At 56.6% G+C, this 57,671-nt stretch carries 46 protein-coding genes, 1 tRNA gene and 3 pseudogenes (2 of these 50 cut by a window edge); 24 read left to right on the top strand and 26 right to left on the bottom strand.

The window, feature by feature from the left end; genetic code table 11:
- The 4 genes and pseudogenes from HA43_RS05250 to HA43_RS05235 form a co-directional block, all read right to left on the bottom strand.
- Positions 1-105, bottom strand: a pseudogene (locus HA43_RS05250) (PTS fructose transporter subunit EIIBC); its annotated part reaches 165 nt to the left of the window's first position; the annotation flags it as partial.
- A 19-nt stretch (positions 106-124) separates the two neighbouring features.
- Entirely contained in the window at positions 125-1,063 is a 939-nt protein-coding gene (gene fruK, locus HA43_RS05245; RefSeq protein WP_039385473.1) for a 1-phosphofructokinase, read from the bottom strand.
- Positions 1,060-2,190: a fused PTS fructose transporter subunit IIA/HPr protein gene (gene fruB / locus HA43_RS05240; RefSeq protein ID WP_094111138.1), complete on the bottom strand. Its 1,131-nt coding sequence runs from the start codon at positions 2,188-2,190 to the stop codon at positions 1,060-1,062. The genes fruK and fruB overlap by 4 nt, the downstream gene beginning before the upstream one ends.
- A 274-nt stretch (positions 2,191-2,464) precedes the next feature.
- A complete protein-coding gene (locus HA43_RS05235; protein WP_071668037.1) occupies positions 2,465-2,719 on the bottom strand; it encodes a YkgJ family cysteine cluster protein in 255 nt (84 codons plus the stop codon).
- A 150-nt stretch (positions 2,720-2,869) separates the two neighbouring features.
- On the opposite strand from HA43_RS05235, the gene yeiP reads away from it, so the two are divergent.
- The 9 genes from yeiP (at position 2,870) to yejF (ending at position 13,721) form a co-directional block, all read left to right on the top strand.
- Positions 2,870-3,442, top strand: a complete 573-nt coding sequence (gene yeiP / locus HA43_RS05230) for an elongation factor P-like protein YeiP (RefSeq protein ID WP_094111137.1) — start codon at positions 2,870-2,872, stop codon at positions 3,440-3,442.
- A 121-nt stretch (positions 3,443-3,563) separates the two neighbouring features.
- A complete protein-coding gene (locus tag HA43_RS05225) occupies positions 3,564-4,538 on the top strand; it encodes a CobW family GTP-binding protein (RefSeq protein WP_071668038.1) in 975 nt (324 codons plus the stop codon).
- 46 nt (positions 4,539-4,584) lie between these two features.
- Positions 4,585-5,292: a phosphatase PAP2 family protein gene (locus tag HA43_RS05220; RefSeq protein ID WP_071668039.1), complete on the top strand. Its 708-nt coding sequence runs from the start codon at positions 4,585-4,587 to the stop codon at positions 5,290-5,292.
- Between the two features lie 515 nt (positions 5,293-5,807).
- Entirely contained in the window at positions 5,808-6,383 is a 576-nt protein-coding gene (gene mepS, locus HA43_RS05215; protein ID WP_071668040.1) for a bifunctional murein DD-endopeptidase/murein LD-carboxypeptidase, read from the top strand.
- 208 nt (positions 6,384-6,591) lie between these two features.
- Positions 6,592-8,157, top strand: coding sequence for a cyclic di-GMP phosphodiesterase (locus HA43_RS05210; RefSeq protein ID WP_094111136.1), 1,566 nt, complete (start codon positions 6,592-6,594; stop codon positions 8,155-8,157).
- Positions 8,158-8,219: 62 nt separating this feature from the next.
- Entirely contained in the window at positions 8,220-10,022 is a 1,803-nt protein-coding gene (locus HA43_RS05205; RefSeq protein WP_071668042.1) for an extracellular solute-binding protein, read from the top strand.
- A gap of 10 nt (positions 10,023-10,032) precedes the next feature.
- Positions 10,033-11,118: a microcin C ABC transporter permease YejB gene (locus HA43_RS05200; protein WP_094111135.1), complete on the top strand. Its 1,086-nt coding sequence runs from the start codon at positions 10,033-10,035 to the stop codon at positions 11,116-11,118.
- Positions 11,118-12,140: an ABC transporter permease gene (locus tag HA43_RS05195; protein WP_094111134.1), complete on the top strand. Its 1,023-nt coding sequence runs from the start codon at positions 11,118-11,120 to the stop codon at positions 12,138-12,140. Before HA43_RS05200 ends, HA43_RS05195 begins: the two co-directional genes overlap by 1 nt.
- The gene (gene yejF / locus HA43_RS05190) at positions 12,141-13,721 is read left to right on the top strand and encodes a microcin C ABC transporter ATP-binding protein YejF (RefSeq protein WP_094111133.1); all 1,581 of its coding nucleotides are present in this window, start codon (positions 12,141-12,143) and stop codon (positions 13,719-13,721) included.
- A gap of 10 nt (positions 13,722-13,731) precedes the next feature.
- On the opposite strand, the gene HA43_RS05185 is transcribed toward yejF, so the two are convergent.
- The 3 genes from HA43_RS05185 to rsuA form a co-directional block, all read right to left on the bottom strand.
- Positions 13,732-14,058, bottom strand: coding sequence for a YejG family protein (locus tag HA43_RS05185; RefSeq protein WP_094111132.1), 327 nt, complete (start codon positions 14,056-14,058; stop codon positions 13,732-13,734).
- A gap of 402 nt (positions 14,059-14,460) precedes the next feature.
- The gene (locus HA43_RS05180; RefSeq protein ID WP_039385496.1) at positions 14,461-15,654 is read right to left on the bottom strand and encodes a Bcr/CflA family multidrug efflux MFS transporter; all 1,194 of its coding nucleotides are present in this window, start codon (positions 15,652-15,654) and stop codon (positions 14,461-14,463) included.
- 11 nt (positions 15,655-15,665) lie between these two features.
- Entirely contained in the window at positions 15,666-16,388 is a 723-nt protein-coding gene (gene rsuA, locus HA43_RS05175) for a 16S rRNA pseudouridine(516) synthase RsuA (protein ID WP_039385498.1), read from the bottom strand.
- A 192-nt stretch (positions 16,389-16,580) separates the two neighbouring features.
- On the opposite strand from rsuA, the gene radD reads away from it, so the two are divergent.
- A complete protein-coding gene (gene radD, locus HA43_RS05170) occupies positions 16,581-18,335 on the top strand; it encodes a DNA repair helicase RadD (protein WP_094111144.1) in 1,755 nt (584 codons plus the stop codon).
- A gap of 130 nt (positions 18,336-18,465) precedes the next feature.
- Positions 18,466-18,750, top strand: coding sequence for a 50S ribosomal protein L25 (gene rplY / locus HA43_RS05165; RefSeq protein WP_094111143.1), 285 nt, complete (start codon positions 18,466-18,468; stop codon positions 18,748-18,750).
- Between the two features lie 55 nt (positions 18,751-18,805).
- Here rplY and yejK read toward each other — a convergent pair whose 3' ends face one another.
- Complete coding sequence (gene yejK / locus HA43_RS05160) at positions 18,806-19,810, bottom strand: nucleoid-associated protein YejK (protein ID WP_094111131.1); 1,005 nt, start codon at positions 19,808-19,810, stop codon at positions 18,806-18,808.
- A gap of 158 nt (positions 19,811-19,968) precedes the next feature.
- Between yejK and HA43_RS05155 the strand changes: the two genes are divergently transcribed.
- The 4 genes from HA43_RS05155 (at position 19,969) to HA43_RS05140 (ending at position 22,512) form a co-directional block, all read left to right on the top strand.
- Positions 19,969-20,196: a YejL family protein gene (locus HA43_RS05155; RefSeq protein ID WP_039385503.1), complete on the top strand. Its 228-nt coding sequence runs from the start codon at positions 19,969-19,971 to the stop codon at positions 20,194-20,196.
- Positions 20,197-20,218: 22 nt separating this feature from the next.
- Positions 20,219-21,970, top strand: coding sequence for an LPS biosynthesis-modulating metalloenzyme YejM (yejM, locus tag HA43_RS05150; RefSeq protein ID WP_071668047.1), 1,752 nt, complete (start codon positions 20,219-20,221; stop codon positions 21,968-21,970).
- A gap of 72 nt (positions 21,971-22,042) precedes the next feature.
- A tRNA-Pro gene (locus HA43_RS05145) sits at positions 22,043-22,119 on the top strand.
- 189 nt (positions 22,120-22,308) lie between these two features.
- Positions 22,309-22,512, top strand: a complete 204-nt coding sequence (locus HA43_RS05140) for a hypothetical protein (RefSeq protein ID WP_039385513.1) — start codon at positions 22,309-22,311, stop codon at positions 22,510-22,512.
- Between the two features lie 70 nt (positions 22,513-22,582).
- Here the strand turns inward: HA43_RS05140 and HA43_RS05135 are convergent, their stop codons facing one another.
- From HA43_RS05135 to apbE, 3 genes are all read right to left on the bottom strand, one after another.
- On the bottom strand, positions 22,583-24,235 hold the full coding sequence (locus HA43_RS05135; RefSeq protein WP_094111130.1) for a multidrug ABC transporter permease/ATP-binding protein: 1,653 nt from the start codon (positions 24,233-24,235) through the stop codon (positions 22,583-22,585).
- 86 nt (positions 24,236-24,321) lie between these two features.
- Entirely contained in the window at positions 24,322-24,963 is a 642-nt protein-coding gene (gene alkB / locus HA43_RS05130; RefSeq protein WP_039385509.1) for a DNA oxidative demethylase AlkB, read from the bottom strand.
- 12 nt (positions 24,964-24,975) lie between these two features.
- Positions 24,976-26,007 carry an FAD:protein FMN transferase ApbE gene (gene apbE / locus HA43_RS05125; RefSeq protein ID WP_094111142.1) on the bottom strand — a complete coding sequence of 344 codons (1,032 nt, stop codon included), beginning with the start codon at positions 26,005-26,007 and terminating at the stop codon, positions 24,976-24,978.
- A gap of 399 nt (positions 26,008-26,406) precedes the next feature.
- On the opposite strand from apbE, the gene HA43_RS19000 reads away from it, so the two are divergent.
- Complete coding sequence (locus HA43_RS19000) at positions 26,407-26,568, top strand: hypothetical protein (RefSeq protein ID WP_166714014.1); 162 nt, start codon at positions 26,407-26,409, stop codon at positions 26,566-26,568.
- Between the two features lie 91 nt (positions 26,569-26,659).
- Here HA43_RS19000 and ompC read toward each other — a convergent pair.
- Together ompC and HA43_RS05115 are read right to left on the bottom strand one after the other, a co-directional pair.
- Positions 26,660-27,762, bottom strand: a pseudogene (gene ompC / locus HA43_RS05120) (porin OmpC).
- A 448-nt stretch (positions 27,763-28,210) separates the two neighbouring features.
- Positions 28,211-28,873 (bottom strand): annotated as a pseudogene (locus tag HA43_RS05115) (beta-barrel domain-containing protein); the annotation flags it as partial.
- Positions 28,874-29,557: 684 nt separating this feature from the next.
- Here HA43_RS05115 and HA43_RS05110 point away from each other — a divergent pair.
- Genes HA43_RS05110 through rcsB form a run of 3 tightly spaced genes read left to right on the top strand, consistent with a single transcriptional unit; the run spans position 29,558 to position 34,041 of the window.
- On the top strand, positions 29,558-30,712 hold the full coding sequence (locus tag HA43_RS05110) for an MFS transporter (RefSeq protein WP_039385523.1): 1,155 nt from the start codon (positions 29,558-29,560) through the stop codon (positions 30,710-30,712).
- A 22-nt stretch (positions 30,713-30,734) separates the two neighbouring features.
- Positions 30,735-33,389 carry a phosphotransferase RcsD gene (rcsD, locus tag HA43_RS05105; protein WP_094111128.1) on the top strand — a complete coding sequence of 885 codons (2,655 nt, stop codon included), beginning with the start codon at positions 30,735-30,737 and terminating at the stop codon, positions 33,387-33,389.
- A gap of 1 nt (position 33,390) precedes the next feature.
- Complete coding sequence (gene rcsB / locus HA43_RS05100) at positions 33,391-34,041, top strand: response regulator transcription factor RcsB (RefSeq protein WP_033750421.1); 651 nt, start codon at positions 33,391-33,393, stop codon at positions 34,039-34,041.
- 46 nt (positions 34,042-34,087) lie between these two features.
- On the opposite strand, the gene rcsC is transcribed toward rcsB, so the two are convergent.
- Positions 34,088-36,940, bottom strand: coding sequence for a two-component system sensor histidine kinase RcsC (gene rcsC / locus HA43_RS05095; RefSeq protein ID WP_094111127.1), 2,853 nt, complete (start codon positions 36,938-36,940; stop codon positions 34,088-34,090).
- 166 nt (positions 36,941-37,106) lie between these two features.
- Positions 37,107-39,746 (bottom strand): DNA topoisomerase (ATP-hydrolyzing) subunit A, encoded by a 2,640-nt coding sequence (gene gyrA, locus HA43_RS05090; RefSeq protein ID WP_039385529.1) that lies wholly within the window; start codon positions 39,744-39,746, stop codon positions 37,107-37,109.
- 176 nt (positions 39,747-39,922) lie between these two features.
- On the opposite strand from gyrA, the gene ubiG reads away from it, so the two are divergent.
- The 4 genes from ubiG to yfaE all read left to right on the top strand — a co-directional run bounded on the left by ubiG (position 39,923) and on the right by yfaE (position 44,817).
- Positions 39,923-40,669, top strand: a complete 747-nt coding sequence (ubiG, locus tag HA43_RS05085; protein ID WP_039385530.1) for a bifunctional 2-polyprenyl-6-hydroxyphenol methylase/3-demethylubiquinol 3-O-methyltransferase UbiG — start codon at positions 39,923-39,925, stop codon at positions 40,667-40,669.
- A 405-nt stretch (positions 40,670-41,074) separates the two neighbouring features.
- Positions 41,075-43,360 carry a class 1a ribonucleoside-diphosphate reductase subunit alpha gene (gene nrdA, locus HA43_RS05080; RefSeq protein ID WP_094111126.1) on the top strand — a complete coding sequence of 762 codons (2,286 nt, stop codon included), beginning with the start codon at positions 41,075-41,077 and terminating at the stop codon, positions 43,358-43,360.
- Positions 43,361-43,423: 63 nt separating this feature from the next.
- The gene (nrdB, locus tag HA43_RS05075; protein WP_039385534.1) at positions 43,424-44,554 is read left to right on the top strand and encodes a class Ia ribonucleoside-diphosphate reductase subunit beta; all 1,131 of its coding nucleotides are present in this window, start codon (positions 43,424-43,426) and stop codon (positions 44,552-44,554) included.
- A gap of 2 nt (positions 44,555-44,556) precedes the next feature.
- On the top strand, positions 44,557-44,817 hold the full coding sequence (gene yfaE / locus HA43_RS05070) for a class I ribonucleotide reductase maintenance protein YfaE (RefSeq protein WP_094111125.1): 261 nt from the start codon (positions 44,557-44,559) through the stop codon (positions 44,815-44,817).
- 367 nt (positions 44,818-45,184) lie between these two features.
- On the opposite strand, the gene HA43_RS05065 is transcribed toward yfaE, so the two are convergent.
- Together HA43_RS05065 and elaB are read right to left on the bottom strand one after the other, a co-directional pair.
- Entirely contained in the window at positions 45,185-46,381 is a 1,197-nt protein-coding gene (locus tag HA43_RS05065) for a nicotinamide mononucleotide deamidase-related protein YfaY (protein ID WP_094111124.1), read from the bottom strand.
- A gap of 153 nt (positions 46,382-46,534) precedes the next feature.
- A complete protein-coding gene (elaB, locus tag HA43_RS05060; protein ID WP_039385541.1) occupies positions 46,535-46,855 on the bottom strand; it encodes a stress response protein ElaB in 321 nt (106 codons plus the stop codon).
- A 288-nt stretch (positions 46,856-47,143) separates the two neighbouring features.
- Here elaB and HA43_RS05055 point away from each other — a divergent pair, with 288 nt between their 5' ends.
- Positions 47,144-48,802, top strand: coding sequence for a glucan biosynthesis protein D (locus HA43_RS05055; protein ID WP_039385544.1), 1,659 nt, complete (start codon positions 47,144-47,146; stop codon positions 48,800-48,802).
- 29 nt (positions 48,803-48,831) lie between these two features.
- On the opposite strand, the gene HA43_RS05050 is transcribed toward HA43_RS05055, so the two are convergent.
- The 9 genes from HA43_RS05050 to nuoG form a co-directional block, all read right to left on the bottom strand.
- Positions 48,832-49,284, bottom strand: coding sequence for a GNAT family N-acetyltransferase (locus HA43_RS05050; protein ID WP_039385547.1), 453 nt, complete (start codon positions 49,282-49,284; stop codon positions 48,832-48,834).
- A gap of 135 nt (positions 49,285-49,419) precedes the next feature.
- Entirely contained in the window at positions 49,420-50,877 is a 1,458-nt protein-coding gene (gene nuoN, locus HA43_RS05045) for an NADH-quinone oxidoreductase subunit NuoN (protein ID WP_039385550.1), read from the bottom strand.
- Positions 50,878-50,883: 6 nt separating this feature from the next.
- Positions 50,884-52,404 (bottom strand): NADH-quinone oxidoreductase subunit M, encoded by a 1,521-nt coding sequence (gene nuoM, locus HA43_RS05040; RefSeq protein WP_039385553.1) that lies wholly within the window; start codon positions 52,402-52,404, stop codon positions 50,884-50,886.
- A gap of 224 nt (positions 52,405-52,628) precedes the next feature.
- Positions 52,629-54,464 (bottom strand): NADH-quinone oxidoreductase subunit L, encoded by a 1,836-nt coding sequence (gene nuoL, locus HA43_RS05035; protein ID WP_094111123.1) that lies wholly within the window; start codon positions 54,462-54,464, stop codon positions 52,629-52,631.
- Positions 54,461-54,763 carry an NADH-quinone oxidoreductase subunit NuoK gene (nuoK, locus tag HA43_RS05030; RefSeq protein ID WP_013509877.1) on the bottom strand — a complete coding sequence of 101 codons (303 nt, stop codon included), beginning with the start codon at positions 54,761-54,763 and terminating at the stop codon, positions 54,461-54,463. The genes nuoL and nuoK overlap by 4 nt, the downstream gene beginning before the upstream one ends.
- On the bottom strand, positions 54,760-55,311 hold the full coding sequence (gene nuoJ, locus HA43_RS05025; protein WP_039385563.1) for an NADH-quinone oxidoreductase subunit J: 552 nt from the start codon (positions 55,309-55,311) through the stop codon (positions 54,760-54,762). Before nuoJ ends, nuoK begins: the two co-directional genes overlap by 4 nt.
- A gap of 10 nt (positions 55,312-55,321) precedes the next feature.
- On the bottom strand, positions 55,322-55,864 hold the full coding sequence (gene nuoI / locus HA43_RS05020; RefSeq protein WP_039385566.1) for an NADH-quinone oxidoreductase subunit NuoI: 543 nt from the start codon (positions 55,862-55,864) through the stop codon (positions 55,322-55,324).
- Positions 55,865-55,875: 11 nt separating this feature from the next.
- Positions 55,876-56,853, bottom strand: a complete 978-nt coding sequence (gene nuoH, locus HA43_RS05015; RefSeq protein ID WP_039385568.1) for an NADH-quinone oxidoreductase subunit NuoH — start codon at positions 56,851-56,853, stop codon at positions 55,876-55,878.
- On the bottom strand, positions 56,850-57,671 hold the 3' end of the coding sequence (gene nuoG / locus HA43_RS05010) for an NADH-quinone oxidoreductase subunit NuoG (RefSeq protein ID WP_094111122.1). It continues 1,902 nt past the right edge of the window; only the last 822 of its 2,724 coding nucleotides appear in the window; the start codon falls outside the window, past its right edge — the gene reads right to left on this strand; its stop codon occupies positions 56,850-56,852. The genes nuoH and nuoG overlap by 4 nt, the downstream gene beginning before the upstream one ends.

Here is a 57,671-nt window from a genome sequence, read left to right as displayed (position 1 = left end):
GACCAGCTCCAGTCCGGCCTGTGCTGCTGCAGCACGCAGACGTTCGATAGCCAGATGTGCGGAGGCCAGTCCCAGTGAAGAATCTTTTATCAGCAGCGTTTTCATTATCATCGCTCTCCTGCTGTTAGTTAACGGGTTGTAAGTCGACGCGCGCCATCATCGCGGCCAACCGGGTACGATCGGCTACGCCGACGTTGCTCTGGCTGACAGCCATTGCCGCCACGGCGGTAGCCAGTCGCAGCGTATGTTCGCTGGATTCACGCATCAGCAGGCCATAAATCAGGCCGCCGACCATGGAGTCACCGGCACCGACCGTGCTGACAACCTCACAGACCGGCGGTTTTGCCAGCCATTCGCCAGATGCGTTGACCCAGAGTGCACCTTCTGCGCCGAGCGAGATCACCACGTGAGCAATGCCCTGCTCGCGCAGTTCATGCGCCGCGTTAATCACATCCTGCAGTTCAGGCAGCTTGCGGTTAGCCCAGATCTCCAGCTCGCGCCGGTTTGGTTTAACCAGCCACGGGGCGGCTTTCAGACCCGCAACCAGCGCATCACGGCTACTGTCAAAAATGATGCACGGACAGAGCGTACGCAGATCGCTCATCCAGCGGGTAAACGCCTCTGGCGTCACGCCGCCCGGCAGGCTGCCGCTGACGCAGACCATATCGAACTGGCCGAGCCAGGTGAGTGAATCTGCGGTAAAGCGCTCCCAGTCCTGCGCGGTTACTTCAAAGCCGGAGAAGTTGAGGTCGGTTACCTCGCCATCTTTCTCTGTAAGCTTTACGTTGATGCGGGTACGCCCCTGCACGACCTGAAAGCGATTGGCTATTCCCAGCTCGCTGAACAGCTGCTGGAAGCCATCCTGATTTTCCCGGCCAAGAAAGCCGCCGACGGTGACGTCGATGCCGAGATCTTTGAGTACTTTGGCAACGTTGATCCCTTTGCCTGCCGCATGCAGGCCGGTGGTTTTGACCAGATTGACTTCACCGCGCTCTATCTCCGGCGTAAAGCCAACCAGGTCATACGCCGGGTTCAGCGTAATGGTGGCGACGCGACGGCTCATGCTGCCCCCTCGCCCAGACCGGAATTAATGGCCTCTTCGATAGCCTGCATCGCCTGCGGCGCATCATCACCGCTGGCGGTAAAGCGCAGGCGATGGCCTTTCTTCACGCCCAGCGCCACCACTTTCATCAGGCTGCGGCCGTTAGCGGGCTTACCGCTGCCGTCAAGGTTGGTAACCGTGACATCACTGTTAAACTGCTTGATAACGCTGACCAGCGCAGTGCCCGGACGCGCATGCAGGCCATGCTCATTGCGAATGGTAAATTCTGCGGTCAGCACTTCAGCGGCTTCATCCACTTCGCTGGTGAGCAGCGCCAGTACGCCGGCTGCATCCGCTTTCAGCAGACGTTCAGCTTTATTGTTCTGCAGCAGGTTACTCAGGTAGCCCAGCACCTCCAGCGGACGCTCATCCACTGCGGCAACCGTCAGCAGCAGCGCCACGCGCTCGCCCTGCCGGTCAAACGGCACCGCCGGGCGGCTTACCGCGACAGCGCTGCCCAGGTTACCCTGCGCGCTGTCGTTCAGCCAGATCCCCTGCCCCAGACTCAGCGGCGTGCGGGAGATAACGTCGGTGATAAATGCGGCGTCAACCGCGCCTGCCGCCTGCAGACGACCGGCATTCAGCGCCTGCAGCGTGATCAGATCGCTCGCCGCGACATCCACCGCAATCAGCGAGGTATCAAAGGTAAATTCAGCTCCCTGCTTCTCACCCATCAGCAGCGCACGCAGATCCTCAGCAGAGGCCGTTTTTAGCTGCTCTGCCACGCTGTCATCGCTTAACACATGCGTCAGCTGACGCAGCAGCGCCAGGTGCTCATCTGATTTAGCGGCGATGCCGATAGCCACATAGGCAATCTGCCCTTCGCCCCACTCTACGCCCTGGGGAAACTGAAAAACCTGTACGCCGGTTTTCAGCACCAGGTCACGGGTGTCGGTGGTGCCGTGTGGAATAGCGATGCCGTTGCCGAGAAAGGTGCTGGTCTGCTGTTCGCGAGCCAGCATGCCGCTGACATAGCCTTCAGCAACGTTGCCTGCTGCGGTCAGCGCGGCGGCAACCTGACGAATAGCGTCTTCTTTTGTCTGTGCCGTGGCGCCGGTATGGATGGCCTGAACTTCGAGCTGGAACATATCTCTCCTCGCTTGCTGAATTGAATCGTTTCAGCTTAATGGCGAAAAAACACGCTGCATCACAGCCACTTAGCCGCAACTACAACGCTGAAACGTTTCAGGGAATATGGTACAGGCGGCTCTTCGAGGCAAGAAAATGCGTAAACCAAAGAACAGATCTTTGACGCTACGCACACTTCATCGGGAAATTAAGATTTTTCGCACGCCTCAGCTGATGAGTTTGCTGAAAGTAAAGGCGGCGGGTCGGGCAGATTTTCAGCAGGCTTACAGCTTTTCAGGGTGCCGTCTCTGCCTCAAGCTGCAGCAGATAGATCATTGCGTCATCCCGGCTGCTGCCACACATTTCCGGTCCAGGCTGCAGGCCAGCACAGACGGCCGGACGCAGCGGCGAACCAAACAGCTGGCAGCGCTGCTGCGCATCCAGCTGAACGCAGGGCGTATTGGCGGGCTTGCCATGAGGCATACCCGGAATAGGCGAAGAAATTGAGGGCGCGGTGCAGCAGGCACCGCACTGGTCGCGGCATAACATGAAGCGCTCCGGCAGAGATTTCGCGGCGACAATAGCAGCCCCGCCTGCTGAAAGCTATGTGCAGATAACAATTTTACAGGGCCTTACTTGCCTGTTTCCGGTCGCGCGCGTAACGTGACGCGCACCTCTCTTTTCTGAGTAAATAACATCATGCCTAAGGCAAACGAAATCAAAAAAGGAATGGTCGTGACCTGGAACGGCAAGCTGTTGCTGGTGAAGGATATTGATGTGCAGAGTCCCAGCGCACGCGGGGCAGCCACGCTCTATAAAATGCGGTTTACCGATGTGCGTACCGGCCTCAAGGTCGAAGAGCGGTTTAAAGGCGACGATATTATCGATGCCATTCAGCTGAGCCGTCGCCCGGTGACCTTCTCTTATATCGACGGCGACGAATATGTCTTTATGGATGATGAAGATTACACGCCCTACAACTTTAAGCAGGAGCAGATTGCCGAAGAGCTGCTGTTTATCCCGGAGGGCGGTATTCCCGGTATGCAGGTGCTGACGATGGAGGGCCAGGTACTGGCGCTGGAGCTGCCGCAGACGGTGGATATGGTGATTGCTGATACCACGCCCGGCATCAAAGGCGCCTCTGCCAGCGCGCGCACCAAACCCGCGGTGATGAGTACCGGCCTCTCGGTGCAGGTGCCTGAATACCTCAGCAACGGCGACCGTATTCGCATTCACGTAGCTGAACGGCGCTATATGAGCCGCGCTGACTGATCGCTGCGTTGTCCGCGCCCGGCAGGTTGTTATACTATAACAACATCCGGCGCGGCCCGCGTTACCGGCCGCGCGCTCAGTTCACTGCCTGCCAGACAGCAGCAGGCCACAGGGAGAAACTATGACGCGCGTTAACCTCATTACCGGCTTTCTCGGCAGCGGTAAAACCACCACGCTGCTGCATCTGCTTGCGCATAAACCGGCCGATGAAAAATGGGCTATTCTGGTCAATGAGTTTGGCGAAGTCGGTATAGACGGCGCCCTGCTGGCCAACCGCGGCGCTGAACTAAAAGAGATCCCCGGCGGCTGCATGTGCTGCGTTAACGGTCTGCCGCTGCAGGTCGGGCTTAATATGCTGCTGAAACAGGCGAGACCCGATCGTCTGATTATCGAACCCACCGGCCTTGGCCATCCCAAACAGTTACTTAATATGCTGCGCGCCGCCGTCTATCAGCCGTGGATAACGGTGGATGCGACGCTGACGCTGCTCGATCCGCGTCAGCTTGCTGATGCGCGCGTGGCCGCAAACGAAAATTTTCGCGATCAGCTCACTGCCGCTGACATTATCGTCGCCAGTAAAAGCGATCGCTGGCAGCCGGAAGATCGCCAGCGTCTGGCGGACTGGCAGCGGGACAATCTGGGCGATCGCCTGCTGACAGAGACAGCCTGGGGGAAAATAGACCCGGCGCTGCTGACACACCCCGCACAACACGATCGCCCGGTTCCGGACGCACTCCACCACGCTCACAGCACCCGCCCACAGGGACTGGCGGCGCTGAAACTGGAGGGTCAGGCGCGCTGGCGGCGTGCGTTAAATGAAGGTCAGGGCTATGCTTCGTGTGGCTGGATTTTCGATGAAGAGACGCAGTTTGATACCATTCCACTGCTGGAATGGGCGCGACGTGCGCCGGTCGATCGGGTAAAAGGCGTGCTGCGTACGCCAGATGGCCTGGTGAACGTTAACCGACAGGGGGACGATCTGTTTATTGAAACCCGTCCGGTCGCGCCTCCCGACAGCCGTATTGAACTGATCCATCATCAGCCAGCCGACTGGAATGCTCTGCAGACCTCGCTGTTGAAGATTCGTTTAAATTAATTGCGATAGGTTTGCCCGTTATTTCACTTTTTGGGTGTTACTTTTTATGCGCGCAACACGTCTTGTCACCATCCTGCTGCTTAATGCGCTGGGTGTGATGCTATTTCTCTCGTGGTATCTGCCAGCCAATCACGGTTTCTGGTTCACTATCGATAAAGGGATCTTTTTCAGCTTCAACGATCTGATGGTCGATCACCACGCATTTGCCGTCCTGGTGGCGATTACCAACTATCGCGGTTTTGATGCGGTTTCACTGCTGGCGATGGGGCTGCTCTACCTCGCCTTCTGGCGACGCGAAACGCCTGAAGGCCGTCGTCGTATGCTGGCTATCGGGATAACTATGCTGCTGACGGCAGTTTTACTTAACCAGCTGGGACATCTGCTGCCGGTGAAACACGCCAGCCCGACGCTGTTTTTTGATAACGTCCATCGCGTCAGTGAACTCACCGGTATTCCGGCAAAGGATGCCTCGCGCGACAGTTTTCCTGGCGACCACGGCATGATGCTGATTATTTTTGCCTGCTTTATGTGGCGCTATTTCGGCTTCCGGGCATTTTTAACCGGCGTGCTGATTGTGGTGCTGTTTGCCCTGCCGCGCATAATGGCCGGCGCCCACTGGTTTACCGATATTGCCGTGGGTTCGCTGTCGGTAATATTAGTTGGACTGAGCTGGTGGTTATTAACGCCGGCCAGCGACAAACTGGTGGCGTGGCTATATCGCACGCTGCCTGGCAAATATAAGCCACGCGGGTAATTGTTTAGCGCAGGTAACCGGAGAGCAAAAAGTGACCCGCCTGCGCTTATTGAATGTTTAAAAAAACTATTAGCAACCTAACAGTTTGCCATCAAAAGAAAACATGATGGCAAACAAGCCTTAACCTTTTCTCTTGTTATCCCCTGTCCAGTCAGAACCCGCTGAAAATCAGCGCTAACGCCGGAATTACCTGCTTAAGCCGCCGCTTATTTGCGCATTAATTACGCCCGATTGGTGATAAAGCAGCCGTTCAGTGAATGTTTTAATTTACATCAAAAAAACCTATAGAAATTTATATAAAACCACTCGCCACGGGGTCTGTAATCAGTTAACCTCAAGCTCGATTACCCTGGTGCAGCATAAAATGTGGTGGCAAACTGAGCGAAAAATGTGTGCATTAACACATTTTAGTAATTAAGGATTTGTCTTAGACCGCTGTACTTATTAATCTCAACCCGTTTTGTCATCTGGCTGGCGACATTCTGTCGTAAGGACATCGAAGGAACACACGTATAATGGTCAAGTCTCAACCAATTCTGAGATACCTCAGGCGGATCATTCCCGCGGTAGCATTAGCAACACTTTTATCAGCATGTAGCAGCAGCCATAATGGCCAGAATGCGAAAAACGAGAATCATGAAGTTAACAACCACAATGGTTTTTTACTTCAGGCGTCTCAGGACGAATTTGAACAAATGGTGCAGAATGTGGACATCAAGTCCCGCATCATGGAACAGTACAGCGACTGGAAAGGTGTTCGCTATCGCTTAGGCGGTGACACCAAACGTGGCATCGACTGTTCTGCTTTTGTTCAGCGCACCTTTCGCGACCAGTTTGGTCTGGAACTGCCCCGCTCAACCTATGAGCAGCAGGATACGGGCAAAGGCATTTCACGCGGTAAACTGCGTCCGGGTGATTTAGTGCTGTTCCGCGCCGGCTCAACCGGGCGACACGTCGGCATTTATCTGGGCAATGATAACTTTGTCCACGCTTCTACCAGCAGCGGCGTCATGATTTCAAATCTCAATGACAGCTACTGGAAGACGCGCTACCGCGAAGCACGACGGGTTCTGGCTAAAAATCAAAGCTAACCCCTCTCTCCGATGATTCTCTCAGCCAGAGAAAACAGAAACGCTGCCCCGGCAGCGTTTTTTTATTGCGGATATCTACTCCGCTGAAATCCAGTTGGTAATCAGAAATATAACAAGACTTTCCTGGCATCCTCGTTATATTCTCACAGCCTCTCCGGTGCAGCCTCAGACGGTTTACTCACATGGCAATATCAGGAACATTGACACCATGCCACTGTCGCGGACGCTGAAACCGCACGCTACGCACATGCGCCGTCTGTTCCGGAAGAGTGCGCTGGCAGGCATGGTTTCGTTTACTCTTTTTATCACCATACTGCTTACGCTGACCTGGCATAAACGCCAGCAGCAGCATGAACTGCTGCTGCAGCACAGCGCGGACGACCTGCAGCAGATGCTCGCAACGCTGACCGACACGCTGCGTCCGCTGCAGCAGTATACGATGCTGGATTGCAACAGCGTCAGCCGTGAACTCACCTCGCGTGCCGCCTTTGCAGATAATATCCGCGCGATTCTGCTGGTGCGGGACGGCCTCGCCTGGTGCTCATCGGCCACCGGCGCCTTCAGGCTGCCTGTTAGTGAGATTTCACCCGCCACCGAGCTGGAGAGCGATCGCGATATACGGCTGCTGCCGGGCACCCCGCTGCTGCCGTCGCGTCCGGCGCTGGCGCTGTGGCTCAAGTATCCCGGCGGCGCAGAGAGCGGCATCCTGACAACGGTAAATCTCTCTCTTGCGCCCTACCAGTTGCTCGCCTCTTATCACCCTGAAATCACCGGCATGGCGCTGGTTATTGGCAACAATGCGCTGAAGAGCGACGTCAGCCACGCTATTCCGCGCCGCGACCTGCCAGCCGGACTGACCGCCCTTACGCTGCCGCAGAGTGATATCCGCTTTGTTCTCTATGGCAGCACGCTGACAACGCGCGACTATCAAATGACGCTGCTGACCGGCGTCCTGTTTGCGCTGATGATCGGCTGTCTGACCGGCGTGCTGCTTAACCGCCACCAGCGCCCGGCGCGCGAGATCATGCTGGCAATCCGGCGCGGGCAGTTCTACGTTGAATATCAGCCGTTAATCATGGCGCATAACGGTCAACCCTACGGCGTGGAAGCGCTGCTGCGCTGGGCGCATCCCATAGAGGGTACGATCCCGCCCGATGTGTTCATCAGCTATGTCGAAGCGCAGAACCTGATTATTCCGCTTACCCGGCATCTGTTTTGCCTGGTCGCGCGCGATGCGCATAGCCTGAGCCAGCAGCTGCCGCGCGGTACGCGTCTGAGCCTGAACCTCTCCCCGCTGCACCTTGCCGCCGACAGCTTTCGTCACGACGTTCAGACGTGGATTGCCGCAATGCCTGCTGACCACTTCAGCTATGTGTTTGAGATCACCGAGCGCACCATGGTGAAAGAAGCCAACGCCGGAGAGGTATTTGCCTGGCTGCGCGCTAACCAGTTCAGCATTGCCATCGATGATTTCGGCACCGGACACAGCGCTCTGATCTATCTGGAAAAGTATCCGTTTGATTATCTGAAGATAGATCGGGGATTTGTTCAGAGCATCGGCACCGAGACGCTCACCTCGCCGGTGCTGGACGCCGTGCTGCTGCTGGCTAAGAAGCTCAATCTCAAAACGGTGGCGGAGGGCGTGGAGACGCACGAACAGGCCAGCTGGCTGGTCAGCCGCGGCGTGACGCATTTGCAGGGCTACCTGTTCAGCCGGCCGCTGCGGCCGGAAAAGTTGATCAGCTACTATCAAAACTTTCCGCGTTTCGGGTAAGGTGGCTTAACACGCTTACCGGCCGATCTGAAGCACAGACTATTCGGGAGAGTATTTCACTTATGCTGCGTCTGATCACTCTGCTGCTCTGCTGCGTGCTGACGCCGCTGCGCGCTGAGCCGGTACGTGAAGGCTATGCGTTTGCAAAGCTGGGGGTGCCGCGCTACGCGGTCAACTTTACCCACTACGCTTATGCCGATCCCGCTGCCCCGAAAGGCGGCAGCATGACGCTGGCGGTGGTCGGTACGTTTGATAACTTCAACCGCTTTGCTTCACGCGGAAATCCGGCCGCCGGCACAGAGACACTCTACGATTCGCTGTTTACCACCTCAGATGATGAGCCCGCCAGCTACTATCCGCTGATTGCTGAAGTGGCACGCTATCCTCAGGATTACCGCTGGATGGAGGTTACCCTCAATCCACACGCCCGCTTTCAGGATGGCACGCCTATCACCGCCCGCGATGTGGCCTTTACTTTTCAGAAGCTGATGCGCGAAGGCGTTCCGCAGTTTCGCGTCGCGTTCCGCGGCACGGAAGTCACCGCACTCAATCGCCTTACGGTGCGCATCACGCCACCGCGACCGGATAAAGATCGCATCCTGAGCTGGCTGACGCTGCCCGTGCTGCCGCAAGCGTTCTGGCAGAGCCGCAAATTTAATGAGCCGCTTGGCTACCCGCCGCTCTCCAGCGGACCCTACCGGATCTCTGCCTATAAGGCGGGCCAGTTTGTGCAGTACAGTCGGGTAAAGGATTACTGGGCCGCCGATCTGCCGGTCAATCGCGGACGCTTTAATCTGGATACGCTGCGCTATGACTACTATCTCGATGACAACGTCGCTTTTGAAGCTTTCAGGGCGGGCGCTTACGATTTGCGCGAAGAGCTGTCGGGAAAAAAGTGGGCGACGCAGTATAAGGGCGGGCCATTTGCAGAACAGACAATCGTAAAACTGACCACGCCTCAGGACGCCGCTACGGATACCCGCTGGCTCGCCTTTAATAATCAAAAAACGCTGTTTGCCGATCGCCGGGTACGCGCGGCGTTAACGCTGGCCTTTGATTTTGAGTGGATGAATAAGGCGCTGTTTTACCACGCGTGGCGCCGCCCCGGCAGCTATTTTCAGAACACAGAATATGCGGCTGCCGGCTATCCCGACGCGGCACAGCTGCAGCTGCTGGCGCCGTGGAAAGCGCAGCTGCCGCCTGCCCTCTTCAGTGAAATCTATACGCCACCGCGCTCGGATGGCAGCGGCTATAACCGGGCTAATTTGCTGCGGGCGATGCAGCTGCTGGAAGAGGCGGGCTGGGAGATCCGCAACCGGAAGCTGGTCAATCGCCAGAGCGGTGAACCGTTCCGGTTTGAGATCCTGCTGCGCAGCGGCGCGCAGAATGAGTGGGCGCTGCCCTGGCAGCACAGTCTGGCCCGGCTGGGCATCACGGCCACCCTGCGCCAGGTCGACAACTCACAGTTTCTGCGCCGGCTGCGCGAAGGCGACTACGATATGATTCAGACGCTCTATCCGGCTGCGCCGTGGCCTGCTGCCAGCCTGCGCGTGAACTGGCAGTCAGAGTATATCGACTCATCGTGGAACAGCGCGCGCGTTAAAGATCCCGTGGTCGATCACTTTATCAAAGAGATTGTGGCGCACCAGGGCGATGAGCAGGCGCTGCTGCCGCTGGGTCAGGCGCTGGATCGCATTCTGCTCTGGCAGGCGTATATGATACCGATGTGGTTTAGCGCTGAGCAGCGCCTGGCTTACTGGAATAAATATGCTTATCCCGCCGTCCGGCCCGCTTTCGCAACCGGGCTGGAAAACTGGTGGTACGATGTCAATAAAGCCGGGCGGCTGCCGGCCGATCGACGTTAAGGAGGCTGGCTTGGGTGCTTATCTGCTGCGCAGAGTATTGCTGGTGATCCCGACCCTCTGGGCGATTATCACGCTGAATTTTTTTATTGTGCAGGTAGCACCCGGCGGCCCGGTCGATCAGGCGCTGGCCACTATTCAGTTTGGCTATACCACCGGGCTGCCGGGCAGCAGCGACAGCAGCGCGCGCGGTGCGTCGCTACGCGACAATCCGGGTGACAATCAGTATCGCGGTGCACGCGGCCTCGATCCGCAAGTGATTGCTGAGATCACCCGGCGATACGGTTTTGATAAGCCGCTGCTGCAGCGCTATGGCGAGATGCTGTGGAACTATCTGCGCTTTGACTTTGGCGATAGCCTGTTTCGCAGCGCCCCGGTGCTGCAGCTGATCAAAGAGAGCCTGCCGGTTTCTGTCAGCCTGGGACTCTGGAGCACCCTGATTATCTATCTGGTCTCCATTCCGCTCGGGATCCGGAAAGCGGTGCATCACGGCAGCCGTTTCGACGGCCTGAGCAGCCTGCTGATTATTATTGGCTACGCTATTCCGGCCTTTATTTTTGCCATCATGTTGATCGTGCTGTTTGCCGGCGGCAGCTATTTCGACTGGTTTCCGCTGCGCGGTCTTACCTCTCCGCAGTTTGCCTCGCTGCCGTGGTATGGCAAAGCCCTCGACTACTTCTGGCACATTGCGCTGCCGGTGCTGGCCACGGTCATCGGCGGATTTGCCACGCTTACCATGCTGACAAAAAATGCGTTTCTGGATGAAATCCGCAAGCAGTATGTCATGACCGCGCGCGCCAAAGGCCTGGATGAAAAACGTATCCTTTATGGTCACGTGTTTCGTAACGCCATGCTGCTGGTGATCGCCGGCTTTCCGGCCACGTTCATCAGCCTGTTTTTTACCAGTTCGGTGCTAATCGAAGTTATGTTTTCTCTGAATGGCCTCGGGCTGCTGGGCTATGATGCCACTATCCAGCGTGACTATCCGGTGATGTTTGGCACGCTCTACATCTTTACACTGATTGGCCTGCTGATGAATATTGTGAGCGATTTAACCTACACGCTGGTCGATCCGCGCATCGATTTTGAGGCGCGCTGATGGCTCTCTCTGCGGTTCATCGCCAGCGCTGGCAGCGTTTCTGTCACAACCGCCGGGGTTACTGGTCACTGTGGCTTTTTCTGCTGATTTTCCTGTTTTCACTGGCCGCCGAGCTGCTGGCGAATGAAAAACCGCTGCTGGTGCGCTACCAGCAGCGCTGGTATGTGCCGCTGCTGGTTGATTACAGCGAACAGGATTACGGCGGCCTATTTGCTACCGCCGCCGACTATCAGGATCCGTGGCTGCAGCAGCGGATTGCGCACCAGGGCTGGGCACTCTGGGCCCCGATTCGCTTTAGCGACAGCACAATCAACTTTGCGACCCGTTCACCCTTCCCTTCGCCTCCGTCAGCGCAAAACTGGCTGGGTACCGATGCCAGCGGGGGCGATGTGCTGGCGCGCCTGCTCTACGGCACCCGCGTCTCTCTGCTGTTTGGCCTGCTGCTGACGCTCTTCTCCAGCGTTATCGGTATTATCACCGGGGCGCTGCAGGGCTATTTTGGCGGCCGCATCGACTTAGCCGGCCAGCGGCTGATTGAAGTCTGGTCCGGCATGCCAACGCTGTTTATGCTGATCCTGCTTTCCAGCGTGATCCAGCCTGGCTTCTGGTGGCTGCTGCTGCTGACGGTGCTGTTTGGCTGGATGAGTCTGGCCGGCGTGGTGCGGGCCGAGTTTTTGCGCACGCGTAATTTCGATTATGTGCGTGCCGCCCGTGCGCTTGGCGTCAGCGACAGCCGTATTATGCTGCGCCACATTCTGCCCAATGCGCTGGTAGCGACCCTGACCTATCTGCCCTTTATTCTGTGCGGCGCAATTACCACCCTGACCTCGCTCGATTTTCTCGGTTTCGGTTTGCCGGTGGGTGCGCCTTCACTGGGCGAGCTGCTGCTGCAGGGCAAAAATAATCTGCAGGCACCGTGGCTCGGGCTGTCCGGTTTTATTGCGCTGGCGCTGCTGCTGTCGCTGCTGATTTTTATCGGCGAGGCGGTACGCGATGCATTTGATCCGGCGCGGGGAGGCTGAGTGGATCTGTTAACCATTAATCATCTTGCGGTGGCTTTTCAGCAACAGCGGGTCGTACATGATGTTTCACTGCGCCTTGCGGCGGGCGAGACGCTGGCGCTGGTCGGAGAGTCGGGCTGCGGGAAAAGCGTGACCGCTCAGTCGGTGATGCGCCTGCTGCCGCAGCCCGCGGTAAGTTATCCGCAGGGCGAAATTCTGTTTCAGGGTCAGGATCTGCTGCAGGCCAGCGAACGCACGCTACGCGGCCTGCGTGGCAACCGTATGGCGATGATTTTTCAGGAGCCGATGGTGTCGCTCAATCCGCTGCATACGATTGAAAAACAGCTGAATGAAGTGCTGGCGCTGCACCGGGGCATGCGGCGTGAAGCGGCACGCGGCGAGATCGTTGCCTGCCTCGATCGCGTCGGTATCCGGCAGCCGGTGAGCCGCCTGCGCGATTTTCCTCATCAGCTCTCCGGAGGCGAGCGCCAGCGCGTCATGATCGCCATGGCGCTGCTGACGCAGCCGCAGCTGCTGATTGCCGATGAGCCCACCACGGCACTGGATGTGACCGTGCAGCAGCAGATTTTACAGCTGCTGCGCGAACTGCAGCGCGAGCTGAATATGGGCATGCTTTTTATTACCCATAACCTCGCTATCGTGCGTCAGCTGGCACACAGCGTTACCGTGATGCGTGCCGGACGCGTGATGGAGCAGAATCGCTGCGCCGCGCTGTTCCGGCAGCCCCGGCACCCCTATACGCGCGAACTGCTTGCCGCTGAACCCACCGGTGAACCGGTACCGCTGAAAGCGACACCGCTGCTGCTTCAGGTCCGCAATCTGCAGGTAAGTTTTCCGCTGCGACGCGGCTGGTTCAGGCGCAAAACAGAGGAGAAGCAGATACTTAAGCAGCTGAGTTTTTCGCTGCATCAGGGCGAGAGCCTGGGTCTGGTAGGTGAATCAGGCTCCGGCAAAAGCAGCACGGGGCTGGCCCTGCTGCGTCTTATCGCCGCACGCGGTGAGATCTGGTTTGCCGGCCAGCCGCTGCATCAGCTGACGGCCAGAGAGCTGCTGCCGCTGCGCCAGCGCATTCAGGTCGTTTTTCAGGATCCCCACTCCTCGCTCAATCCGCGCATGACGGTGCAGCAGATTATTGCTGAAGGCCTGGCGGTACACCGGCCGGAGCTTAGCGCAGCGCAGCAGGATGCCCGCGTTATTGCCGTTATGCAGGAAACCGGGCTCGATCCCGACAGCCGCAGCCGCTATCCGGCAGCATTTTCCGGCGGGCAGCGGCAGCGTATTGCGATTGCACGTGCGCTGATCCTTGAGCCACAGCTGCTGATACTTGATGAGCCGACCTCCTCACTGGATCGTCCGGTTCAGCAGCAGATCCTGACGCTGCTGCGACGCCTGCAGGCGGATCGTCAGCTGACCTATATTTTTATCAGCCATGATATGCAGGTAGTGCGCGCGCTCTGTCATCAGCTGGTGGTTCTGCGGCAGGGAGAGGTGGTTGAACAGGGAGAAAGCGCGGTGCTGTTCACTGCGCCAGCGGCAGCTTATACACGCCAGCTGCTGGCCTCGGCGCAAATGAGCAAATGAGGGGCGGGGATCAGCGTCCGTTAAAATCTTCTGCAATGGCCACGCCCTGATTTTTCAGGCAGCAGCTTGCAGCACTTTCGTTAATTCGCTGGATCAACAGGCAGGGGTGCCCTTCACAACGGGCAATTTTGCACTCCACCTGAATCTGCGCCAGCGTTTCGCGCAGCTGCTGCAGAATATCCAGCGCCAGCGCGCCTTCATGGCTCAGTAATCTCAATGCAACCAGATCTTCATCGTTAATGCCGCTGGTGGTTTCCAGAAGTTCAATTTCGCCTAACTGATCTGCAGACCAGCGATAAAGATGTGGCAGACGATGCACAACAGAGAGCTGCAGCATGGTGTTCCCCAAAGATGTTAATCCTGTTTCCGGCCTGAACCCTGTGCCCGCAGCCGGAAATCCCACCTCAAATCAAAAAACGGATGTCAGTGATGACCTTCGCGTTTTAAATACAAAATCATAGAAAAAATACGTTATTTGCGAGCATTCTCGCAGTTAAGCTTATGTGTACCGCGATCGCCAGATGCAGACAACCAGTTTATACGCATTAGCGTTACTTTTTTGTCTAAAAATTTTCACATCACGGAAACATTAAGCATAACGAATAGCTGGCGTTTAGCGAGCATGGTTCTCTTTTTTTGCCTGAGAGGGGAAATATGCCGGGCGCGCATGAATACGCCAGGGCCGCATGAATGCGGCCCCTACGGGGAATGGAGAACCTTATATGCGGCCCCTGCGGGATTAAGTGGTTTTACGCGGGCGGGCAGCGTAGCTGAACAGGATAATGGAAAGGGTGGCGCACAGCGCGATGGTTGCTACCATTGGCCATGCGCTGTTCATACTGACCAGCGACAGCAGCGCGCCCACCAGACCCCCGACGCCAAAGCGCAGCGTGCCTGCCAGCGACGAGGCGGTCCCCGCCATGTGCGGAAACTCATCGAGTACAATTGCCATGGCGTTAGAGGAGACAATAGAAACGCAGCCGATAAACATCGCCACGCCCAGCACCAGCGGCAGAAAGCCGAGCTGCAGCGCGCTGACAATCAGCAGCCAGATGCCCATAGCAAACTGAATGGTCAGCCCCAGGCGAAACATCTTCAGCGGACCAAAACGGCGCACCGCGCGGCTGTTAATCAGCGTCATCACAAAAAGAAAAATGATATTCAGGCCGAAGTAGTAGCCAAAATCCTGCGGCGATACGTGGTTGACCTCGATATAAACAAAGGGACCAGCGTTGAGAAACGCAAATAAGCCGGCAAACGAGAAGCCGCTGGCCAGCATATAGCCGAACACCCGCTTATGCCGTACCAGCGCCACAAAATTGCCCAGCATTGTACGCAGATGAAAGCGCTGACGCTGCTCCGGCTTCAGGGTTTCACGCACCTGCGTCACCACCAGCACGGTCGTGATCAGTGCCGCAATCGCCAGCGCCCAGAAAATAGCGTGCCAGCTCCAGATAAGCAGCAGCCAGCCGCCCAGCACCGGGGCCACCAGCGGCGCGATTGTGGTGATCAGCAGCACAAAGGACATCATGCGCGAGAAGTCCTCTTTTGAATAACTGTCGCGCATCAGGGCGTTGATCACCACGCTGGCGGCAGCGGCAGAGAGACCGTGCAAAAAGCGCATCAGGATCAGCTGATCGATAGAGCCGGAGAGTGCGCAGGCGGCGGCGGCACAGGCGAAAATCAGCGTACCCAGCACGATGACCGGCTTGCGGCCATAGCTGTCCGCCAGCGGACCATACACCAGCTGCCCGATAGCGAAGCCCAGGATGTAGAGGTTCAGCGTCATCTGCACGCTGCCTGCGGAGACGGCAAATTCGCGGGCAATCTGCGGCATAGCGGGCAGATACATATCAATGGAGAGCGGCATCAGCATCGCCAGCAATCCCAGAATCACCACTAATCCTGCCGGGGAGTTTTTCTCCTTGCGCACCTTGTACTCCGTTATTTGTGCTGTTTCAGTTCGTCTGGCAGACCGATGCTGTCAACCTCTTCAGGGGTCAGTTCGCGATATTCCCCCTCTTCCAGCGCCTCATCCAGCACAATCGAGCCGATACTTTCACGATGGAGCGCAACCACATGGTTCCCCATCGCGGCAAACATGCGCTTAACCTGATGATAGCGCCCTTCGCCGATTGTCAGTCGCGCCGCTTTTTCATCGAGGATCTCCAGCCGGGCTGGCCTGGTCAGCGTCTTCTCATTGTGCAGCTGGATACCAGCAGCAAACGTCTCCACCAGTGCCGGATCGAGCGGCGCTTCCACCTCAACCAGATAGGTTTTTTCTAAATGGTGACGTGGTGAAGTGATGCGATGCGACCACTGGCCATCATCCGTCAGCAGCACCAGACCGGTAGTATCGATATCGAGTCGGCCGGCGGCGTGCAGCTTATAGGCTGACGGCTCCTCAATAAAATAGAGGATAGTGGGATGATCGGGATCGTCTGTGGAGCAGACATAGCCCTGCGGCTTGTTCAGCATAAAGTAGCGTGGCCCCTGCTGTACCACCAGCGGGTTGCCATCGTAGGCAATATCATCTTCCGGCATCACTTTGTACGCGGTATCGCGCACAATTTCGCCATTGATGGTGATCTTTCTGGCGCGAATTTCGCGGCCAGCGATAGCACGGCTAACTTCCAGTTGCTGAGATATGAATTTGTCGAGTCGCATGAATTCGCTTTTGCCTGTTACTGCGGGGGAAAAACTGAAACGGTGCCTGTGCGCAGAATACGTCGGCCAGGATAACCGTTAAAAAAGTGCGGGCAGTATAGCCTGAAGCTTTGCCTGCTAATAGTGCCGATCCTGCGTTTCATCCGCTTACATGGCATAATACGCCTCTGATCCAGAAAAAAGTTTATGCTGATGGCCTTTACACTTCGTCCCTATCAACAGGAAGCGGTTGATGCAACCGTTGCCCACTTCCGGCGCCATACCACGCCGGCGATGATTGTGCTGCCCACCGGTGCCGGTAAGAGCCTGGTCATTGCTGAACTAGCGCGGCTGGCGCGTGGCCGGGTGCTGGTGCTGGCGCACGTCAAAGAGCTGGTCGAGCAGAACCACAGCAAGTATCAGGCTTACGGGCTGGAAGCGGATATTTTTGCGGCCGGGCTGCAGCGCAGGCAGAGCGAAGGCAAAGTGGTATTTGGCAGCGTACAGTCCGTGGCGCGCAACCTTGACCGCTTCGACAGCGCCTTTTCACTGGTAATTGTCGATGAGTGTCATCGCATCAGCGACAATGAGGAGAGCCAGTATCAGCAGCTCTTCCGCCACCTGCGCCAGCATAATCCACAGCTGCGCCTGCTGGGACTGACCGCCACGCCGTTCCGGCTGGGCAAAGGCTGGATCTATCAATTCCACTATCACGGCATGGTACGCGGCGATGAAAAAGCGCTGTTTCGCGACTGCATCTACGAGCTGCCGCTACGCTACATGATCAAACACGGTTTTCTGGTGCCGCCGGAACGTCTTGATATGCCGGTGGTGCAGTATGACTTCAGCCGGCTGGTGCCGCAGAACAGCGGCCTCTTCAGCGAAGCGGATCTTAACCGTGAGCTGAAACAGCAGCAGCGCGTCACGCCACAGATTATCCGCCAGATCGTTGAGTTTGCCGACGATCGGCGCGGCGTAATGATCTTCGCCGCCACGGTTGAACATGCGCGCGAAATTCTGGCGCTGCTGCCGGAGAACAGCGCGCTGGTCTCGGCAGAAACCGCGGTGAAAGAGCGTGACCGGCTAATTCAGCAGTTCAAAGCGCAGCAGCTGAAGTTTCTGGTTAACGTGGCGGTACTGACCACCGGCTTCGACGCACCGCACGTGGATCTGATCGCGATTCTGCGCCCGACTGAGTCCGTCAGCCTCTATCAGCAGATAGTCGGACGCGGACTGCGCCTGGCTCCGGATAAACGCGACTGCCTGATCCTCGACTACGCTGGTAATCCGCACGATCTCTTTACGCCGGAAGTGGGTGCGCCAAAAGGCGCCAGTGACAACCAGCCGGTGCAGATGTTCTGCCCTGCCTGCGGCTTTGCGAATACCTTCTGGGGAAAAGCTACCGAAGACGGGCATGTGATTGAGCATTTTGGTCGCCGCTGTCAGGGTATCCTGGAGGATGATGAGGGCGGTCGTGAACAGTGCGATTTCCGCTTTCGCTTCAAAAGCTGCCCTGACTGCGGCGCTGAAAATGATATCGCCGCACGGCGCTGCCAGCAGTGCGACAAAATTCTGGTCGACCCCGATGATATGCTGAAAGCGGCGCTGAAGCTGAAAGATGCGCGAGTGCTGCGCTGCAGCGGCATGACGCTGGCGCATGGCCGTGATGACAAGGGCGAATGGCTGAAAGCGACCTATTACGATGAAGATGGCAGCGACGTCAGCGAACGCTTCCGGCTGCAGACGCCCGCGCAGCGAAAAGCATTTGAGCAGCTGTTTATGCGCCCGCACCAGCGCGCGCCTGGCGTAGAGCTGGGCTGGCAGCAGGCGGCCGACGTGGTCGCGCTGCAGCCGCTGCTGCGGCATCCTGACTTTGTGGTGGCGCGTGCCCGCGGACAGTTCTGGCAGGTGCGGGAGAAAGTGTTTGATTACCAGGGGCGCTTCCGCCGCGCTAATGAGCTGCGCTAGATGGCAGAATCATTTGCCCCCCTGCCCCGATCCGGCTATAATCCCGCCCGCTTTTGCATCCGCACAAGCGTTTGAATAACCGTCCTGTTGCTGGGTCGCCTGTAGCAGGAATTATTGAAGAGAAATAATGATGTTCACTATCAACGCAGAAGTACGTAAAGAGCAGGGTAAGGGTGCGAGCCGCCGCCTGCGCACAGCTAACAAGTTCCCGGCTATCATCTATGGCGGAAATGAAGCTGCAGTTTCTATCGAACTGGATCACGACGCCGTGATGAACATGCAGGTTAAGCCTGAGTTCTACACCGATGTGCTGACGCTGGTTATTGACGGTAAAGAAACGAAAGTTAAAGTTCAGGCTGTTCAGCGTCACCCGTTCAAGCCAAAACTGCACCACATCGACTTCGTTCGCGCGTAATCGCAGACGAAATCGGAAAAACGCCGCCTCTGCGGCGTTTTTTTATGCCTGCAATTTACTTCCCGCCGGTGCGGCGCTGTAGCTGATCGCGCAGGTTAGGCGGCGTGCCTTTGATGGTCAGGGTATCGGTTGCCGGATCCCAGAAGATACGCTCGCCAAGCAGCAGTGCGTCAAAATTAAGCGTTAATCCGCCACCGCTGCCGGAGAATTTTGTCAGCTGGCGCAGCGTGCTGCGGTCGGCCGGAAAGTGCTCCTCCAGCTCATAGCCCTGCTCCTGCGTAAACGCCTGAAAGCTTTTCTCACCCAGCGGTGGCAGCTCCTGCGAAAGATCGTCCAGCGCAATCTCCTCTCCCGCCTGCAGCTGTTCGTTACAGTAGCTGTAGACCTGCTGACGGTAGTTCTGCCGCTCGTTCTTATCCAGATTTGACTCAGCACAGTAATCATCGACCGCCTGCAGCAGGCCGCGGTTCTGCGCTTTGGCGTCGAGACCGACGCTGGCCCCGAGGAAATCCATGAAAAAGTCAGCTACTTTACGTCCGACGCGACCCCGCAGAAAAGTCAGATAGCGCGTTGACTCCGGGCTGGTTTCCCACTCGGTCAGATCGATACGCGCGACGATATCAGCGTGATTGATATCGAGATAGTGCGTACTGCTGATATCCAGCTGTTCGTTAACGCGCATGCTCGACTGGCTGTTCAGCACCGCAACCAGCAGATACTCTACCGCCAGATAGCGGTAGTGCATAAACAGCACCACGCCACCGTCAGCAAACGGATATTTGCTCAGCTCATCGCGCAGGCGTCCGGTGGCAGCCCGGCTGAACGCCAGGAAGTCATCCTGCCCGCGACGACAGTTGCGCAGCGCGTCGGCCAGCTCGCTATCTTCATTGAACAGGCCATAGGCTTTGCTTTTGGCGCTGTACACGCGATGCAGCTCTTCGGCCATACTGCTTACCGCCTGCGTTACCGGCAGCAGCGTATCCCGCAGTACCAGCTCCAGCTGATTCTCGTCGCGTTTGATTAACTGATGCAGGGCAATCTGGTCAATATCCAGACTCATGATAGACTCTCCTTTAAACTCAGGCGCGTATTCAATCACTGCCCGCCGTCGCTTTCAACTGCGTACGCAAACCGATCGCTTTGCTTGCGATAAAAGTGCGGAAAAAATCGCATAGTTACGGTACTATACCGCCTTTTCACACTTGATTAGTCGACGATATGCCACAATCATCCCGTTATAGCGACGAGCGCGTTGAGCAGCTTCTCGCACAGCTGGCGCAGATTCTTGAAAAAGATAAAGCGCCTCTCGATCTTTCCCTGATGGTTCTGGGAAACATGGTCACCAATTTGATTAACACAGACATCGCACCAGCCCAGCGCCGTAGCCTGGCCCGGTCATTCGCGGAAGCGTTGCAGTCTTCCGTGCGCGATGATAACGCTCATTAATTTGCAGATCTGACTCCTATATATGGTAACCAACCGGCAGCGCTACCGTGAAAAAGTCTCCCAGATGATTAGCTGGGGGCACTGGTTCGCGCTGTTTAATATTCTGTTTGCGCTGGCTCTCGGCAGCCGCTACCTGTTGGTCGCTGACTGGCCCTCCTCACTGGCGGGCCGGATTTACGCCTTTACCAGCTGGATTGGCCATTTCAGCTTTATCGTTTTTGCCGCCTATCTGCTGATTATTTTCCCGCTTACCTTTGTGGTGATGTCGCAGCGTCTGCTGCGGGTACTCTCCGCGATTGTTGCCACCGCCGGGCTGACGCTCATTATGGTGGATGGCGCCGTGTTTAACCGCTTCCACCTGCACCTTAATCCGGTGGTCTGGGAGCTGGTGGTTAACCCCGATCAAAGCGAGATGGCGCGTGACTGGCAGCTGATGTTTATCAGCGTGCCGGGCATTTTTCTGGTGGAGATGCTGTTTGCCACCTGGAGCTGGCAGAAGCTGCGCAGTCTTAACCGACGCTCATTTGGCAAGCCGCTCGCCGCGCTGTTTATCAGCGCCTTTTTTGCCAGTCATCTGCTCTATATCTGGGCCGATGCCAATTTCTATCGTCCTGTCACCATGCAGCGCGCCAACCTGCCGCTCTCCTATCCGATGACCGCGCGCCGCTTCCTGGAGCGTCACGGGCTGCTGGATGCGCAGGAGTATCAGCGCCGTCTGGTGCAGCAGGGCGATCCTGAAGCGCTGTCGGTCCAGTATCCGTTAAGCGATATCACCTTCCGTGACGGCGGAACAGGTCATAACCTGCTGGTGCTGACGGTCGATGGCGTAAATAACGCCACGCTCGACAGCGCACTGCCGTCGCTGAAGCAGTTTGCCGCTGAGAACGTGCGCTTTACCCGGCACTACAGCGCCGGGGTGCAGCCTGAAAAAGGGGTGTTTGGCCTGTTTTACGGCATCTCTTCCAGCTATATGGATGGCGTGCTGGCATCGCGCACGCCGTCGGCGCTGCTGAACGCGCTGAACGCGCAGGGCTACCAGTTTGGCCTGTTCTCTTCTGATGGGTTTAATCAGCCGCTCTACCGGCAGGCGCTGCTGGCGGACTATACGCTGCCGGAAGCGACCTCGCAGCCTAACAGCCAGACCGTCACGCAGTGGCAGAACTGGCTCAATGGTCAGAAAAACAGCCGCTCTCCGTGGTTCTCCTGGGTCGCGCTGAACGGGATAAGCGCCAGCGGCGACAGCACGAAGGCGCGTCAGCGCAGCTATCTGCGCCAGGCGGGCAGCGTGGATGAGCAGATCGCTGCGGTACTGACCACGCTGCAGCAGCGCGACCTGCTGAAAAATACGGTGGTGGTGATCACTGCTCAGCGTGCGGTGACCTTTAATAACAGCGATAACCCGGGCAACCGCGCGATGCTGCAGATCCCGCTGGTGGTGCACTGGCCTAATACGCCAGCGCAGACTATCGATCGCCTGACCGATCAACAGGATGTGATGACAACGCTCATGCAGCGTCTGCTGCACGTGCGCACCAGCCCGGTCAGCTATTCGCAGGGTGAAGATCTGTTCGCCGCCCAGCGCAGCCACAACTGGGTAGCCAGCAGTGAAGATGGCAAACTGGTGATCACCACGCCATCGGTGACGCTGGTGCTGAATAACAGCGGCAGTTATACCGCGTGGGACGCCAGCGGTCGTGAGCTGAAGGATCATAAGCCGCAGCTGGCGCTGCTGCTGCAGGTGCTGACGGAAGAGAAGCGCTTCACGGCAAACTGATTAAATATGAGGCAGTTAACGCTGACGCATCTTGCAATCGGCTGGGGAATCAGTAGTATGGTTTTCCACGTTCGGCACGTAGCGCAGCCTGGTAGCGCACTGTCATGGGGTGTCAGGGGTCGGAGGTTCAAATCCTCTCGTGCCGACCAAATTATCCCGAAAAAAGCAGCCTTTATGGCTGCTTTTTTTATGCCTGTCAGGGCTGGCATGCCTGTTTATCGCGCAGTACCGGCCGATACCGTTATTCCGGAAATTCTCAGGCTTTCATCAAAGCGCAACAAAAGTGTCATGAAGATCCCCTACTCTGATGCTCTCATTTATTTGATGGGAAATCGATTATGGTCATCAAAGCAAAAAGCCTGCAGGATGCAGAGGAGCTTCTGCATTCAGGCATCAGCAAAGTAGAGCTGGCCTATGATATCGGCAGCGACGACTTCTTTCGTCTGGCGACTCACTGGTGCGATCGTGGCGCCCGCATCACCCGCGGCCATCAGCACTTTGTTGTTCAGCTGAAAAGCTTTGCCATCCCGCCCAATCACTGACGCTGCCGCATGCCGCCTGTGTGCCATGACCGGCCTGATGGCCGGTTATGATGAGTGTTACCCGCTGACGTTAACGACCGGTATCCGTTCGCTCCACCGCATCGAGCGTGGCCAGATCGCGCTCGCGGCCGCTGAGTTCCACCAGCTGTCCGTTGCGCATCTCCAGCAGCCTGTCGGCATGGGTAAAGTAGTGATCGTCATGGCTGATAGCAAACACCGTTTTGCCTGACGCCTGCAGCCAGGGCAGCAGCTCGCGGTAGAAAATCCGGCGGAAATGAGGGTCCTGGTCGGCGGCCCATTCATCCAGCAGCAAAATATCCCGCTCTTCCGCGGCCGCCAGCAGCAGCGCCAGGCGCTTGCTCTGCCCTTTCGACAGCTGCAGATTCAGCACCCGGTTGCCATCCAGCTGCAGTTTCTCGCTCATTTTCAGCCGCTCCAGCCAGCGCTGAACCAGTGCCGGATCGGCCGGTTCGCCGCCGCGGCCAATCAGGCGGTCAAACAGGTGCACGTCGGTAAATACCGCTGAAAAGTGCTGCCGCCACAGATCGGATTGCTGACTGCTTATCTCTTTACCATCCAGCAGCAGGCTGCCGGCGTGCGGCTGATAGAGGCCGGTCAGCAGCATCGCCAGCGTGGATTTCCCGCTGCCGTTGCCGCCAATAAGGAACAGCAGTTCGCCGCGTCGCAGCGTCAGATTGATCGGCCCCACCGCAAAGCCCTGTTCGCCATAGTGAAAGCAGACGTCGCGCAGCTCCAGCGTCTGCCATGCGCTGGCCGGTGCCGGGGCGCTGAAGGCAGGCTCATAAGGCGCCAGATCGAAGCGGTTGAGTTTGCGAAACGCGACCTGCGCGCTGAGCAGCGTGGGCAGCGCGCCGACGGCTGAGATCAGCGGCGTGCGCAGGAACAGCAGCGTCAGCGAATAGGTGGCCGCCACGGCCGTGTTGGCCCAGCCGAGACCGTTTGCCATAAAGAACACGATACCGATGCCGCCCAACATCATGATGTTAGACCAGTTAACGGCGCTGAGATGGAAGGTGTCGGCGCGCACAATATGATGGCGATAGCGACCCGCATTCGTCTGATAAACCGTATCGTAGATCAGACGCGCCCGATCGCGGTTAAGCTGCAGCTCTTTGCGCCCCTCAATAATGGTCTGGAAATCGCGATAGAGATCATCTTCGATATCGCGCAGCTTTGCCATATGCTGGTAGACGCGCGAAACCAGCAGCCAGCCGCCCACCAGCGTGATCGCCAGCCACAGCATAGTGACCAGCAGCATTTCCGGCGAGAGCCAGGCAAGGTAAATCGCCGATCCCAGCGTGATGATAATGCCCTGAATCAGCTCCGGCAGCCGGACAAAAGCGATGGTAATGGCCCGCACGTCGCTGGTCAGTCCGGCCAGCAGCTGAGCGCTGCCCAGCTGTTCGATGCGCTCAACGTTAGTATCGAGGATACGCTTGATGAACTCGCCCCGCAGCCGCCAGACAAAATGGTGCCCCAGCTGCGTCAGCGCCAGCTGCGAAGCGAGTGTGACCGCCATCAGCAGAAACAGCTGACCGAGAAATGCCGGCAGCACCGTTGCGTCGCTATTGATCGCCACAATCAGCTCATTATTGATATAAGCGATCAGGCCGATACCGAGTGCGGCACTCAGCAGGGTAAGAAAAAGAACGCCGGTAAACGGCCAGCAATACTGACGAAAAACCACCTGAAGCAATGCCATCAATCTGTTCCAAAGGTCAAAAAATGCTGCCTGCAGTTTAATGGCCCGTCAGATGATAGCAAGAATAATTCTCATTCCCTGTTACGTTAGTTTGCCCGGCGGAAGGTGAGATTATAGCGGACGGCCCCCGCCGCGGGATGCACGCCTGGTTTAAGCGGCAGAATACCGTGATAGCGCAGCCGCGACGGCCCGCCCCACACCACGATATCACCATGCTCCAGCAGCACGCGCCGGGTGGCGTCGCCGCGCGCAAAACCGCCAAACTGAAATATCGCCGGCAGCCCCAGCGAGACGGAGACGATCGGCTGACGCAGATCGCGCTCATCTTTGTCCTGATGCAGCGACATTTTTGCCCCGGGCGTATAGCGGTTGATCAGGCAGGCGTCTGGCGTAAAGTGACTAAACCCCGCTTCCTGCGCGCACTGCTGCGCCAGCTGACGAAACAGCGGCGGCATTGCGGGCCAGCGCTGGCCATTGCTGACATCCTGTTCGCTGTAGCGATAGCCGCGCGCGTCGCTGAACCAGCCAACATCGCCGCAGTTGGTCATCGCCACGGACATACGATAGCCTCCCGGCGTGATGCGGTGCGTAAAAGGATGCTGCGCCGCAACGGTTTCAATCGCTGCCAGCAGCGCAGGTGCATCATCGCGGGCGCGGCGGCGCAGAATGACCGCGCCTTCTGCCAGTGGCTCCTGCCACGGCGCTTCATCGCTAAACAGATCCAGCATCACGGCCTCCGGTTACGGTTTGTCGATAAGAAATGTTTTAAAGCCGGGCGACATCCAGTGGCTGAAGCCGTCGCCCTCTTTGGTGATTAGATAAACGGCCAGATGCTCTTTCAGCGCCAGCGCTTTTGCGCGCGCGGTGCCCAGCACCATCAGGCCGGTATCCCAGCCATCCGCTTCCAGCGCCGTAGTGGCGATCACCGTGGCAGAAACCAGTTTATGCTGAACGGGCCGTCCGGTTGCGGGATCGATGACGTGTGAAATGCGTTTCCCGTCCAGTTCATAATAGTTGCGATAGCTGCCGGAGGTGCTGATGCCGTGCCCCTGCAGGTCAACGCGCGCCTCGACCGCGTTTTCTCGATCGGTGGGTTTCTGAACCGCCACCCGCCACGGCTGCTGGCTGGCATTACGACCGCGGCTGAGCACGGCTCCGCCGACCGACACCAGATAGTTGGTTATTCCCTGCTGCTCCATCAGCCGCGCCAGATGATCGGTGGCGTAGCCCTCGCCCACGGTTGAGAGATCCACATAGAGCCCCGGCAGATCTTTCTGCAGCCACTGCCCGCTTACGCTCTGGATCACCCGCAGATGCGAGAGGCCGGTTTCAGCTCTGGCCGCCGCGATCGCTGCCACATCAGGCTGATGCGCCGGCTGCCCGACGGGTCCGAACCCCCATAAGTTCACCAGTCTGCCTGCCGTGATATCCATGGCACCTGCGGTTTTGGCACCAATGCGCAGTGAGAGAGTCACAATATCCGCCATATCCGCGCTAACGGGCTGCGGCTCTGTCCCCTGATACTGGTTGAAGCGCGACAGCACTGAGGTGGTTTTCCAGGTAGAGATTTCACCGTCGTCGCGATCGAGCTGCTGCTGAATCGCCTGCTGCAGCGCCTCTTTACGCTGCGGATCAACGCCGGCGAGCGTAACCCGCCATACGGTGCCCATGGTTTTTCCCTGCAGGACCAGGGGTTCACGTTGCGGTGCGCGGTCGCAGGCCGTCAGCCCGGTCACGATCAGAGCAGTCAACAAAATATTCCGGAAATGCATCGGTTCCTCATCTGTTACACGGAAATACAGCGTATTACAAAGCATAAACTGCGGGTAATTTACGCTAAATCTCATTGAATTAACGCCGGTCATGCTGCAGGCTTTACCCCCAGGCATACCACCTTTAAGGAGCACAGATGATGTATGTATTAATCGCCGCCCTCTCCGCCGCGCTGTTCCTGTACGGCAGTTATCGCAGCTGGCAGCACGCGCGTCAGCGTTCACTGGAGAGCTATAGCGCACGTCGACGTTAAGTACTGCACCATTATTACCCACTCTGCACTGCTTCAGGGCTGACGCAGTGTAACAAACCCCGCCTGAAGCGTGTGACGCTGAGAGCGGCAGCATGGCATAAATGCTGCATTGTTGAGAGCAGGTTTATTCTCAGCGAGGTGCAGCATGGCGATGTCAAAAACGCAGAGTGAAAAGTGGCAGCGGTGGCTGAGCTTTTCTGCTTTCACCCTGGCAGGTATTGCGCTGGAGGGCAGCCAGCCGGCTGCGGCAGTGCAGGCTGAACCGCGTCCGGCGGCAAAAGCCCGGCGCTGGCGCAGTGTGCAGTAGTTCAGATGCTGTGCCTGCCTGAGGCGGGTGCTGCAGATAAGAAGCGGGCAGGAAAGGTGGCGCGCAGCCCGCCGGGCCGCGCGCCAGAGGCTCAGAACTGGTAAACCAGGCCCAGCGCCACAATGTCATCGGTGTTGATACCGGCATTGTTGGTAAAGTTGTTGTCATCCAGCAGATTGATCTGGTAATCCACATAGGTCGACATGTTTTTATTGAAGTAATAGGTCGCGCCCACGTCGATATATTTTTTCAGGTTCTGGCTGCCATAACCTTCAATATCTTTACCGCGTGAATTGACGTAAGCCAGCGACGGACGCAGACCGAAGTCAAACTGATACTGCGCAACCACTTCCCAGTTGTCCGCTTTGTTCGCATAACCGAAAGCGTCAGAATCAACTGAGCCAAAACGCGTCGCGTTGTAAGAGCGGGTATACATCGCAGCCAGATAGATATTGTTTGCGTCATATTTCAGGCCGCCGGTATAGGCTTCCGCTTTATCGCCCTGGCCCAGTACGCCTGCGGCATTCTGGTTATTGGTGCGATCGGACTGGAACATAGCACCGCCCAGTGCCAGACCATTACCCAGATCATAGGTGGTGCTCAGACCCCAGCCGTCGCCGTTTTCGCCCAGCACATCACGGCCAGAGGTGGATTCAGTCGGGTTATCATTTTTGCCCTGGTACTGAACGGCCACGTTCCAGCCATCCACCAGACCAAAGAAATTATTATTGCGGTAGGTTGCCATACCGTTACCGCGCTGGAACATAAAGTTGTCCGCGCCATAGGTATCGCCACCAAACTCCGGCAGAACGTCAGTCCATGCGCCAATATCATACGCAATGCCGTAGTTGCGACCGTAATCGAAAGAGCCAGCGTCACCAAAACGCAGACCGGCAAAGCGACGCGGGTATAGCTGTCTTTAGTGCCTTCGCTTTCCGCCGTATTCAGCGCGGCCTGGTATTCCCACTGACCGTAACCCGTCAGCTGATCGGTCACCTGAGTTTCACCTTTAAAACCAAAGCGCAGGTAAGACTGGTCACCGTCTGAGCCATCGTTGTCAGAGAAGTAGTGCAGACCATCTACTTTGCCGTAGAGGTCGAGTTTGTTGCCATCTTTATTATAGATTTCGGCTGCGCTTGCTGAACCCGCCACCAGCAGCGCCGGGATCATCAGGGAGAGAACGCGACGATTCATTTATTTACCCTCGGTTATGTGCCTTTATAGTTATGCCACTGCAAACTGAATGTTAAAAATTCAGCCGGCAATTCATTGTTGTTTTATAGCGGGCAATAATCTATCACGAAAATGATACTAAATTTCCGAAAGTGTTTCATTTGATTACAAATTTATTGCCAGATGTAAATATCGTGGAACTAATAATCAGCACATATTGACAAAAAATAAAGCACGAATAAACAAACCGGATTAAATTCATTTGAATTCAAATAGCTACATTAATTTAATGCCGCACTGAATGATAAAACTTTGTTGCTGCCAGCCTCTACAATTATCCACGCTATCATCATTTATTTTATTATTATCTTCATTCATCCCGAATGAGTGTTTTACCCTGATTCCCGCCGGACATATTTGTCCGGCATTTTTTTATCTGCGCTATTTTCCCGCCAGTATAATAATGCATTCAGCGCTCGCGCAGCGCTTCGGCCGCTTTATTCAGCGGCTTGAGCAGATAATCCAGCACCGATTTTTGTCCGGTTTTTATCTCCACATCTGCCAGCATACCCGGCAGCACAGGAAAGCGCTGACCGCGCCGGCTGGTAAGCGTTGCCGTCTGTGTCTGCACATAGACCCGAAAATAGGGTGGCTCGCGCAGGTCGCTATCCTGCAGCGTATCCGGAGAAACGCTCTCGACGATGCCCGGCAGATCGCCATAAATCGCGGTATCGTACGCGGTAATTTTGACCGTTGCGGGCAACCCGGCCCGGATCCAGGCGATATCGCGTGGCGCAACGCGTGTCTCGATCAGCAGCCGATCCTCCAGCGGGACAATCTCCATCAGTTTACCGCCCGGCTCTACCACACCGCCCGGCGTGGTAATAGCGATAGCTTTGACGATGCCATACACCGGTGACAGCAGCGCGGTGCGCGTCAGCTGATCTTCTCTGCCTGCCGCAACCTGCAGCTGCGCATCCAGCTCTGCGCTGTTTTTGACCTGCTCCTCATGCGTTCGCACAGCGTAGTCATTATGCACCTCGTCGATTTTTCCCTGCAGATCGCTGACCTGGCGCCGCAGCCGCAGCGCTTCAACTTTACCTGCCGCACCGCGCGCCACCAGCGGTTCATAGGGATGTAGCGCGGCCGGTGGCGTGGTATCGCGGTGCTGCCGGCTGGTAGTTGTCGGGCTGACACGCTCAGTGCCAGAGGTAAATAACGACGCGAACGATGAAGTGGATTGGCCTGAAAACATAGGTAACCTCGTTACAGAGTATGTATTGCACCAGTGATTACCTGAATTAATGTTTCAGGCAGATAGGTGCGCCATACAGGCCATAACAGCATGGCCCGCTTCACCTGATGAAAACGGGTTACCCGCAGGTAACAAGGTTAAAGGTATGACGTTAAATGCGCGCTCCCGGCCGGGCTGGCGTGCGTGGCGATCTTGCTCTAAGCGGCCCCTTTAGCGATGGCCTGCTTTATCTTAGCGCGCATTAGCGGCTGCTGTCTGGTGGCAAAAATCCGGAGAATGGCTGTAAAACGCGCAACCAGCGAAAACCATAGTCAGCCAGTGATCTCTCGCTGATTGCATCAGTATATGTCATCAATCACCTGACTTAATTTGCGTTATGTCACTTAATATCTGTCAGGCAGTACCAGGAAATATCTGGAAAAAATTCTGGCCCGGGCAAATATCGGTAAGATGTCCGATTCCTGTGCAGCAGCAGGCAACGCAAATTGCGCGTTAATTCCGCTGCACCGCCTGCTTTGATGCTAAACTTCGACGCTTTAACAGCGGATCAAAATAACGACTATGACTGCACTGGACGCCGCACAGCCAGCCAAACTGCATCAGCGTGTTAATTTCGGCACGCGCACTGTTTTCCTTATCGCCGGGTTGAGTATGTCTGCCTGGGCGCCGCTTGTGCCTTACGCCAGCCAGCGTCTGCAGCTGAGCGGAGCCTCCCTCGGCGGGCTTTTACTATGTCTGGGCATCGGTTCGCTGGCCGCTATGCCGGTGACGGGGGCGCTGATTGGTCGTTTTGGCTGCCGCCGGATTATGACCTGCTCTGCGCTGCTGATTCTGGCGGTGTTGCCGCTGCTTGCCACGCTGGATCATCTCTGGGCGATGGCGTTTACGCTGATGCTATTCGGCGCCGGACTCGGCATGCTGGATGTGGCGATGAACGTGCAGGCGGTTCACGTGGAAAAAGCGGCGGGCAAGCCGATGATGTCAGGCTTTCACGGCTTCTTCAGCCTCGGCGGCATTATCGGCGCCGGTGCGGTGAGTCTGCTGCTGGGTGCCGGGCTGACGCCGCTGCAGGCCATCGCGATTATGATGGTGCTGATCGCCGTGCTGCTCTGCTGCAGTCTGCCAACCCTGATGAGCGAGCGGCTGCGTCAGGCTGATGAACCCTGGCTGGTGATCCCGCGTGGCTGGGTCGCTTTTCTCGGCTGCCTCTGCTTTATTCTGTTCCTCGCCGAGGGTGCCGTGCTCGACTGGAGCGCCCTGCTCCTGCTGCAGAGCCCGGGCCTCAGCGTAGCCTATGCCGGACTGGGCTATGCGGTGTTTTCGGTTGCCATGACGATTGGCCGGCTGACCGGCGACAAAATCATTCAGCGCTTTGGCCGCTATCACGTCATGCTTACCGGCGCGCTGGCAGCCAGCGCAGGTATGACGCTGGCCGTGCTGGTCCCCTGGCCGCAAACCGCACTGCTGGCGTTTCTGCTGGTCGGATTCGGGCTGGCGAATACAGTGCCGATGCTGTTTAATGCCGCCGGTAACCAGCAGGCCATGCCTGTCAACCTGGCGATATCGGCCATGACAACGTTAGGCTATGCGGGTATTCTCTCAGGCCCGGCGTTAATCGGCTTTATTTCCCAGTGGCTCACACTAAGCGGTGCATTCCTGCTGATTGCTCTGATGCTGCTGGCTGTCGCCGCCAGCGCACGCCGGGTTACGCGTTGATTGCAGGATCCTGAGACTCACTATGCTTTATAAATTTCCACTGACTTCCGGTAACGTTACGCGTTTTGTTGTCGTGTTTAACCTGGTGCTGCTGCTGGCGCTGGGCGCCGTGGTGCACAATAGCGTCAGCGCCTGGATTGCCGAAAAGCGTTATGCCATGGCTGACCTGGCGCGTGATATGCAAAAACGCATCGACGCTTACCGCTTCGCCACCTGGCAGATTTACGAAAATCTCGCCACCAGTGCGGCCGGCTCTGCGCCAAACAGCACGCTGCAGGAGACCCGGCTGCGCCCGGATGTTTACTATCTGGAAAAAACGCGCCGCAAAACGGAAGCGCTGATTTTCGGTTCGCACGACGGCAGCACGCTGGATATGACTATGCGTATGTCCGGCTATCTCGATACTTTATGGGGTGCGGAAAACCCGGCGTGGTCGATGTATTTTCTGAACGGTCAGGATAATAGCCTGATCATGATCTCTACCCTGCCGCTGAAAGATATGGCAACGCGCTACAAAGAGAGCGCGCTGAATACGCTGGTCGACAGCCGCCGGGCTGAGATGCTGCAGCAGGCTAACGCCCTGGATGAGCGCGAGAGCTTCTCTCCACTGCGTCATTTTACCTGGCAGAACGATCACTACTTTACGCTGCGCACCACCTTTAACCAGCCGGGTCATCTGGCAACGGTGGTAGCTTTCGATCTGCCGGTTAACGATCTGGTGCCGCAGAACCTGCCGCTGGAGAATTTCCAGCTGCGTCAGGATGCGACCCCGGGCAGCAGCACTGATGACGGCAGCGACGGCACGACCAGCGTTACGCTGGTTAACCCGGATCTGGAGATCGCTGCCTCGCTGCCCAGCACGCCGCTGCAGCTGGTTTATCGCGTACCGCTGGTTAGCCTTGCGCTTGATATGCTGCATAACCTGATGTGGCCGCTGCTTATCAACCTGTTGCTCTTCCTGCTGTCGATTGCCGGCGTGACCCTGCTGCGTCAGCAGGCGCTGCGCCCGAATGAGAATCAGAGCGCAGAGCTCGATTCGCTGCGTATGCTGAACGAAGAGATCGTCGCCAGCCTGCCGGTCGGGCTGCTGGTGTATGACTTCGCCACTAACCGCACCCTGCTAAGTAATAAGATTGCCGATCACCTGCTGCCGCACCTGAACCTGCAGAAGATTATCAATATGTCCGATCAGCATCAGGGCGTGCTGCAGGCGACTATCAATAACGAAGTCTATGAGATCCGTCACGCACGCAGCGTGCTGTCGCCGCACACGCAGCTGTTTATGATGCGCGATCAGGATCGCGAACTGCTGGTTAACAAGAAGCTGCAGAAAGCACAGCAGGTACTGGACCGCAATCACCAGATGCGCCAGCAGCTGATGCAGCAGCTTGGCCACGCGCTGAACCGCCCGCTGCAGGATATGGTGACGCGGCTGGTGCAGCTCAGCCAGCGCAGTGACGATGAGAGCGTGCTGGATCTGCTGGATGAGAGCCAGCGGCTGGCCCGCCTGGTCGATGATATCGTGCTGCTGAACCGGCTGGAAGCGCATGACTGGTCGCCGGAAACCAGCCCGTTTAATCTGCAGGATCTGCTGGATGAGATTGCGCTGGAGAGCCTGCCGCTGCTGCGACGCAAGGGCCTGACGCTGGTGGTAAACAACCAGCTGGCGAATGATGAAATGCGCAGCGGCGATCGCCGCGCGCTGCGTAAGGTGCTGACCACCCTGATGCATTATGCGCTCACCACCACGCAATGGGGAAAAATCACGCTGGAAGTGAAAACGCCAGCGAACAAGCCTGATGTGCTGCAGCTGCAGCTGGTCGATACCGGTTCCGGGCTAACGGCGGATGAACTGACCAACGCCGATTTCCCCTATCTTGGTGAGACGTCGCAGGATCGTTTTGGTCAGGCCTCCGGAATGGCCTTTTTCCTCTGTAAACAGCTCTGCAAGCAGATGGGCGGCCAGTTAGACATTATCGCTAAACCCGATATCGGCACGCGCTATAACATCCAGCTGCCGCTGACGCTGCAGCTGCTGCTGGAGGAGCAGGAAGAAAAATTACTGGAGGGCGTGACCGCTCTGGTCGATATAGCAGTGGAGGATGTACAGAAAATCGTCTGTCGTCATCTGGAGAACTGGGGCGCTAAGTGCCTGACCTCAGATGAACGGCTCTCGGGTCAGGAGCATGACGTCCTGATCACGGACGACCCTGAACGTCTCAGCGGCTGGGCATTACTGCTGGCGGGCGATGAGCTGGGGCATCACGCCCTGAACGACAGACAGTATCGCGTGAATTATAACCTCAGCAACGCCCTGCTTGACGCACTGCTGGCCCTGATTGAAAAGCAGCTGGCCAGTGATTTGATGGAGGAGAGTGAAGAAAATGAGGCTGGCACACCGCTGTTAAGCGGCGGCTATTTCCAGCTGTTTACCGAGACAGTACCGCCTGATGTCAGGAGACTGTATACTGAAGCGTCGGATAGCGACTATCCTTCTCTTGCTCAGACAGCGCATCGCCTGAAAGGCGTTTTTGCCATGCTCAATTTGCTGCCGGGTAAACAGCTTTGTGAAGCGTTAGAACAGCACATTAAAATGTGCGACGATTTAACCATTAAAAATACCACCAGTGAAATTGACGCTTATGTCAATCAACTGCTGCAGCAAGGTAACCAATAAGATGAATAACCTGAACGTAATTATTGCCGACGACCATCCCATTGTTCTGTTTGGTATCCGTAAGTCTCTGGAACAGATTGAATGGGTTAACGTAGTAGGTGAGTTTGAAGACTCCACAGCACTGATCAACAGCCTCTCCAAGCTGGACGCGAATGTTCTGATCACCGATCTCTCAATGCCTGGCGAGAAGTATGGCGACGGCATTACCCTGATCAAGTACATCAAGCGTCACTATCCCGATCTTTCGATCATTGTTCTGACCATGAACAACAATCCGGCGATCCTGAGTGCCGTTCTGGATCTCGATATTGAAGGGATTGTGCTGAAACAGGGCGCCCCGACCGATCTGCCAAAAGCGCTGGCCGCACTGCAGAAAGGCAAAAAATATACGCCGGAAAGCGTTGCCAAACTGCTGGAGAAGATCAGCGCAGGTGGTTACGGTGACAAGCGTCTGTCGCCGAAAGAGAGTGAAGTACTGCGTCTCTTTGCTGAAGGTTTCCTCGTGACTGAGATTGCCAAAAAGCTGAACCGCAGTATCAAAACCATCAGCAGCCAGAAGAAATCAGCCATGATGAAGCTGGGTGTGGATAACGATATCGCACTGCTGAACTACCTCTCCTCGGTCAGCGCCACGCAGATCGACAAAGATTAATCTCTACGGGCGGCCCGCGGGTCGCCCGTTCGCTTAATCCCCTGCCCTACGCCTGACGACCGGTACGCACGCGGGCAGCGTAGCGCGCCAGGGTGACTTTCAGCTCATCCAGCGTCACCGGTTTCGACAGGCAGTTATCCATACCGGCATCCATACAGCGCTGCTTCTCTTCCGCCAGCGCGTTCGCCGTTACGCCAATCACCGGGAACACGTGCCCCAGCTGGCGCAGCCGCTGCGTCAGGCGATAGCCATCCATATTCGGCATGTTTACGTCGCTCAGTACGATGTCGATATGATTGCGACTCAGCACGTTAAGCGCATCAACGCCATCCTGCGCCGTTTTGGTCTGATAGCCCAGCGTGCCGAGCTGCTCCGACAGCAGCATACGGTTGATGGGATGGTCATCCACAATCAGAATCGTAATATCTTCATTGCTGCTCGCATTCTCTGCCGCAGGTGGCGGCAGCGGCGTGGTGGTATCGCTGTCAATCGTGATGCGATAGATACGACCCAGCAGCAGCGGCAGGTCGTGCAGCGTTGCGCTGCTCTGCACCCAGACGCCCGGCGAGCGCTCCTGCGGCATATCGATATGCTCACCGCAGATCAGAATGCGCGCGCGCACCGCCTGCGCCAGTGAATCGTCGTGATCGCTTATCACCACATCATCGCTTTCTGCCTGTCCCTGCCAGGCTGCCGCTTTCAGTCCCTGCTGCTGCAGCAGGCGCAGCAGAAACGCAGCGAGATAGTCGTTGCGCAGGTCAAGCCAGATCGCTTTCTCCTGCAGGCCATCCAGCAGCGGCGGCGCCGGCTGCTGCCCGGCGTAGATCGGAATACGCACGATAAACTGGCTGCCCATTCCCGGTTCAGAATCGACCTCAATATCGCCATCCATCATGTTGATCAGTTTTTCGCAGATTGCGAGTCCCAGCCCGGTGCCCTGGAAGTTGCGCTGCACGCCGGAGCCAACCTGGAAGAAAGGATCGAACAGCCGCGTCACCTCTCTGGCAGGAATGCCGACCCCGGTATCACGCACGCGGAAGGCAAGATAGCCCTCTTTAACGTAGGCGTGCAGAATAATGCAGCCGGTATGGGTAAATTTGATGGCGTTATTAAGCAGGTTGGAGATCACCTGCTGCAGCCGCAGCGGATCGCCATCCAGCGCCAGCGGCACGTTGTTTTCCATAAAGACATAGAGCGTAAGACGCTTGCGCACCACCAGCGATAAATAGTTGCTGGTGATATGGTTAATCACCTCGCGCGGTGAGAAAGGACGCGGCTCAATTTTCAGCTGCTCTGACTCTATCTTCGAGAAGTCGAGAATGTCGCTGATAATTTTCAGCAGCAGGCTGGAGGAGTTGTTCATGGCGGTGACCAGCGACTCCACCCCTTTGGGCAGGCTTTTGGTCTGCAGCAGATCGAGGTTACCGATGATGCCGTAAAGTGGCGTGCGCAGTTCATGACTGACGGTTGCGAGGAACATCGATTTCGACTGGCTCGCCTGTTCAGCGGCGTGCGCCATCTCCTGCAGCGACTGCTCCATACGTACGCGGGATGAGACATCAACCAGCACGCAGATGGCCACATTTTCATTGCGGTAGCGCGAATGCACAAAGCTGATCTGCAGGTTGGTATTGCTGCCGGTCAGCACATCAACAAAATTCACCTGCTGGCCGCTGATAATTTCATTAAGCCGCTGGCGATCCTCCTGCGTTAGCAGCGTAAGATAGTTGTGCGCCAGTTCGTTGCTCAGAATATTGGTGCCATCGCTGGTGCGCAGAATGCAAATCCCTACCGGTGCCGACGCGACAATTTTCCGGTTGAACTGCTCATGCTCCTCCAGCCGGTGCGCGTTATCTTCCGCCGGCAGGAACATGCGGCGCTCGAATATCCACGCCAGAGTAAAAAGCACAATCGCACTGAAGATGTTAAGCAGCAGCGCGTTAAGCAGCAGCAGCCGCAGCTGATCCACCATTACCGACGTGGGCAGAGACCAGATGATATTCAGATCTGACGGCGGCAGCGGCTTTTTCAGCACCAGCTGGCGGTAGCTGTCGAGGTAGCCAAACCAGGTGCTCTCATCGGGCAGATCGTCCAGCGCGTAACCGGGTCCGCTGCGGCGGCTGCTCAGCAGCGGGCGGTAATTTTCATCGGTAATGGTCGCCACCAGCGGCAGTCCGCCGGGCTGAACAAATTCATCCAGCCGGATATTCTGCTCAACGCCCAGCAGCGCCTGAAGTTTGTTGGCGACGTAAACCGGGACGACCATATAGAAGTTGCCGCTTCCGGGCTGCGTGCTGTCGGTGATCCAGTACATCGGATTGCGCCGATCTTCCTCATTGCTGTTGCGATAGTGCAGCACATGTTCGCGCAGCGCCTTCATGCTGCGTTCCCGATCTAACGGATTGCTGCTGCCAATGGTGAAATCAGCCAGGCACTGGCTCTCACCGCCGATAAAAAACACGCGATTCAGCTCATAGGCCGCAGCAAAATTGCTTTTCCAGTAGTTGATATAGTAGCTGAGCGAGTCGAGCGAGTTGCGCCAGGTGTTGCTCATTGAGGTGCAGTCACCGTCGGAAAAGAGCGGCGTAAACTGCGGCAGCGTGCTTTTACCGGCGGGCAGGCCGTTGAGCATGTCCAGCCCGTTGGCGCTGCTGCTAAGACGATTTTCCGTGATGTACTTCAGTTCCCGCATGACGTCAGCCGAGTGCCGGACGTACCACTCTGCTTTACCATAGTTCGTCGCAAACTCCTGGCGTATTCCGTTCTCTTTTTCATGCAGCACATTGATGATGTAGAAGGTGGTCAGCAATGCACCCAGCGACCAGAGCAGCAGCGCCAGCGCCCGGAAAAGATAGCGCGAGATACGAAGCGTGGTGCGAAAGGAGACGAGATATTTCAAGAGAGGCTCACTGGCGGTAACGGTTAACAGGACCCAAAAAGGTGCACATACACTAGCTTTATCGCTGCGAAAAAGCCAGTTGGTGCAGAGGTGCGGGGCGAAAACTCAGATAATAAAACGGCAGGTCGGTTGCCCTGACCTGCCGCTGATAAGGTGCATCAGACGATTATGCGTCGTCTTCTGCGTCCGGTGCCTCGTCATCGCTGTCGACTTCCGGCGCGATATCCTCTTCGCCTTCCGCCACGCTGCCGTCGATGGCATCCAGCTCCTCTTCTTCAACCGGCTCCGCCACGCGCTGCAGGCCAACCACGTTCTCATCTTCCGCGGTGCGGATCAGGATCACGCCCTGCGTGTTACGGCCGACCACGCTGACTTCCGATACGCGGGTGCGTACCAGCGTGCCGGCATCGGTGATCATCATAATCTGATCGCCGTCTACCACCTGTACCGCACCGATAACCGGTCCGTTACGCTCGGTAACTTTGATCGAGATAACGCCCTGAGTGGCACGCGATTTCGTCGGATACTCGCTGTTAGCCGTACGCTTACCGTAACCATTCTGCGTAACGGTGAGGATCGCGCCCTCTTCGCGCGGCACAATCAGCGACACCACTTTATCGTTCTCTGCCAGCCTGATACCGCGCACGCCTGAGGCTGAACGCCCCATGGCACGCACTGCACTCTCAGCAAAGCGCACGACTTTACCGCCAGCGGAGAAGAGCATCGCTTCATCATTGCCGTTGGTCAGCGCTACGCCAATCAGCTCATCATCTTCACGCAGGTTGATGGCGATAATGCCGGCGCTGCGCGGACGACTGAACTCCTGCAGCGCGGTTTTCTTCACCGTGCCGCTGGCCGTCGCCATAAAGATATTGAAGCCTTCGGTATACTCACGCACCGGCAGAATAGCGGTAATGCGCTCGTTAGCTTCCAGCGGCAGCAGGTTGACGATAGGACGCCCGCGTGCGCCACGGCTCGCTTCCGGCAGCTGATAAACCTTCATCCAGTAGAGACGACCCCGGCTGGAGAAGCAGAGAATCGTGTCGTGGGTATTAGCCACCAGCAGGCGATCAATGAAGTCCTCTTCTTTGATACGTGCGGCTGATTTACCCTTGCCGCCGCGGCGCTGCGCTTCATAATCTGACAGCGGCTGATACTTAACGTAGCCCTGATGCGACAGGGTGACGACCACATCTTCCTGGTTGATCAGATCTTCGATATTGATATCCGCGCTGTTGGCGGTGATCTCAGTACGGCGCGCATCGCCAAACTGATCGCGCATCGCTTCCAGCTCTTCGCGGATCACTTCCATCAGGCGGTCAGCACTCTGCAGAATGTGAATCAGCCCGGCAATCTGCTCCAGCAGCTCTTTGTACTCATCAAGCAGTTTCTCATGCTCAAGGCCGGTCAGTTTCTGCAGACGCAGATCCAGAATCGCCTGAGCCTGCTGCTCGGTAAGATAGTAGCGGCCATCGCGAATACCAAATTCAGGCTCCAGCCACTCCGGCCGCGCAGCGTCATCGCCGGCACGCTCAAGCATGGCGGCAACATTGCCGAGATCCCACGCCTGTGCCAGCAGAGCGCCCTTCGCTTCTGCCGGCGTCGGCGCGCGACGGATCTGCTCGATAATCGGATCGATATTCGCCAGCGCAATCGCCAGACCTTCAAGGATATGGGCACGATCGCGCGCTTTGCGCAGTTCGAAGATGGTGCGACGCGTCACCACTTCGCGACGATGGCGCACAAAGGCTTCGATGATATCTTTCAGCGGCATGATCTTCGGCTGACCCTGATGCAGAGCCACCATGTTGATGCCGAAAGAGACCTGCAGCTGCGTCAGCGAATAGAGGTTGTTCAGAACCACTTCACCCACGGCGTCGCGTTTGACTTCAATGACAATGCGCATACCGTCTTTATCAGACTCATCGCGCAGCCCGCTGATCCCTTCAACGCGCTTCTCTTTAACCAGCTCGGCAATTTTTTCAATCAGGCGCGCTTTGTTAACCTGATACGGGATCTCATTGACGATAATGGTTTCGCGACCGGTTTTGGCATCGGTTTCGATTTCGCCACGCGCGCGAATGTAGATTTTACCGCGCCCGGTACGATAGGCCTCTTCAATACCACGACGGCCATTGATAAAGGCTGCGGTCGGGAAGTCCGGACCGGTGATGTGCTCCATCAGTCCTTCTACGCTGATGTTTTCATCATCGATAAAGGCGAGGCAGCCGTTGATCACTTCAGTCAGGTTATGCGGCGGAATGTTAGTTGCCATTCCCACGGCGATACCGGAGGAGCCGTTTACCAGCAGGTTAGGAATTTTGGTTGGCAGCACTTCCGGGATCTGCTCGGTGCCGTCGTAGTTTGGCACAAAGTCGACCGTCTCTTTTTCCAGATCGGCCAGAAGCTCAGAGGAGATCTTCGCCATACGGACTTCGGTATAACGCATCGCTGCGGCGGAGTCGCCATCAACGGAACCGAAGTTACCCTGACCGTCAACCAACATATAGCGCAGGGAGAACGGCTGGGCCATACGGACAATACTTTCGTATACAGCAGAGTCACCGTGCGGGTGATACTTACCGATAACGTCACCTACCACACGGGCAGATTTCTTATAGGCTTTATTCCAGTCGTTACCCAGTTCGCTCATGGCGTAAAGCACGCGGCGATGCACCGGCTTCAGGCCATCACGGACATCGGGTAAGGCTCGGCCAACAATGACCGACATGGCGTAATCGAGGTAGGAGTTTTTCAGCTCTTCTTCGATATTGACCGGTGTAATTTCTCTCGCAAGGTCGCTCATGGAGCCGCTATCCCTCTACTTAATCCCGGATTTTAAAGGTGCGAAAGTATATCACATTGCTTACGTACGGTGAACGTAAAGCGGGGTTTTCTGGCGCTTTTCGTTCACGCTGAGAGATGCCACCTGACGTTTAAGCGTTTATACTCAGAAGATATTTTGCCAGGAGTCGTTATTCAATGAGTGAACAACCGCAGGAAAGCCGTCAGAACGTCGATCACAGCGAGATTGCCAAGTTTGAAGCGGTCGCTTCGCGCTGGTGGGATCTGGAGGGTGAATTTAAGCCGCTGCACCGTATTAACCCGCTGCGTCTGGGCTGGATTGCGCAGCACAGCAACGGCCTGTTTGGTAAAAAAGTGCTCGATGTCGGCTGCGGCGGCGGCATTCTGGCAGAGAGCATGGCGCGTGAAGGCGCAGACGTAACCGGGCTGGATATGGGCGCGGAACCGCTGGCAGTCGCGCGTCTGCATGCTGAAGAGAACGGCGTCAGCGTCGATTATATTCAGCAGACGGTAGAGGATCATGCGAACAGCCATGCTGGCCAGTATGACGTAGTGACCTGCATGGAGATGCTGGAGCACGTACCCGATCCGCGCTCGGTTGTTATGGCCTGCGCCCGTCTGGTAAAACCAGGTGGTGAGGTCTTTTTCTCCACGATAAACCGCAATCCTAAAGCCTGGCTGCTGGCAATCTTCGGCGCCGAATATGTGCTGCGCATGCTGCCGCGCGGTACGCATGACGCCAAAAAATTTATCCGCCCGGCTGAATTACTGGACTGGGTAGACGAAACCACACTGCGCGAACGCCACATGATTGGCCTGCACTATAATCCGCTGACCAACAAGTTCCGTCTCGGACCAGGTGTGGACGTGAACTATATGATTCATACCCACGCTCAGGCTGATGCCGCAGGCGAAACACGCTGATAACAGAGGCCCGCTCTGCGGAGCGCGCCTCTCTTCTTCATCCCCGCTAGCCGATCTTCTCCGTTTCGTCTCTGCCTTAAGGACGGGTTCCGCGCCTTTGATTGAGATTTACGCGCTCAGTCATACTATTAAAAAAAAGTATGAAGCCGTTGACAGCTAACCCAGGCCTTATGCCACGCGGATCCAGGATTTTTCCCGGCTACCAGGACTGATTCTTTGCCAAAAATCAACTCTTGTTAAGCAAAGAATGCTGACTAAAATACTCACCATATAGTTAGTAAAACTTCCCGAACCCCCTATATATAGTGTTTATCCACAGGCTTACTCACAGCGAGCGGCTTGTGCATAGACCTTGTGAATAGTTAGGGGATAATTTCCTATTTCATGGACAGGTAAACACGCGACATGAACCAAAGTCTGCTCGTCACCAAACGCGATGGCCGTCAGGAACGCATTGATCTCGATAAAATTCACCGTGTACTCGACTGGGCGGCTGAAGGGCTGAACAATGTTTCAGTTTCTCAGGTTGAACTGCGCTCCCACATTCAGTTTTATGATGGCATCAGAACCTCTGATATCCATGAAACCATCATCAAAGCCGCAGCCGATCTGATTTCGCGCGATGCGCCAGATTACCAGTATCTGGCAGCACGTCTGGCTATCTTCCATCTGCGTAAAAAAGCCTATGGCCAGTTTGAGCCACCGAAGCTTTACGATCAGGTCGTGAAAATGGTGGAGCTGGGCAAATATGACCGCCACCTGCTGGAAGATTACAGCACCGAAGAGTTTGAGCTGATGGACAGCTACATCGATCACTGGCGCGATATGAACTTCTCTTACGCTGCGGTTAAGCAGCTGGAAGGAAAATATCTGGTGCAGAACCGCGTCAGCGGTGAGATCTATGAGAGCGCGCAGTTCCTGTATATCCTGGTCGCAGCCTGCCTGTTCTCAAACTATCCACGCGATACGCGCATGAGCTACATCAAGCGCTTTTATGACGCGATCTCCACCTTCAAGATCTCGCTGCCAACGCCAATCATGTCTGGCGTGCGCACCCCGACCCGTCAGTTCAGCTCCTGCGTCCTGATTGAGTGCGGCGACAGCCTGGACTCTATCAACGCCACCTCCAGCGCTATCGTGAAATATGTGTCACAGCGCGCCGGCATCGGTATTAACGCAGGCCGTATTCGTGCGCTGGGCAGCCCGATCCGCGGCGGCGAAGCGTTCCATACCGGCTGTATCCCGTTCTATAAGCATTTCCAGACGGCGGTGAAATCGTGCTCTCAGGGTGGCGTGCGCGGCGGTGCAGCGACGCTGTTCTATCCGATGTGGCATCTGGAAGTGGAAAGCCTGCTGGTGCTGAAAAACAACCGTGGCGTGGAAGGTAACCGCGTGCGCCACATGGACTACGGCGTTCAGATCAACAAGCTGATGTATACCCGCCTGCTGAAAGGCGAAGATATCACCCTGTTCAGCCCGTCAGATGTCCCGGGCCTGTATGATGCGTTCTTCGCCGATCAGGAAGAGTTTGAACGTCTCTACACCAAATATGAGAAAGATGAGAGCATCCGCAAGCAGCGTGTAAAAGCGGTCGATCTCTTCTCGCTGATGATGCAGGAGCGCGCCTCAACCGGTCGTATCTACATCCAGAACGTCGATCACTGCAATACCCACAGCCCGTTTGACCCGGCGATTGCGCCAGTGCGTCAGTCCAACCTCTGCCTTGAGATTGCGCTGCCAACCAAGCCGCTTGAGGATGTGAATGATGAGAACGGCGAAATTGCGCTCTGTACGCTTTCCGCCTTCAACCTCGGTGCCATCAACAGCCTCGACGACCTCGAAGAGCTGGCGGTGCTGGCGGTTCGCGCGCTCGATGCGCTGCTTGATTATCAGGACTATCCGATTCCGGCAGCACAGCGTGGTGCCATGGGTCGCCGTACGCTGGGTATTGGCGTCATTAACTACGCTTACTACCTGGCGAAGCACGGCGTACGCTACTCTGACGGCAGCGCTAACAATCTGACGCACAAAACCTTTGAGGCTATTCAGTACTATCTGCTGAAAGCATCAAATGAGCTGGCAAAAGAGCAAGGCGCCTGCCCGTGGTTTAAAGAGACGACCTATTCACAAGGTATTCTGCCGATTGATACCTATAAAAAGGATCTGGACGCCGTCTGCAATGAGCCGCTGCATCTCGACTGGGAAGCGCTGCGTGAATCGATCACCACGCACGGCCTGCGTAACTCCACGCTCTCTGCCCTGATGCCGTCAGAGACCTCTTCGCAGATCTCTAACGCCACTAACGGTATTGAACCGCCGCGCGGCCACATCAGTATTAAAGCGTCTAAAGATGGCATCCTGCGTCAGGTAGTGCCGGAGTATGATCGTCTGAAAGATCAGTATGAGCTGCTGTGGGAAATGCCTTCTAATGATGGTTATCTGCAGCTGGTCGGCGTGATGCAGAAGTTTATCGATCAGGCGATCTCCTCAAACACGAACTACGATCCGGGCCGCTTTGCCAACGGTAAAGTACCGATGAAACAGCTGCTGAAAGATCTGCTTACCGCCTATAAGTTTGGTGTGAAGACGCTCTACTATCAAAACACCCGCGATGGCGCAGAAGATGCACAGGACGATCTGGCCCCGTCGATTCAGGATGATGGCTGCGAAAGCGGCGCCTGCAAAATCTGACCGGCGACGCGTACTTATGTCAGGGCTGGCGCTGCCAGCCCGCTTCACTTTTTGGACTTAGTCATGGCTTATACTACTTTTTCACAGAATAAAAACGATCAGCTGAAAGAGCCGATGTTCTTCGGCCAGTCCGTGAACGTGGCGCGTTTCGATCAGCAGAAATATGACATTTTTGAAAAGCTGATTGAGAAGCAGCTCTCTTTCTTCTGGCGTCCGGAAGAGGTCGACGTCTCACGCGATCGCATCGACTACCAGGCACTGCCGGATCACGAAAAGCATATCTTCATCAGCAACCTGAAGTATCAGACGCTGCTCGATTCTATCCAGGGCCGCAGCCCGAACGTCGCGCTGCTGCCGCTGATCTCTATCCCGGAGCTGGAAACCTGGATTGAAACCTGGGCGTTTTCTGAGACCATTCACTCACGCTCTTACACCCATATTATCCGCAACATCGTCAACGATCCGTCGCTGGTGTTTGATGATATCGTCACCAACGAGCAGATTCTGGCGCGCGCGCAGGATATCTCAAAGTACTACGACGATCTGATTGAGATGACCAACTACTGGCATCTGCTGGGCGAAGGCACGCATCAGGTTGCCGGTAAATCAGTCACCGTCAGCCTGCGTGCGCTGAAAAAGCAGCTCTACATCTGTCTGATGAGCGTTAACGCGCTGGAAGCGATTCGCTTTTACGTCAGCTTCGCCTGTTCATTCGCTTTCGCCGAACGTGAACTGATGGAAGGCAACGCCAAAATCATCAAGCTGATCGCGCGTGATGAAGCGCTGCACCTGACCGGCACCCAGCATATGCTGAACCTGCTGCGCAGTGGTGAAGACGATCCGGAGATGAAAGAGATTGCTGCGGAGTGCCGTGAAGAGTGCTTCGAGCTGTTTAAGAAGGCGGCACTGCAGGAGAAAGAGTGGGCAGAGTATCTGTTCAGCGGCGGCTCGATGATTGGTCTGAATAAAGATATTCTGTGCCAGTACATTGAGTACATCACCAATATCCGTATGCAGGCGGTGGGTCTCGATCTGCCCTTCCAGACCCGCTCCAACCCGATTCCATGGATCAACTCCTGGCTGGTGTCTGATAACGTGCAGGTAGCACCGCAGGAAGTGGAAGTCAGCTCCTATCTGGTGGGTCAGATTGACTCTGAAGTAGGCGAAGACGACTTCAACGATTTCCAGCTCTGAGCATGAGCCGCGCTGTTATTATCCTGCGCAGTTCAGGCTCCCGCCTGGAGTGCGCAGATGAACATCCTAATCTGCTGACCACGCTGGAGGCCCATAACCTCTGCGTGGAGTTTCAGTGCCGTGAAGGCTACTGCGGCTCCTGCCGTATGCGCCTGGTACGGGGCGAGGTCGATTACGCTGAAACCCCGCTGGCTTTTATTCAGCAGGGTGAAATCCTGCCCTGCTGCTGTAAAGCGCGCGGCGAGATTGAGATTGAGCTGTAACCGCCCTCGTCTGTTTTCTTTCACATCGTTCATGCGACAAGAAAGCCACTCTGGTCAGAGGGGGCGCTGAACACGCCCGGAACGGCAACACCCGCTCCCTGCGGGCCTCGGCACGCGGCGTCCCTGCCGCGTGACGTCCGGCTTAGTTCAACGCCCCCTCTTCCCCTGTGCTTCTGTGCGGCTGTAAGAGCGAGTTATCTGACAGCTATGCAGAAGTCACAGGGCGCGGAAGCGACGGTGATTTGCAGCAGCCTCCGCGCCATGGATGGCGCGGCGGCAGGCCACCGTCACTTCCGCAACCAGGCTCCCTTTGCAAGCGATACCGGTTAAGCACTGACGTATCCGGTATGCCCCTTCGCAGGCGCAATCAGTGCTTTACCGTTTCCAGTATGTCGATCCAGCCGTGTCCGGTTGAAACTTCGCTGCCGTGCAGCCAGCGACGCAGCATGTTCATTGCCATCATCGCCACCACTTTCTGCCGGGTTTCCTGATTATGACGACCGTGTGAAAATTTCACCCGCTGTCCCCAGCCCGCTTCCGGCGTCTGCAGCGCAATCGCGATTTCTCCTTCGGCCAGCTCACCGACAGAGAGCGCCAGAGCGCTGCCCTGCTCTGCCGCCAGCATGCGTGTCCGCTCAACCTGTGCTTCAAGTGTTTCTGCCTGCGGCGCCAGAATCTCGCCAGCACTTAGCGGCACGTCCGCGGCGGCCAGCTGCCAGTGCAGAAAGCCGGCGGTATACTGCTCACTGGTGGCGAGGCGAAACTCACGCTGCTGCAGCTCACGCGCCAGCAGCGCGGGCAGCCCTTCGGTGCCTTCGAAAATCGTACATTCGGCCAGCAGCAGCTTTACCTGCTGCCAGACCTGCTCCATCGCCACGCGCGCACTGGCAGGCCCGGTAAGCTTGATTTCGATAATCGGCATTGAAGAGCGGTAACCCATTACGACCCCTTCGGGCAGCGCCAGCGGCTCCAGCTCAGCCGCAATATCACTCTCGCCGCGGCCAAAGGTCGTCAGGCGCAGGCAGAGCGGGGGTTCAGGCAGGGTAAAACGTGCTTTCAGGCGCGGAATAATCTCCTGCTCCACCATCACTTTGAATTCTGACGGCACGCCCGGCGTAAAGAAAATCCAGCAGCGGTTGAGCTGGAGTGCGAAACCACAGGCGGTACCCACCGGGTTATCGATAAGCGTGGCGTTAGCCGGGATTTCAGCCTGTTTGCGATTGCTGGCGGCCATCACGCGACCGCGACTGGCAAACCAGGCTTCCATTTTTGCCAGCCATTCTGTCTGCAGCACCAGCTCGCAACCGCTGGCGGCCGCGGCGGCCTGCGCGCTCAAATCATCAGAGGTCGGCCCCAGTCCTCCGTTAACAATCAGCACATCTGCCACCTGGCTACGGCTCTGTAATGCATCAATCAGCGACGGCAGTGCATCACCCACGGTCATGCGGCTGGTCATCGGCAGGCCATGCTGAAACAGCACGTCCGCCAGCCAGGCGGCGTTGGTATCCACAATTTGTCCATGCAGCACTTCATCGCCCGTGGCGAGCATCTCAACACGTATCACGTTGCATTCTCCTTGTCCTGGTTACGCTTTACTGTAGAAAGCAGGCGAGGTAAACACAATCATCAGGAAGGGAAATCGGGAAAGAGGTCGTAAATAGCGAAGAAAGTATGGCAGGCGAAGCCGGGCGCAGCGTTGCGCGCGCCCGGCAGCGTATTAACGACGGGCCAGCAGTAAACCTACAAACAGGCCTGCAGCGGCGCCAATACCCACGCCCTGCCACGGTTTTTCATGCACGTAATCATCGGCACGATAGGCCGCCTGTTTGGCACGATAGTAGTAGCTGTCCGAAGCCTGACTGACGCGGCTCTTCACATCTTCCAGCGCCTGCTCAGCTTTTTGTTTGAGTTCAATATACTTCTGATCGGCCGGATCGCCGGACGCGCGCAGCACTTCTTCAAGCGTTTCAGTTAACAGCGCCAGATCGTCGTCAATACCTGATTCATAACGGTTATCAAATTGGTCTGAAGATGACATTATGCGGTTCCTCCGTGTTCATAACGTGTCGATTAACTATAGCCATAAATCATAACTTTGCTGGCCGAAATTGCGTCTGTGCGCTCCGTAAAAACGTGACGGCTTTGTAAAAACAGGCCGGATCCCCCTGATCGACAGAGAATCTGCTTCGTTTATTTGATTAATCTGATAAATTTTCCGGCGAGTGAATTTTTTGATTGCGCCACTGTCGTAACCCCCTGTAGCCCGACGCTAATCGTCTGGAAACAGACACAATACACCCGAGCAGCTAAGGATTAGAATTCCGGCATGAATCGTAGAAAATTTGTGAAAGCGTCCGTCGCTCTGTCAGCCCTGAGTGGCATGACCGGGCTCTCCTCGCTGTTTGCGCAATCTGCATGGGCCGATGACGGCATCGCCGACGGCAAAGCCGTGCGCTTCGATTTTGATGTATTGAAACAGAAGGCCGCCGCGCTGGCGAAAAAACCCTGGGGCGGTGCGCCCGGTGCGCTGCCTGACACGCTGGCGACCCTTACGCCGCAAGCGTACAACGAAATTCAGTATGACGCTCAGCACTCGCTGTGGAACAACGTCGCCGATCGCGAGCTGGACGTGCAGTTTTTCCACGTCGGCATGGGATTTAAACGGCGTATCCGCATGTTCTCTGTTGATGCGGCCAGCCGCGAAGCACGGGAAATCCACTTTCGCCCGGAGCTGTTTAAGTATCATGACGCCGGCGTCGACACGCAGCAGCTGGCGGGTAAAAACGATCTCGGCTTTGCCGGTTTCCGCGCGTTTAAAAAGCCGGAGCTGGCGCGGCGTGATATCGTCTCTTTCCTCGGGGCCAGCTACTTCCGCGCCGTGGATGAAACCTATCAGTATGGCCTCTCCGCCCGCGGCGTTGCTGTTAACACGTTCAGCAACGGTCAGGAGGAGTTTCCTGATTTCACCGCGTTCTGGTTTGAAACGCCAAAAGCAGACGACACTACCTTTGTCGTGTATGCCCTGCTGGATGGTGCCAGCCTGACCGGTGCCTACAAATTCACCATTCACTGTGAAGAGAAACGCGTGGTGATGGAAGTGGAAAACCACCTCTATACACGTAAAGCGATTCGTCAGCTCGGCATTGCGCCGATGACCAGTATGTTCAGTTGCGGTACTAACGAACGCCGCATGTGCAACACCTACCATCCGCAGATCCATGACTCCGATCGCCTGGCGATGTGGAGCGGCAGCGGTGAATGGATCGCCCGTCCGCTTAATAACCCGCAGCGCCTGCAGTTCAACGCCTATAAAGATGAAAACCCGCGCGGCTTTGGTCTGCTGCAGCTGGATCACGACTTTAAAAATTATCAGGATGTGATTGGCTGGTACGACAAACGCCCGAGCCTGTGGGTCGAGCCAACCGGAAAATGGGGTAAAGGTGCGATTAATCTGATGGAGATCCCTACCACCGGGGAAACGCTGGATAACGTGGTCTGCTTCTGGCAGCCAGAGGAGCCGATTCAGGCGGGCAGCGAGCTGAACTTTGGCTATAAGCTCTACTGGAGCCAGCTGCCGCCGGTGCGCAGCGATCTGGCGCGCGTGGATGCGACCCGTACCGGCATTGGCGGTTTTCCCGAAGGCTGGGCGCCGGGTGAACATTTCCCGGAGACCTGGTGCCGCCGCTTTGCCGTAGATTTCATTGATGGCGACCTGAAAGCAGCCGCTGCCAGGGGCATTGAGCCGGTCATTACCGTTTCATCAGGCACGTTCAAACAGGTAGAGATCCTCTACGTTGAACCGATTAACGGTTATCGCATTCTGTTTGACTGGTATCCGAACAGCGATGCGACCACGCCTGTGGAGATGCGCCTGTTCCTGCGCACCAAAGATGAGACGCTGAGCGAAACCTGGCTCTACCAGTATTTTCCGCCACCGCCCGATCAGCGTAAATATACCGATGACCGGCAGATGACGCCGGGCTGATAACGATAACGGCGAGGCTTCCCTCGCCGTTATATTTTCTGCATGCCGATATGCGGAATCTCATCTTCAAGGTAAACAGCAGTGACCGCCTGAAAACCGAGCCGGCCATAAAATCCCTCAAGGTGCGCCTGCGCCGACAGATAAATTGCCTGCCCGGGCCAGTGCGTTTCACAGCTGTTCAGCACCTGTTCCATCAGCCGGTAGCCCAGCTTCAGCCCGCGCGCCTCTTCAGAGACAATCACCCGCCCCACAACGACTGCCTTATCCGGCTGCGCGGGTGTCAGTATGCGCGCGCAGGCCAGCAGCTTCCCTTCAAGAAAACCGAGGATATGACGGTTTTCTGCAGCCAGATCCTGGCCATCCAGATCCTGATAGGGGCACTGCTGCTCCACAATAAAAACCCGGTTACGCAGCGCCAGCAGCGTATAGAGTTGCTGTGCCGTCAGTTCCTGGTGGTGGCAATCAAGCCATGCTATTTCCACAGATATCCTCCTCTTCAAATGACAATATTCTGAGACTACTCCGCCGGCCGAAGTCACACCATGATGGTAGCGGCCATCGATACAGATAAAAAAAATCAGGCCCGGAGGCCTGATTTTCGTCAGCAGAATGCATCGTTACATCAGCGGTTGCGCCATCTGCACCAGCCTGATGAGCGGCTGCGGATAAACACCCAGCAGCAGCACCAGAATGGCGGAGATCAGGACAACCACACCACCCGCGGTAAACGCCCAGTTAGCAGGCGTATCACGCGTATGCAGCTCTGGCGGGGTGAGATAGAGGCTCACCGTTACGCGCAGATAGTAGTACAGGCCGATGGCGCTGCCGGCAACGACTGCAGCAGTCAGCCACCAGAGATGCGCATTCACACCGGATGCGATAACGTAAAACTTACCGATAAAGCCCAGCGTCATCGGAATACCCGCCAGCGATAGCATCATCACCGTCATGACCGCTGAAAGTACCGGACGATGCCAGAACAGGCCGCGATAGGAATAGAGCGAGTCAGCATCCGGACCGCGATACGGGCTGGACATCAGGCTGACCACGCCAAACGCACCCAGGCTGCTGAACAGATAACCCGCCAGGTAGACGCCAGCCGTTTCCAGCGACAGCTGATGCGTTTTCACCGCAATCAGCGCGACCAGCAGATAGCCGAGATGAGCGATAGAGGAGTAGCCGAGCAGACGCTTAATGTTGCTCTGCGAAATCGCCATCAGGTTACCCACCAGGATAGAGACAAAGGCGATAATCCCCAGCACGGTGCGTACCGCTTCGCTGTCGGTCAGCGGCGCGTACATAAACAGGCGCATAATGACACCAAAGATAGCGATCTTGCTGGCGGTTGCCAGGAAGGTCGATACCGGTGCAGGCGCGCCCTGATAAACGTCCGGCGTCCAGAGGTGAAACGGCACCAGCGACAGCTTAAAGCCCAGGCCGATAATCATCATTCCCAGTCCCACCAGCAGCAGCGGCTGCTGGATCATGCTGTCGGTCAGGCTGTTACCCAGCTGAACAAAGCTCAGGCTGCCGGAATCGGCGTAGACCAGCGCAATACCAAACAGCAGAAACGACGAGGCGGCCGCAGAAAGAATGGTGTATTTCAGCGCCGCTTCCAGCGAACGTTTCTGCCGGAAGGCGTAGCCAATCAGGCCAAACAGCGGCAGGGAGAGCAGCTCAATACCGATAAACAGCGCGGCGAGATGGTTGGCACTTGCCAGCACCACGCCACCCAGCGCGGCAATCAGCACCAGCAGGTAAAACTCATCCTTGTTATCCGGGAAGCCCGCCAGCCAGGGATAGGCGAACGTACAGGTCGCCAGACTCGCCAGCATCACCAGCGCGGTATAAAACATGGAGTAGCCGTCAACGCGCAGCAGCGGCGTGACATCCATTGCGCCCGCCTGACCAACAAACCACAGCGACACCAGCGCAAGGTTCAGGCCAATAACGGTCAGCGTGGCATTAACGAAGTGGTTGCGTCGCCACGCAATGGACAGCATCACCACCACCACCGTCAGTCCGACGATCAACAGCGGCAGTAGCGCGATCAATTGTTGAGGAGTTATTGTCATGGCGAATTACGGCCTTGTAGTTGAAATTGAAGCGGTAAACCACTGCTGAATATTACTCATCGCAGCATGGGACGTATCGAGAATCGGCTGCGGGTAGACACCCAGCAGCACCAGCAGCACGACCAGCACGCCGATGGTGGCAAATTCGCGTACTGACATGCCCGGCAGCGGCTCTTTCGATTTCGCTTCGCCATAGTAAGCACGCTGCATCATGATTAGCGAGTAGACCGAGGCGAACACCAGCCCAAAGGTGGCAATCACGATAATCACAGGCACGACCTGGAAGCTGCCGGTCAGGATCATGAATTCGCCCACAAAGTTGCCGGTCCCCGGCATGCCGAGATTCGCTACCGCAAAAAAGAGTGACAGACCCGGGATCCATTTGATTCGCGACCACAGACCGCCCATCTGACGCATATCGCGGGTATGCAGACGTTCATACAGCTGGCCGCACAGAATAAACAGTGCCGCGGCTGAAAGACCGTGAGCAATCATCTGGATAACCGCGCCCTGGAAGGCCAGCTGGCTGCCGGTATAGATCGCGATCAGCACAAAGCCCATGTGCGAAATCGAGGTATAGGCGATCAGACGTTTAATATCGGTCTGCGAGAACGCCATCCAGGCACCATAGAAGATGCCGATAATGCCAAGCCACATCGCAATCGGTGCAAATTCAGCTGAAGCGTTCGGAAACAGCGGCAGGCTAAAGCGCAGCAGACCATAGGCTGCGGTTTTCAGCAGAATACCGGCCAGATCGACGGAGCCGGCAGTCGGCGCCTGACTGTGTGCATCGGGCAGCCAGCCATGAAGCGGCACCACCGGCATTTTCACCGCAAAGGCGATGAAGAAGCCCAGCATCAGCAGCCATTCGACATTGCGTGACATCGGCGTTTTCAGCAGCTCTTCATAGCTGAAGGTCCAGACGCCGGTCGCATTGTAGTGCACAAACACCAGCGCCAGAATCGCAATCAGCATCACCAGACCAGACGCCTGGGTGTAAATAAAGAACTTGGTCGCCGCCGTGATACGGGTTTTACCATCCGACGCTTTATGTCCCCAGAGCGCGATGAGGAAATACATCGGCACCAGCATCATCTCCCAGAAGAAGAAGAACAGGAACATGTCGATGGCAAGGAATACGCCGATAACGCCGCCCAGGATCCACATCAGGTTGAGGTGGAAAAAGCCCTGATACTTCTCAATCTCGTTCCATGAGCAGAGGACTGCCATCAGGCCCAGCAGACCGGTCAGTACCACCATCAGCAGTGACAAACCATCAATTGCCAGGTGGAAGCGAATACCAAAGCGCGGGATCCACGCAACATCAAAGCTTGATTGCCACTGCGGCAGACCGCTGGCCTGCGTCAGCGAATAGCCCCCCTGCAGCCACAGCTGCAGGCCAAGCGCCAGCGTGAGCCCCATGGTGATCAGGGCGATCCAGCGCGGTACTTTTGCGCCAAGCCGTTCAGCCAGCCAGCAGAGCAGGCCCCCGACGAAAGGTATTATTATTAGCCAAGGTAATAGCACGGCATACTTCCCTTTTTTTAACCTGGTTTCGAGCTATCCTGCTTGCCCGTTTCGTTTCCGGCAGTGCCTGCAATCCTTACGTACATCAGTACGCTCCGGTTGCTGTGCGCTGGCGATAACGAAACGGGCTGCGCCGATTACGCTTCGTCATTCAGGCAATTTTCACATTCGCTATCAGGAAGAGAAGCAGTTTCTGTCATCTTCTCTTCCAAGCCCATCAATCTTTACATCACCAGCATCAGGGCAAGCACCACAACGGCACCCACACTCATGGAGGCAACATACCAGCGCAGGTACCCGTTCTCGCTGACAACCAGACCTTTATTACCAATACGCGACAGCAGCGCAGGCAGGTTCATCAGTGAGTTCAGCGGATCGCGCTGCAGCAGCCAGGCGATACCGAGATAGGGTTTGACAAAGACTTTGTCATACAGCCAGTCAAAGCCCCACGCGGCAAACCACCAGGTGCCGAAGAAGCGGCCCGGTGCGCTGTTGGCTACGCGGGTCACCAGCTGACGCTTGCCCAGCCAGAGTGCAGCAGCAATCAGAATACCGCTGACAGCGACCAGGCCTGAGGCGATCTCCAGTGCCATTTTGCCGTTTTCACCAAATTCATTTTCCGGCAGTACGCCTGCCAGCGGAGGCGTTATCAGCGCGCCAATGAAGGTGGAGAGAATCAGCAGCACAATCAGCGGCAGATGATGGGTAATGCCTTTACCGGCATGCGCGTGGATCTTCTCTTCGCCGTGGAACACGATAAAGATCATGCGGAAGGTATAGATAGAGGTAAGGAATGCCCCGACCAGACCGGCAACCATCAGATTGATGTGACCATTAGCCAGCGCACCAAACAGGATCTCATCTTTACTGTAGAAGCCTGCGGTAATAAGCGGCAGCGCAGCCAGCGCGGCACCGCCCACCAGGAAGCAGGCATAAACCAGCGGAATGCTCTTGCGCAGGCCACCCATTTTGAAGATGTTCTGCTCATGATGGCACGCCAGAATAACGGAGCCAGACGAGAGGAACAGCAGCGCTTTAAAGAATGCGTGCGTCATCAGATGGAAAATCGCCGCATCCCACGCCTGCACGCCCAGCGCCAGAAACATGTAGCCAATCTGACTCATGGTTGAGTAAGCCAGGACGCGCTTGATATCGGTCTGAACCAGCGCAGCAAAGCCCGCCAGTACCAGCGTGATAGCCCCGACAATGCCCACCAGGTGCAGAACGTCAGGCGTCAGCAGGAACAGGCCGTGGGTACGGGCGATCAGATAGACGCCCGCCGTTACCATGGTTGCCGCATGGATCAGCGCTGAAACCGGCGTCGGACCCGCCATCGCATCCGCCAGCCAGGTCTGCAGCGGCAGCTGAGCCGATTTACCTACCGCGCCACCCAGCAGCATCAGGGTCGCCCACTGCAGCATGCTGTTGTCGGCGGCAAAGTGTGCCGGTGCCAGCGCCATCAGCTCGCGGAAGTTCAGCGTGCCGAGTTCGTTGTAGAGAATAAACAGCGCAAAGGCCAGGAACACATCGCCCACGCGGGTGATGATAAAGGCTTTCATGGCCGCTTTGCCGTTGTCCGGATTGCTGTAGTAGAAGCCGATCAGCAGATAGGAGCAGAGCCCTACCCCTTCCCAGCCGAGGTACATCAGCATCAGGTTATCAGCCAGAACCAGTACTACCATGCTGGCGATAAACAGGTTGGTATAGGCGAAGAAGCGCGAATAGCCCTCTTCACCACGCATATACCAGGAGGCGAACATATGGATAAAGAAGCCGACGCCGGTGACGACAGAGAGCATGGTCAGCGACAGGCCATCCAGCACCAGGTTCACTTTAATGTCAAAGTTGCCAACCTGCATCCAGGTCCACAATGCCTGCGTAAACGGCTGTTGCCCCTGACTGAAAAACTCCATGCCCGCATAGAGCGTGGTCAGGGCTGAAAGACCGACCGACCCCATTCCGACAGCGGCTGACAGGTTCTCCGACCAGCGGCCCCGGGAAAACGCTAACAGCAAAAAGCCAATTAGCGGAAACAGTACAGTTAAATAGAGAAGATTCATCCGCGCATCTCGCTCACTGTGTCAATGTTCAGCGTCTGACGACGACGATAGAGCTGCAGCAGCAGAGCCAGGCCAATACTCGCTTCCGCTGCCGCAAGGCTGATTGCCAGGATATACATCACCTGACCATCTGCCTGTCCCCAATAGCTGCCCGCTACCACCAGCGCCAGCGCTGCGGCGTTGATCATGATCTCCAGACCAATCAGCATAAAGAGCAGATTACGGCGCAGCACCAGCGAGGTCAGGCCGAGAACAAAGAGCACCGCAGCCAGAATCAGGCCATGTTGTAATGGGATCATGCCTGTCCCTCCTTATTGGATGCCGCATCCGTGACGCGATGGCTCATCACTTCAGCGTGACGATCGTCGCGACCGATATGGAAGGCCACCACCAGGCCTGCCAGCAGCAGCATTGAAGCCAGCTCAACTGCCAGAACATACGGGCCAAACAGGCTGATACCGACCGCTTTTGCATCGATAACCGTGCCATCAATACCCTGATCGGTGGCGGTGAGAATAGCGTAAACCATCACCACCAGCAGCAGCGCTGAAACGATGCCGGGTCCCACCCAGAGCGAGGGCTTAAGCCACTCGCGTTCCTGCTCCTGCTGCTGCTTGCCGAGATTAAGCATCATCACCACAAACACAAACAGCACCATAATGGCACCGGCGTATACGATAATTTCCAGCGCGCCTGCAAAGTAGGCACCCATGGCAAAAAACGCGCCGGCAATCGACAGCAGCGAAACAATCAGGTACAGCAGCGCGTGTACCGGGTTCGTATGCGTGATAACGCGCAGCGTCGTCAGCACCGCCACCAGTCCGCAAAGATAAAACGCAAATTCCATACCTGGCTCCTTAAGGTAGTAACCCTTTGACGTCGATCGGTTTGGCTTCGTTTTCCGCGTCGCCCTTCTCTTTTCCGTCGATCGCCATACCCGCCATACGATAGAAATTGTATTCCGGGTATTTGCCGGGTCCCGAGATCAGCAGATCCTGCTTCTCATACACCAGGTCCTGACGCTTAAACTCACCCAGCTCAAAATCAGGGGTCAGCTGAATCGCAGTGGTCGGACAGGCTTCTTCACACAGGCCACAAAAAATGCAGCGTGAAAAGTTGATGCGAAAGAATTCCGGATACCAGCGGCCATCCTGCGTCTCTGCTTTCTGCAGCGAGATACAGCCGACCGGGCAGGCTACTGCGCAGAGGTTACAGGCAACGCAGCGCTCTTCACCGTCAGGATCGCGCGTCAGCACAATGCGACCACGATAGCGCGGCGGCAGATAGACCGGCTCTTCCGGATACATCTGCGTTTCGCGTTTGGCAAAGGCGTGCATGCCGATCATCCAGATACTGCGCACTGTCGTGCCGAAGCCAACGACAATATCTTTTAATGTCATCTCAATACCCCTTACTGCGCGTTGTACAGAATCACTGCGGCGGTCGCCAGCAGGTTCAACAGCGTCAACGGCAGACAAACTTTCCAGCCGAACGACAGCACCTGGTCATAGCGTGGACGCGGCAGCGCAGCACGGATCAGGATAAACATCACCATGAAGAACGCCGTTTTCAGGGCGAACCAGATGAATGGCGGCAGGAAAGGTCCATGCCAGCCGCCAAAGAACAGCGTGACAATCAGCGCGGAAACCGTGGTAATGGCGACATATTCACCCACAAAGAACAGACCGAACTTCATACCGGCATATTCAATATGGTAACCGTCAGCCAGCTCCTGTTCCGCTTCCGGCTGGTCAAACGGATGACGGTGACACACCGCTACCCCGGCAATACAGAAGGTCACAAAGCCAAAGAACTGCGGAATGATGTTCCAGAGGTGCGTCTGGTTTTCAACAATCGCATTCAGGTTAAACGATCCCGCCTGCGCCACTACGCCCATCAGCGACAGGCCAAGAAACACCTCATAGCTCAGCGTCTGCGCAGAGGCACGCATCGCACCCAGCAGCGAGTATTTGTTGTTACTCGACCAGCCGGCAAACAGCACGGCGTAGACGGCCAGACCCGCCATCATCAGGAAGAACAGCAGACCGATGTTCAGATCCGTGACCATCCAGGTGGGTGAAACCGGTACAATCGCAAAGGCCAGCAGCAGCGATACAAAAGCAATAACCGGTGCCAGAGTAAAGATGAAGCGGTCGGTAAACGGCGGTACCCAGTCCTCTTTAAAGAACATTTTGATCATATCCGCCGCCAGCTGGAGTGAACCGCCCCAGCCGACACGGTTAGGTCCGTAGCGGTTCTGCCATAAGCCGAGCAAACGACGCTCGGCAAAGCTCATGAACGCCCCGCAGGCTACCACGACCAGCAAAATTACAATCGCCTTAACCACCTGCAGAATGATGTCGATAACGTCCGATGTCAGCCAGCTCATTGCGCAGCCTCCTGCAGTTGATCAATTTGCGCATGCGCAAGGAACGGCGGCACACCCGGCATGCCGAGCGGCAGACCAATCTGACCCGGCTGCAGGAAAGCGGAGAAGCGTACCGGCAGGCGCAGTGTTTCGCCGGCGCAAACCAGCTCTGCGGCAGCGCCGTGATTGACGCCAAGCTTCTCTGCATCCGTTGGGTTAATCACCAGCTCAGCCGGCACCATACGCTTCTGGAACGTCGGAGAGCGCTGCGTCATCTCTTCACTGCCAAACAGCCGGTAGTAAGGCGCAACGCGGAAATGGCTGCCGCTGGCAAACCGCTCCGGCACGTTGCTAAACCACGGCAGTGAGCCTTCGCCCGCTTCAAACAGCCGGACACCCGGATCGCCATTCCGCAGTTTGCCGCCAACTTCATCCTGGAATTTGTTCCACGCCTGCGGTGAGTTCCAGCCCGGCGCCCAGGCAAAGGGGATCTGCGAGCGCGGTGCTTCAGGCTGGTTGTTCCCTTCCATTGAGAAGGCAAACATAGTGTCTTTATCCTGCGGCTGACGTGGCTCATGTACGCTGATATTGGCGCGGGCGGCAGTACGACCGCTGGCGCGATGCGGTGAACGCGCCAGCTTCTGACCGCGAATGCGGAAGCTGGCATCCGGTGCCGCATCTTTGATGCCTTTCAGCTGCGGCAGCGCAATAATCGCCGCATCAATCACGTGATCCAGCTGCGTCCAGTCGATATGACGGCTCTCCAGCGCGCTGTGCAGCGAATGCAGCCAGCGCCAGCTTTCCAGCATCACAATGCTGTTGTCATAGTAAGCGGGATC

It is taken from the genome of Pantoea eucrina (assembly GCF_002095385.1).
In the GTDB taxonomy this organism is placed as follows: domain Bacteria; phylum Pseudomonadota; class Gammaproteobacteria; order Enterobacterales; family Enterobacteriaceae; genus Pantoea; species Pantoea eucrina.
The sequence above is the reverse complement of the archived record's forward strand: the minus strand, read 5'-3'. Positions and strand labels throughout refer to the sequence as shown.

Excerpts from the sequence above, each read along its gene's own strand:
- fruK (WP_039385473.1), bottom strand. The coding sequence starts at position 1,063 with ATGAGCCGTCGCGTCGCCACCATTACGCTGAACCCGGCGTATGACCTG.
- fruB (WP_094111138.1), bottom strand. The coding sequence starts at position 2,190 with ATGTTCCAGCTCGAAGTTCAGGCCATCCATACCGGCGCCACGGCACAG.
- HA43_RS05235 (WP_071668037.1), bottom strand. The coding sequence starts at position 2,719 with ATGTTATGCCGCGACCAGTGCGGTGCCTGCTGCACCGCGCCCTCAATT.
- yeiP (WP_094111137.1), top strand. The coding sequence starts at position 2,870 with ATGCCTAAGGCAAACGAAATCAAAAAAGGAATGGTCGTGACCTGGAAC.
- HA43_RS05225 (WP_071668038.1), top strand. The coding sequence starts at position 3,564 with ATGACGCGCGTTAACCTCATTACCGGCTTTCTCGGCAGCGGTAAAACC.
- HA43_RS05220 (WP_071668039.1), top strand. The coding sequence starts at position 4,585 with ATGCGCGCAACACGTCTTGTCACCATCCTGCTGCTTAATGCGCTGGGT.
- mepS (WP_071668040.1), top strand. The coding sequence starts at position 5,808 with ATGGTCAAGTCTCAACCAATTCTGAGATACCTCAGGCGGATCATTCCC.
- HA43_RS05210 (WP_094111136.1), top strand. The coding sequence starts at position 6,592 with ATGCCACTGTCGCGGACGCTGAAACCGCACGCTACGCACATGCGCCGT.
- HA43_RS05205 (WP_071668042.1), top strand. The coding sequence starts at position 8,220 with ATGCTGCGTCTGATCACTCTGCTGCTCTGCTGCGTGCTGACGCCGCTG.
- HA43_RS05195 (WP_094111134.1), top strand. The coding sequence starts at position 11,118 with ATGGCTCTCTCTGCGGTTCATCGCCAGCGCTGGCAGCGTTTCTGTCAC.
- HA43_RS05185 (WP_094111132.1), bottom strand. The coding sequence starts at position 14,058 with ATGCTGCAGCTCTCTGTTGTGCATCGTCTGCCACATCTTTATCGCTGG.
- rsuA (WP_039385498.1), bottom strand. The coding sequence starts at position 16,388 with ATGCGACTCGACAAATTCATATCTCAGCAACTGGAAGTTAGCCGTGCT.
- radD (WP_094111144.1), top strand. The coding sequence starts at position 16,581 with ATGGCCTTTACACTTCGTCCCTATCAACAGGAAGCGGTTGATGCAACC.
- rplY (WP_094111143.1), top strand. The coding sequence starts at position 18,466 with ATGTTCACTATCAACGCAGAAGTACGTAAAGAGCAGGGTAAGGGTGCG.
- yejK (WP_094111131.1), bottom strand. The coding sequence starts at position 19,810 with ATGAGTCTGGATATTGACCAGATTGCCCTGCATCAGTTAATCAAACGC.
- HA43_RS05155 (WP_039385503.1), top strand. The coding sequence starts at position 19,969 with ATGCCACAATCATCCCGTTATAGCGACGAGCGCGTTGAGCAGCTTCTC.
- yejM (WP_071668047.1), top strand. The coding sequence starts at position 20,219 with ATGGTAACCAACCGGCAGCGCTACCGTGAAAAAGTCTCCCAGATGATT.
- HA43_RS05140 (WP_039385513.1), top strand. The coding sequence starts at position 22,309 with ATGGTCATCAAAGCAAAAAGCCTGCAGGATGCAGAGGAGCTTCTGCAT.
- HA43_RS05135 (WP_094111130.1), bottom strand. The coding sequence starts at position 24,235 with ATGGCATTGCTTCAGGTGGTTTTTCGTCAGTATTGCTGGCCGTTTACC.
- alkB (WP_039385509.1), bottom strand. The coding sequence starts at position 24,963 with ATGCTGGATCTGTTTAGCGATGAAGCGCCGTGGCAGGAGCCACTGGCA.
- apbE (WP_094111142.1), bottom strand. The coding sequence starts at position 26,007 with ATGCATTTCCGGAATATTTTGTTGACTGCTCTGATCGTGACCGGGCTG.
- HA43_RS19000 (WP_166714014.1), top strand. The coding sequence starts at position 26,407 with ATGGCGATGTCAAAAACGCAGAGTGAAAAGTGGCAGCGGTGGCTGAGC.
- HA43_RS05110 (WP_039385523.1), top strand. The coding sequence starts at position 29,558 with ATGACTGCACTGGACGCCGCACAGCCAGCCAAACTGCATCAGCGTGTT.
- rcsD (WP_094111128.1), top strand. The coding sequence starts at position 30,735 with ATGCTTTATAAATTTCCACTGACTTCCGGTAACGTTACGCGTTTTGTT.
- rcsB (WP_033750421.1), top strand. The coding sequence starts at position 33,391 with ATGAATAACCTGAACGTAATTATTGCCGACGACCATCCCATTGTTCTG.
- gyrA (WP_039385529.1), bottom strand. The coding sequence starts at position 39,746 with ATGAGCGACCTTGCGAGAGAAATTACACCGGTCAATATCGAAGAAGAG.
- ubiG (WP_039385530.1), top strand. The coding sequence starts at position 39,923 with ATGAGTGAACAACCGCAGGAAAGCCGTCAGAACGTCGATCACAGCGAG.
- nrdA (WP_094111126.1), top strand. The coding sequence starts at position 41,075 with ATGAACCAAAGTCTGCTCGTCACCAAACGCGATGGCCGTCAGGAACGC.
- nrdB (WP_039385534.1), top strand. The coding sequence starts at position 43,424 with ATGGCTTATACTACTTTTTCACAGAATAAAAACGATCAGCTGAAAGAG.
- yfaE (WP_094111125.1), top strand. The coding sequence starts at position 44,557 with ATGAGCCGCGCTGTTATTATCCTGCGCAGTTCAGGCTCCCGCCTGGAG.
- elaB (WP_039385541.1), bottom strand. The coding sequence starts at position 46,855 with ATGTCATCTTCAGACCAATTTGATAACCGTTATGAATCAGGTATTGAC.
- HA43_RS05055 (WP_039385544.1), top strand. The coding sequence starts at position 47,144 with ATGAATCGTAGAAAATTTGTGAAAGCGTCCGTCGCTCTGTCAGCCCTG.
- nuoN (WP_039385550.1), bottom strand. The coding sequence starts at position 50,877 with ATGACAATAACTCCTCAACAATTGATCGCGCTACTGCCGCTGTTGATC.
- nuoL (WP_094111123.1), bottom strand. The coding sequence starts at position 54,464 with ATGAATCTTCTCTATTTAACTGTACTGTTTCCGCTAATTGGCTTTTTG.
- nuoK (WP_013509877.1), bottom strand. The coding sequence starts at position 54,763 with ATGATCCCATTACAACATGGCCTGATTCTGGCTGCGGTGCTCTTTGTT.
- nuoJ (WP_039385563.1), bottom strand. The coding sequence starts at position 55,311 with ATGGAATTTGCGTTTTATCTTTGCGGACTGGTGGCGGTGCTGACGACG.
- nuoI (WP_039385566.1), bottom strand. The coding sequence starts at position 55,864 with ATGACATTAAAAGATATTGTCGTTGGCTTCGGCACGACAGTGCGCAGT.
- nuoH (WP_039385568.1), bottom strand. The coding sequence starts at position 56,853 with ATGAGCTGGCTGACATCGGACGTTATCGACATCATTCTGCAGGTGGTT.